The sequence below is a fragment of the Streptomyces sp. L-9-10 genome (assembly GCF_004151105.1).
In the GTDB taxonomy this organism is placed as follows: domain Bacteria; phylum Actinomycetota; class Actinomycetes; order Streptomycetales; family Streptomycetaceae; genus Streptomyces.
The window spans coordinates 1-41,959 of sequence record NZ_PHRF01000067.1 but is presented as its reverse complement, the minus strand read 5'-3'; the positions used below and the strand labels follow the sequence as shown (position 1 = coordinate 41,959).

Annotated in this window: 60 protein-coding genes; 6 read left to right on the top strand and 54 right to left on the bottom strand. The window is 68.8% G+C overall.

The genetic code is table 11. The annotated features are described in order from the left end of the window. Positions 1-387: 387 nt before the first annotated feature. The gene (locus CU044_RS18725; RefSeq protein ID WP_129769882.1) at positions 388-642 is read left to right on the top strand and encodes a helix-turn-helix transcriptional regulator; all 255 of its coding nucleotides are present in this window, start codon (positions 388-390) and stop codon (positions 640-642) included. Positions 643-660: 18 nt separating this feature from the next. Here CU044_RS18725 and CU044_RS18720 read toward each other — a convergent pair whose 3' ends face one another. The 6 genes from CU044_RS18720 to CU044_RS18700 form a co-directional block, all read right to left on the bottom strand. Further along, positions 661-849 carry a hypothetical protein gene (locus CU044_RS18720; RefSeq protein ID WP_129769881.1) on the bottom strand — a complete coding sequence of 63 codons (189 nt, stop codon included), beginning with the start codon at positions 847-849 and terminating at the stop codon, positions 661-663. Positions 850-1,030: 181 nt separating this feature from the next. Further along, positions 1,031-1,522 carry an NUDIX hydrolase gene (locus CU044_RS18715; RefSeq protein WP_129769880.1) on the bottom strand — a complete coding sequence of 164 codons (492 nt, stop codon included), beginning with the start codon at positions 1,520-1,522 and terminating at the stop codon, positions 1,031-1,033. A gap of 862 nt (positions 1,523-2,384) precedes the next feature. Then, a complete protein-coding gene (locus CU044_RS18710) occupies positions 2,385-2,969 on the bottom strand; it encodes a hypothetical protein (RefSeq protein WP_129769879.1) in 585 nt (194 codons plus the stop codon). Then, the gene (locus tag CU044_RS38655) at positions 2,966-3,121 is read right to left on the bottom strand and encodes a hypothetical protein (RefSeq protein WP_165371934.1); all 156 of its coding nucleotides are present in this window, start codon (positions 3,119-3,121) and stop codon (positions 2,966-2,968) included. Before CU044_RS38655 ends, CU044_RS18710 begins: the two co-directional genes overlap by 4 nt. After that, on the bottom strand, positions 3,118-3,471 hold the full coding sequence (locus tag CU044_RS18705; protein WP_129769878.1) for a DUF6415 family natural product biosynthesis protein: 354 nt from the start codon (positions 3,469-3,471) through the stop codon (positions 3,118-3,120). The genes CU044_RS38655 and CU044_RS18705 overlap by 4 nt, the downstream gene beginning before the upstream one ends. After that, a complete protein-coding gene (locus CU044_RS18700) occupies positions 3,468-3,962 on the bottom strand; it encodes a hypothetical protein (protein WP_129769877.1) in 495 nt (164 codons plus the stop codon). The genes CU044_RS18705 and CU044_RS18700 overlap by 4 nt, the downstream gene beginning before the upstream one ends. 145 nt (positions 3,963-4,107) lie before the next feature. Between CU044_RS18700 and CU044_RS18695 the strand changes: the two genes are divergently transcribed. The 3 genes from CU044_RS18695 to CU044_RS18685 are packed head-to-tail and all read left to right on the top strand — an operon-like array spanning position 4,108 to position 6,296. Next, a complete protein-coding gene (locus CU044_RS18695; RefSeq protein ID WP_129769876.1) occupies positions 4,108-5,562 on the top strand; it encodes a helix-turn-helix domain-containing protein in 1,455 nt (484 codons plus the stop codon). An 11-nt stretch (positions 5,563-5,573) separates the two neighbouring features. Further along, positions 5,574-6,059, top strand: coding sequence for a hypothetical protein (locus CU044_RS18690; RefSeq protein WP_129769875.1), 486 nt, complete (start codon positions 5,574-5,576; stop codon positions 6,057-6,059). 36 nt (positions 6,060-6,095) lie between these two features. Continuing rightward, the gene (locus CU044_RS18685) at positions 6,096-6,296 is read left to right on the top strand and encodes a hypothetical protein (protein WP_129769874.1); all 201 of its coding nucleotides are present in this window, start codon (positions 6,096-6,098) and stop codon (positions 6,294-6,296) included. Between the two features lie 63 nt (positions 6,297-6,359). Here the strand turns inward: CU044_RS18685 and CU044_RS18680 are convergent, their stop codons facing one another. From CU044_RS18680 to CU044_RS18510, 40 genes are all read right to left on the bottom strand, one after another. Next, positions 6,360-6,983 carry a hypothetical protein gene (locus tag CU044_RS18680; RefSeq protein ID WP_129769873.1) on the bottom strand — a complete coding sequence of 208 codons (624 nt, stop codon included), beginning with the start codon at positions 6,981-6,983 and terminating at the stop codon, positions 6,360-6,362. Positions 6,984-7,187: 204 nt separating this feature from the next. Beyond that, positions 7,188-7,769, bottom strand: coding sequence for a hypothetical protein (locus tag CU044_RS18675; RefSeq protein WP_129769872.1), 582 nt, complete (start codon positions 7,767-7,769; stop codon positions 7,188-7,190). Beyond that, entirely contained in the window at positions 7,769-8,500 is a 732-nt protein-coding gene (locus tag CU044_RS18670; RefSeq protein WP_129769871.1) for a hypothetical protein, read from the bottom strand. Before CU044_RS18670 ends, CU044_RS18675 begins: the two co-directional genes overlap by 1 nt. Beyond that, a complete protein-coding gene (locus CU044_RS18665) occupies positions 8,497-9,060 on the bottom strand; it encodes a hypothetical protein (RefSeq protein ID WP_129769870.1) in 564 nt (187 codons plus the stop codon). The genes CU044_RS18670 and CU044_RS18665 overlap by 4 nt, the downstream gene beginning before the upstream one ends. Before the next feature lie 13 nt (positions 9,061-9,073). Then, positions 9,074-10,213, bottom strand: coding sequence for a DUF5047 domain-containing protein (locus CU044_RS38650; protein ID WP_165371933.1), 1,140 nt, complete (start codon positions 10,211-10,213; stop codon positions 9,074-9,076). Continuing rightward, the gene (locus CU044_RS38645) at positions 10,213-10,812 is read right to left on the bottom strand and encodes a hypothetical protein (protein ID WP_165371932.1); all 600 of its coding nucleotides are present in this window, start codon (positions 10,810-10,812) and stop codon (positions 10,213-10,215) included. Before CU044_RS38645 ends, CU044_RS38650 begins: the two co-directional genes overlap by 1 nt. A gap of 3 nt (positions 10,813-10,815) precedes the next feature. Next, positions 10,816-11,694 carry a hypothetical protein gene (locus CU044_RS18655; protein WP_129769868.1) on the bottom strand — a complete coding sequence of 293 codons (879 nt, stop codon included), beginning with the start codon at positions 11,692-11,694 and terminating at the stop codon, positions 10,816-10,818. Further along, positions 11,694-13,772, bottom strand: coding sequence for a hypothetical protein (locus tag CU044_RS18650; RefSeq protein ID WP_129769867.1), 2,079 nt, complete (start codon positions 13,770-13,772; stop codon positions 11,694-11,696). The genes CU044_RS18655 and CU044_RS18650 overlap by 1 nt, the downstream gene beginning before the upstream one ends. Then, positions 13,735-14,451: a hypothetical protein gene (locus CU044_RS18645; protein WP_129769866.1), complete on the bottom strand. Its 717-nt coding sequence runs from the start codon at positions 14,449-14,451 to the stop codon at positions 13,735-13,737. The genes CU044_RS18650 and CU044_RS18645 overlap by 38 nt, the downstream gene beginning before the upstream one ends. Before the next feature lie 13 nt (positions 14,452-14,464). Next, positions 14,465-14,995, bottom strand: coding sequence for a hypothetical protein (locus CU044_RS18640; RefSeq protein ID WP_129769865.1), 531 nt, complete (start codon positions 14,993-14,995; stop codon positions 14,465-14,467). Continuing rightward, the gene (locus CU044_RS18635; RefSeq protein ID WP_129769864.1) at positions 14,988-15,311 is read right to left on the bottom strand and encodes a hypothetical protein; all 324 of its coding nucleotides are present in this window, start codon (positions 15,309-15,311) and stop codon (positions 14,988-14,990) included. Before CU044_RS18635 ends, CU044_RS18640 begins: the two co-directional genes overlap by 8 nt. A gap of 6 nt (positions 15,312-15,317) precedes the next feature. After that, on the bottom strand, positions 15,318-15,725 hold the full coding sequence (locus CU044_RS18630; protein WP_129769863.1) for an HK97 gp10 family phage protein: 408 nt from the start codon (positions 15,723-15,725) through the stop codon (positions 15,318-15,320). Between the two features lie 148 nt (positions 15,726-15,873). Then, positions 15,874-16,395, bottom strand: a complete 522-nt coding sequence (locus CU044_RS18625; RefSeq protein ID WP_129769862.1) for a hypothetical protein — start codon at positions 16,393-16,395, stop codon at positions 15,874-15,876. Then, entirely contained in the window at positions 16,392-17,189 is a 798-nt protein-coding gene (locus tag CU044_RS18620; RefSeq protein ID WP_129769861.1) for a hypothetical protein, read from the bottom strand. Before CU044_RS18620 ends, CU044_RS18625 begins: the two co-directional genes overlap by 4 nt. A gap of 61 nt (positions 17,190-17,250) precedes the next feature. Continuing rightward, positions 17,251-17,946, bottom strand: a complete 696-nt coding sequence (locus CU044_RS18615) for a hypothetical protein (RefSeq protein ID WP_205124084.1) — start codon at positions 17,944-17,946, stop codon at positions 17,251-17,253. Continuing rightward, positions 17,946-18,176, bottom strand: coding sequence for a hypothetical protein (locus tag CU044_RS18610; protein ID WP_129769859.1), 231 nt, complete (start codon positions 18,174-18,176; stop codon positions 17,946-17,948). Before CU044_RS18610 ends, CU044_RS18615 begins: the two co-directional genes overlap by 1 nt. Next, entirely contained in the window at positions 18,173-19,036 is an 864-nt protein-coding gene (locus CU044_RS18605) for a hypothetical protein (RefSeq protein WP_129769858.1), read from the bottom strand. Before CU044_RS18605 ends, CU044_RS18610 begins: the two co-directional genes overlap by 4 nt. A 70-nt stretch (positions 19,037-19,106) precedes the next feature. Beyond that, positions 19,107-20,855 (bottom strand): major capsid protein, encoded by a 1,749-nt coding sequence (locus CU044_RS18600; RefSeq protein WP_129769857.1) that lies wholly within the window; start codon positions 20,853-20,855, stop codon positions 19,107-19,109. Positions 20,856-20,989: 134 nt separating this feature from the next. Beyond that, positions 20,990-21,142 (bottom strand): hypothetical protein, encoded by a 153-nt coding sequence (locus CU044_RS38640; protein WP_165371931.1) that lies wholly within the window; start codon positions 21,140-21,142, stop codon positions 20,990-20,992. Positions 21,143-21,144: 2 nt separating this feature from the next. Further along, positions 21,145-22,902 carry a 2'-5' RNA ligase family protein gene (locus CU044_RS18595; RefSeq protein ID WP_129769856.1) on the bottom strand — a complete coding sequence of 586 codons (1,758 nt, stop codon included), beginning with the start codon at positions 22,900-22,902 and terminating at the stop codon, positions 21,145-21,147. 2 nt (positions 22,903-22,904) lie between these two features. Beyond that, the gene (locus tag CU044_RS18590) at positions 22,905-23,708 is read right to left on the bottom strand and encodes a phage minor head protein (protein ID WP_165371930.1); all 804 of its coding nucleotides are present in this window, start codon (positions 23,706-23,708) and stop codon (positions 22,905-22,907) included. Beyond that, a complete protein-coding gene (locus CU044_RS18585; protein ID WP_129769854.1) occupies positions 23,705-25,324 on the bottom strand; it encodes a hypothetical protein in 1,620 nt (539 codons plus the stop codon). The genes CU044_RS18590 and CU044_RS18585 overlap by 4 nt, the downstream gene beginning before the upstream one ends. Before the next feature lie 206 nt (positions 25,325-25,530). Beyond that, entirely contained in the window at positions 25,531-25,824 is a 294-nt protein-coding gene (locus tag CU044_RS18580) for a hypothetical protein (RefSeq protein ID WP_129769853.1), read from the bottom strand. A 14-nt stretch (positions 25,825-25,838) separates the two neighbouring features. Further along, complete coding sequence (locus tag CU044_RS18575; RefSeq protein ID WP_205124083.1) at positions 25,839-27,221, bottom strand: terminase family protein; 1,383 nt, start codon at positions 27,219-27,221, stop codon at positions 25,839-25,841. Then, positions 27,218-27,691, bottom strand: a complete 474-nt coding sequence (locus tag CU044_RS39175) for a hypothetical protein (protein WP_205124082.1) — start codon at positions 27,689-27,691, stop codon at positions 27,218-27,220. The genes CU044_RS18575 and CU044_RS39175 overlap by 4 nt, the downstream gene beginning before the upstream one ends. Before the next feature lie 9 nt (positions 27,692-27,700). Further along, positions 27,701-28,015, bottom strand: coding sequence for a hypothetical protein (locus tag CU044_RS18570; protein ID WP_129769851.1), 315 nt, complete (start codon positions 28,013-28,015; stop codon positions 27,701-27,703). Further along, on the bottom strand, positions 28,012-28,239 hold the full coding sequence (locus tag CU044_RS18565; RefSeq protein WP_129769850.1) for a holin: 228 nt from the start codon (positions 28,237-28,239) through the stop codon (positions 28,012-28,014). Before CU044_RS18565 ends, CU044_RS18570 begins: the two co-directional genes overlap by 4 nt. 12 nt (positions 28,240-28,251) lie before the next feature. Then, complete coding sequence (locus tag CU044_RS18560; protein ID WP_129769849.1) at positions 28,252-29,136, bottom strand: N-acetylmuramoyl-L-alanine amidase; 885 nt, start codon at positions 29,134-29,136, stop codon at positions 28,252-28,254. 174 nt (positions 29,137-29,310) lie between these two features. Continuing rightward, positions 29,311-29,910, bottom strand: a complete 600-nt coding sequence (locus CU044_RS18555; protein WP_129769848.1) for a hypothetical protein — start codon at positions 29,908-29,910, stop codon at positions 29,311-29,313. Between the two features lie 796 nt (positions 29,911-30,706). Beyond that, on the bottom strand, positions 30,707-31,180 hold the full coding sequence (locus CU044_RS18550) for a DUF6221 family protein (RefSeq protein WP_129769847.1): 474 nt from the start codon (positions 31,178-31,180) through the stop codon (positions 30,707-30,709). A gap of 358 nt (positions 31,181-31,538) precedes the next feature. Next, on the bottom strand, positions 31,539-31,952 hold the full coding sequence (locus tag CU044_RS18545; protein ID WP_129769846.1) for a hypothetical protein: 414 nt from the start codon (positions 31,950-31,952) through the stop codon (positions 31,539-31,541). Positions 31,953-31,968: 16 nt separating this feature from the next. Beyond that, the gene (locus tag CU044_RS18540; protein ID WP_129769845.1) at positions 31,969-32,283 is read right to left on the bottom strand and encodes a hypothetical protein; all 315 of its coding nucleotides are present in this window, start codon (positions 32,281-32,283) and stop codon (positions 31,969-31,971) included. A gap of 308 nt (positions 32,284-32,591) precedes the next feature. Next, the gene (locus tag CU044_RS38635; RefSeq protein WP_165371928.1) at positions 32,592-32,735 is read right to left on the bottom strand and encodes a hypothetical protein; all 144 of its coding nucleotides are present in this window, start codon (positions 32,733-32,735) and stop codon (positions 32,592-32,594) included. Positions 32,736-32,848: 113 nt separating this feature from the next. Continuing rightward, entirely contained in the window at positions 32,849-33,637 is a 789-nt protein-coding gene (locus CU044_RS18535) for a hypothetical protein (protein ID WP_129769844.1), read from the bottom strand. Further along, entirely contained in the window at positions 33,637-34,146 is a 510-nt protein-coding gene (locus CU044_RS18530) for a hypothetical protein (RefSeq protein WP_129769843.1), read from the bottom strand. The genes CU044_RS18535 and CU044_RS18530 overlap by 1 nt, the downstream gene beginning before the upstream one ends. A 17-nt stretch (positions 34,147-34,163) precedes the next feature. Beyond that, complete coding sequence (locus tag CU044_RS18525; protein WP_129769842.1) at positions 34,164-34,808, bottom strand: hypothetical protein; 645 nt, start codon at positions 34,806-34,808, stop codon at positions 34,164-34,166. Beyond that, positions 34,808-36,181 carry a GIY-YIG nuclease family protein gene (locus CU044_RS18520; protein ID WP_129769841.1) on the bottom strand — a complete coding sequence of 458 codons (1,374 nt, stop codon included), beginning with the start codon at positions 36,179-36,181 and terminating at the stop codon, positions 34,808-34,810. Before CU044_RS18520 ends, CU044_RS18525 begins: the two co-directional genes overlap by 1 nt. A gap of 79 nt (positions 36,182-36,260) precedes the next feature. Further along, positions 36,261-36,416, bottom strand: a complete 156-nt coding sequence (locus tag CU044_RS38630) for a hypothetical protein (RefSeq protein ID WP_165371927.1) — start codon at positions 36,414-36,416, stop codon at positions 36,261-36,263. Continuing rightward, positions 36,416-36,679: a hypothetical protein gene (locus tag CU044_RS18515; RefSeq protein ID WP_129769840.1), complete on the bottom strand. Its 264-nt coding sequence runs from the start codon at positions 36,677-36,679 to the stop codon at positions 36,416-36,418. Before CU044_RS18515 ends, CU044_RS38630 begins: the two co-directional genes overlap by 1 nt. Beyond that, complete coding sequence (locus CU044_RS18510; protein ID WP_129769839.1) at positions 36,679-36,879, bottom strand: hypothetical protein; 201 nt, start codon at positions 36,877-36,879, stop codon at positions 36,679-36,681. The genes CU044_RS18515 and CU044_RS18510 overlap by 1 nt, the downstream gene beginning before the upstream one ends. A 156-nt stretch (positions 36,880-37,035) precedes the next feature. Between CU044_RS18510 and CU044_RS18505 the strand changes: the two genes are divergently transcribed. Continuing rightward, the gene (locus CU044_RS18505) at positions 37,036-37,338 is read left to right on the top strand and encodes a helix-turn-helix domain-containing protein (RefSeq protein ID WP_165371926.1); all 303 of its coding nucleotides are present in this window, start codon (positions 37,036-37,038) and stop codon (positions 37,336-37,338) included. Further along, positions 37,331-37,756 (top strand): DUF6221 family protein, encoded by a 426-nt coding sequence (locus CU044_RS18500; RefSeq protein WP_129769837.1) that lies wholly within the window; start codon positions 37,331-37,333, stop codon positions 37,754-37,756. The genes CU044_RS18505 and CU044_RS18500 overlap by 8 nt, the downstream gene beginning before the upstream one ends. Positions 37,757-37,936: 180 nt before the next feature. Here the strand turns inward: CU044_RS18500 and CU044_RS18495 are convergent, their stop codons facing one another. The 8 genes from CU044_RS18495 to CU044_RS38625 all read right to left on the bottom strand — a co-directional run. Further along, a complete protein-coding gene (locus CU044_RS18495; protein WP_129769836.1) occupies positions 37,937-38,224 on the bottom strand; it encodes a helix-turn-helix domain-containing protein in 288 nt (95 codons plus the stop codon). Between the two features lie 151 nt (positions 38,225-38,375). Then, complete coding sequence (locus tag CU044_RS18490) at positions 38,376-38,558, bottom strand: hypothetical protein (protein ID WP_129769835.1); 183 nt, start codon at positions 38,556-38,558, stop codon at positions 38,376-38,378. Between the two features lie 55 nt (positions 38,559-38,613). Next, positions 38,614-38,823, bottom strand: coding sequence for a hypothetical protein (locus CU044_RS18485; protein WP_129769834.1), 210 nt, complete (start codon positions 38,821-38,823; stop codon positions 38,614-38,616). Between the two features lie 23 nt (positions 38,824-38,846). Further along, a complete protein-coding gene (locus CU044_RS18480) occupies positions 38,847-39,089 on the bottom strand; it encodes a hypothetical protein (RefSeq protein WP_129769833.1) in 243 nt (80 codons plus the stop codon). After that, positions 39,082-39,618: a hypothetical protein gene (locus tag CU044_RS18475; protein ID WP_129769832.1), complete on the bottom strand. Its 537-nt coding sequence runs from the start codon at positions 39,616-39,618 to the stop codon at positions 39,082-39,084. The genes CU044_RS18480 and CU044_RS18475 overlap by 8 nt, the downstream gene beginning before the upstream one ends. After that, on the bottom strand, positions 39,615-40,016 hold the full coding sequence (locus CU044_RS18470; RefSeq protein ID WP_129769831.1) for a hypothetical protein: 402 nt from the start codon (positions 40,014-40,016) through the stop codon (positions 39,615-39,617). Before CU044_RS18470 ends, CU044_RS18475 begins: the two co-directional genes overlap by 4 nt. A gap of 79 nt (positions 40,017-40,095) precedes the next feature. Further along, positions 40,096-41,337, bottom strand: a complete 1,242-nt coding sequence (locus tag CU044_RS18465) for a DNA methyltransferase (RefSeq protein ID WP_165371925.1) — start codon at positions 41,335-41,337, stop codon at positions 40,096-40,098. A gap of 255 nt (positions 41,338-41,592) precedes the next feature. Continuing rightward, the coding region (locus CU044_RS38625) for a hypothetical protein (RefSeq protein WP_165371924.1) at positions 41,593-41,959 on the bottom strand (367 nt) is incomplete at its 5' end.

Here is a 41,959-nt window from a genome sequence, read left to right as displayed (position 1 = left end):
AGGGTGAGTAACGGGACTTGAACCTGTTTTTTGAACATACTGTGACCTGCGGCAACGCGAAATAACCGGGCAATTGGGTGCAGTTCGATGACGCTCAATGACACTAACGACCCCTCAAAACCGGGACCTGTTCCCACGGGAACAGGCCGCAATGAAGATCGCGCACGTTGCACGGCGGATGAGTAGCAAACTCCCCTTCCGCGAACGAGGGAACAGCGACGCCCCCGCCGCGTGGCAGGGGCGTCACCGGCCACTCCGGTACTCGCCTGGGGGGCAGAGCGTGGAGCGGCCGCATATGGGGGTAGGTCGATACCCAGGTCAACCAAGATCAAACACTTTAGGCTTGACCCTAAAGACGGGCGATCATGAACGGGCCAGCGTTGACGGGTGCCACACTCGCCTCCGCCCACCGAGCGGGTCCTCACCCGCCGCAGGCAGATCGGCGACCAGATCCGCGCAGCCCGTATCAGTGCGAACCTCACCCAAGAGGGCGTTTCGCTACGAGTTGGTATGGACCTTGCCTCGTACAACCGGATCGAACAGGGGCACAGCAGCGCGCTCCTTGACACGCTGATCCGTATCGCCGACGCGATCGACGTGCCCCTCGCGCACCTCGTGGAGGAGCCCCGGTCGGCGCCGTGACGCCGGCCGGAGCGGTACTCAGCGGCCCGTCGTGTACGGGGTCAGGGTCGCCGGGTCGACCACAATGACGAACGCGTCACCGTACGACCTCTTCGACCAACCCTCGCGCCGCTTCGGTTCCCCGGCCGTGGCTTTCGCGGTCCGGTAGCGGGCCATCACCTCGGCATACCGCGGGTCGATCCACTCGCCCATGGGTGTGTTCTCCATTCTCTGACGGTAGAGCCGACGGGGAACCGGGCGCCATCAGATACTAGTTCGGCCCGGTGTTGCCGCAGTCGCCGGTGCAGGTGCCCTCGGGCGGGGCCGGGGAGTGCTCGCAGCTGGCGGCGACGGGGATGCTGGTGTCGCTCGGGCCGACCCACATCGCGGGCGGTGGCCGTCCCGCCGCTCAGGTGGCTCGGTATCCGTATTCCAGTTCCAGCACGGTGCCCTGGGCTAATGCATCGAGTACGGCGCACGCGCGGCGGGTTCCGTGCTCGGTGAGGTATTCGCCAAGGTTCTCGCGGGAAACATACGCATATTCCGACAACTCATCGCGAGGTAATGTGATCTCGGTGGTGTCGGGAAGGGGCGGCGTGTCGTAAAGCCAGTTGATTCCCTTAGCGTTGTCCCCAGAGGCCGGGACTTCATCCGTTACGAGAAGCCGGCCGGGGTTCAGGCTCAATCCGGTCTCTGCCAGTACCTCGCGCTTCCACGCGCCGCGCAGCTTCTCGGTCTCGCCTACAGAGCCCCCGACCAGGCCCCACGGGCGGGGGTTGCCCTCCCGCACTTGGTAGATCTTTTTTACGAGGAGCAGGTGACCGGCCTGATTGCGCAGTGCGGCGAGGACACCCAGTCGGCATGCAGGCGGGTTGCGAAAGTACTCTTTACTGTGAGACATAATTCGCTTTCTTTGGAGGCTGTGCGGCCTGTTCAGGCCGTACAGGATGGCGGGCGAGAGCGGGTGCGACGCCCTCTTAGTTGTTGCTGTGGTTCCGTTCGGCTGCGTTTGCCTGTGTCGATTCTTGGCGCCCCTGTCGTCGGATGTCCCCGGGGATTTCCTTCAGCAGGGCCGTACGGCTCGCGGCTTCCTGGGTGGGAGCCCCCATTCGTTTTGCATTCGCCTTTACAGAATTCACGGTCGGTTTTGCCTTGCTCATGTGGGTTCTTTCTGTGCGTGTTCTGAAAGGTGGGGGGTCCCGGCCGGTGAAGAAATCCGAAAGCCCGGCCGGGACCTTGTTTCCCCTGCTGCGTGCCAGCAGCAACCCCTTGCCTGGGGCAGCCGGTATACCGACTGGCTGGGGAAGTCCGCGGGCTGCTGGGCTAACAGCAGCCCGCGGGGGTCAACGGGGGTGCGTGGGCCCTCGGGCTACGCCCGTGCCCGAGGGCCCTCGCCCCTGCCCGCCAACGGGGGGTAGCGGACAGGGAGTCGGTGGGGATACACGGCCGCTACGTAGGGCCGGACCAGGGGCCGTTGGGCGTCGGCGAGCATCATGAGCAGTCGCCCCTCGCAGCGTCGGCAGGCGTCAACCGGGATCTCGATGGCCTGGTGGCCGGGGCTGGCGGCGGTGGTGAGGTCGCCGACTGTGACGACGGCGAGGTGGTCGCGCTCGCACATGAGGCATCCGCCGATCGTGGCGATGGCCGTCGGGTCAATTCGGAGCCGGAGTCTCACGATCGGCCCCCGGAGGCGATGGCGATGGCGAGCGCGGCCAGGAGCGAGGCCAGGACGGCGACGTACAGAAGCTGCTGGGTGCGTTCGCTCACCGCGGTCCCTCCTGTACGGGGTGGAGGTGGCGGCCGGGGCCGCCGCGGACGGTGGTGTTCCAGCACGGGCCGCACGCGTACGTGGACCAGCCGGACCCGTTCAGCGATTCGAACCGTTCCATGAGGTGTGCGTCACGGACTGGCGCGCCGCAGTACCGGCACGCCCATACCGGGCCCAGTGCCGCGGCTTGGTCGAGCGGGCCGGCGGTGTACTCGATCGCGGCCCGGAGGTCGCCGGGGTCCGTGAGCGGCGAGGGGGTGAGGGGTGGGCGGAGCCAGGTCATGGTCCTGCGGCATCCGTCCGGCCCGGCGAGCGTGACGTCGTGGCCGGTGGGAAGGACGCGCACTCCCAGGGCTCCGGTCTCCGGCCAGGCCGCGGCGCCGCCCGGGGGGATGAACCACACCATCCCCTGCACGAACGCGTCTTCGAGGACGGCGCCAGAGCGTATACCGAGGATGCCGAGGACGTGGCCGCCCCATACGGAGGGGAGAGTGACGGCGTTCCAGCTGTCCGGGATCGTCACTGTCTCGATCGGCTCGGCGGGCAGCCCCGGTAAGGGAGTCTGAGGCGCGGCCGTCATGACGGGCCCTCCTCGCCGGGGCACGGTTCCGGGTTGACGCAGTCGTGTTCGCCGCCGAAGACGCGGGCGAGCAGGCAGGGCTCACACGGGACGACGACGTTCGGAACGTCGTCCTCGGTGATGGGCGGCCAGTTGAAGACCAGCGGATTCATCGGGCCAACTCCGAGCCGTAGCGCTCCAGCAGCCATTGGCAGTCGACTGCGAGTAGCCGGACCTGGACGTGCGCGCCGAGTACTCCCTCCCCGAGGCCCTCGCCGATCTGGTTCTGGATTCTGTCGAGCCGTGCCGTGAGGCTGTACCAGCTGGTGTCGCCGCGCCACATCTGTGCGGCGTGCGCGCGGCCGGCGGGCAGCAGCGCTTTGATGTGGGCCTGGAGCTGGTCGGCGATACCGGCCAGGTCGGTGCGGGTGCCGACCCCGCGGCCAGCAGCATCGGCTTGGTCGATGGTTGCCTGCACGGCGCTGAGAGTGGGTGTCTGCCGGACCTTCTCGTCAGCGGTCACGACGCGACACCTTCGAGGCGGTTCCGTCCGACTCGGAGCAACTTGGCCACGGCCGCAGCGGAACACAGCTTCCCCGCCTGCTCCACGGGGACGGCCCAGTATGGGGTGGCGGGGGTCGGTTCCGTGCTGTCCGGCCGGGGAATCCCGAGCCAGCCACCTCGGCCGCGGACAACGGCCTCCGCCGACCGCCACGTCTCGCAGGTCCCCGGCGGTACGAGCGCGTAGTACCAGTGGCGCGGGTGGCAGATCACCGGCCCGTCGAGGACCTCGGCGAGGACGCCGGCCACGACGTCCGGGGCGCTGCTCTCGGCCGCCGCGTGGACCAGTGCGAGCGGCATCCGTACCGCGTCGTAGGGGACGCCAGTGCGCAGCATCGCCGGGCGGGCGGCGTGCCACGCCTCGCGGGCGACCGCGGGGTGCGGGCTGGAAGACGTCAGCCACCGGGCGATGCTCTCGGTCTGTGCTTTGGCGTGCACGGCTGCCCCTGTCATCGTGTCGGTTTCGATCCACCAACAGCCTCGGGTGATTTCCTCAAGTCAGGGATGACCGGCGGGGGTTACCGAGGCGGTAATACACTCGTTGCAGCTCCAGGAAGGCGCACTCGCGTGCGTAGGATCGCCCCGGAAGTCGGCCCACATGGACGCCACCACCCCCGGCCCGCTCGCCCCCGAAGTCCTCGACAGAGAAGACCTGCGGGCAGCTCTGATCGAGCACGACTTCGCCGCCGTCTTCACCCTGATCAAAAAATGGGGCGGCCTCTCCCAGAACCGAATCGCGTCGGCCTGCCAGCTCACCCCCGGCAAAGTGAGCACGATCATCAGCGGCAGCCAGCGCGTCACCAGCTTCGAGGTGGTGTGCCGGATCGCCGACGGGCTCCGCATCCCCGGAGCCCTGCTTGGCCTGGCGTCCCGCCCATGGGAAAGCCAGCAGACACAGCAGCAACGCCCGTCAGAGTCACCGGGCGGCCAACCCGACACGACCGATGTCCCGTGGCGGCCCGACGCCACCGTCGGTCTGGCCGCAGACCTGACGAGGAGTGATCTCGTGATGGACCGCCGCGCGATGACGCGCGCCCTGGCCGGAGCGGCGGTGACCGGCGCAGCCCTACTCGACTCCCTCGAAGGATGGCTCCAACCAGCTGCCGCACTCCCTGCGCCGCCCCGCCGCGGCCGTCTGGGAATGCGCGAGATACACGAGCTGGAGACCACTGCCAAGGCGTTCCGCCAGTGGGACCACCAGTACGGCGGCGGCCTCCGGCGTAAGGCCGTGCTTGGCCAGCTCAGCGAGATCGCCAGTGCCCTCGATGAGCACCAGGCCCCGACGATCGAAACCCGTCTGTACCGCATCATGGCGCAGCTCGCCGGGACCGCCGCGACGATGGCCTGGGACTCCGGCCTCCATCGGAGAGCACAGGAGTACTACCGGCTCGCCCTGCGGTCTGCGCACGCGGGCGCAGACAAGGTGTTCGGTGCCAACGTCCTGGCCGGGATGGCCAGACAGATGCTCTATCGCGAACGCCCCGACGACGCGCTCCAGCTCATCCAGCTCGCGCAGGAGGGCGCGCGCGACGTGATCGGGCCACGGGTTCGGGCGATGCTCCACACCCGTGAGGCGTGGGCATACGCGGCCCAAGGACGCACAGCAGGCTTCGAGCGCGCGACCGCGCGAGCCGCCGAAGCACTATCAGCGGCGGTCCCCGGCGAGGAAGAGCCGTACTGGATCGCCTACTTCGACGATGCCGAGCTGGCGGGCGTCACCGGTGGGCGGCTGCTCGATCTCGCCCGGCAGGACCCACGTCAGCATGCCGACCGAGCCGCCGCAGAGATCCGCAGCGCACTCTCGTCGCGCGGGCCCGAGGCTGGCCGCTCGCACGCGCTCGACAGGATCGGCCTCGCCGAGTGCCACTTCCTGGTCGGCGACGTCACGGGCGCTGTGAAGGAGACCCACCGGGCCGTTGCAGCCGCCCGACTCACCCAGTCCGGAAGGGTCCGCGGGCAACTCGGCCAGCTCTACCCATACACGGTGGGCCACGGCGCCTCGCGGACCGTGCGCGAGGCGCGAGATAGTATCCGCGATCTTCTGTCGAGCTGAGGGGTGGACGCGTGACGACGCTGGCTGTGACTGGGCACATGGACCTGTCCGAGGAGAGCGTTCCGCTTGTACGGGCTGCTCTGCGCAAGGTGCTGGAGCCGTATCGTGCGGACCTTGTTGGGGTGTCGTGCATCGCCGCTGGATCGGACAGTCTGTTCGCGGAAGAGGTGACGGCCCTCGGCGGGCGTCTCGTCGTGCTGATTCCCTCCGTGGACTACCGGGCGAAGAAGGTGAAGGGGGATCACGCCCCAGTCTTTGACCACTTGGTGGAAGCGGCTGTTGAGGTGGTGACGTTGCCGAACGAGATGGCGAACAGGGCGGCGTACGAGGAGGCGAACGCGCTTCTTCTGGAGCGCGGCGATCGGCTGGTTGCGGTGTGGGATGGGACGCCTCCCTCTGGGAAGGGCGGCGGCACGGCCGACACGGTGCTGCTGGCCCGTGAAGCGGGGCTGCCGGTGGATGTCGTCTGGCCGCAAGGTGCCGCGCGGCGGGCCTAATCGTGTCAGGGGTGGGCGACCTGCTTAGATCCGGCTGTGGCAATCGAACTGAGTGACGAGTTGATCGAGCTCGAAAGACGGGCGTGGCAGGAACAGCAGCACGGCGCCCTCACCGTAGACACCGCCAGCGCCGTACAGGCCTCCATCACCGCGCACGCCGCAGCGACCGGCCAGAACCGGTACGAGGTGGAGAAGGCCCTCAAGGCGGCCGTACGGCACCCTGAGCCGGACGAGTAGACCTCTGACGAGATGACGCTGCCCCTGCCCCGGCCGAAGCCCAGGACAGGGGCGCCGTGCTGCCTACCCCTGCGTCATCCGGATCAGCGTCAGATTCCGGTTGTTGACCGTGATCGACGGGATCGTTGACGTATGCGTCGGCGTCCACGCGAGGTTGAAGAAGTCCGTCGTTCCGTTACAAAGCGCACCCCCGGACGTCACCAGCTGCGCCGTCCCATCCGCGGCCAAGGTATTGCCGTTGATACCGCTCCTGCTCACGATCGTGGAGTCGTTGAGCAGCAGGACGATCGCAGTGTGGATCGCAGCCACGCCGCCTGCGGGCTTCGGAAACGACGCGGCACCGAACGCCATCCAGAAGCCCGGCTTCTGCGGAATCACCCGGTAGAAGCCCCCCTGCACGATGACCTTGAACGAGTTCTGCTGACTGAAACCGTTGCCCGCGACCGCGCCGCCGACGTTGAAGTCGAAGTACTCGAAGGGCAGACCGCGCAGCGACCCGGAGACGACGTTGGTGTACTTCGCCACGGTCTGCCCGACCGCCTTCACCGAAGGGCGCGCGCTGATCCCGTTGTAGACCGTCTGCACATCCGTATCGACCGCCGACGCCAGATCCTGCATCGCCTGCGGCACATCCGCCGGATCAGTCGGCACCGGATACGGATAGCCCCGGGGAGTAGTGGCCGGCATCCGTCAGCCTCCCGTCCCCGGGCTGGTCTCCTCGCCGTTGTCCGGCGGCGTAGGCGGCTCGGGGTCCGGGGGCGGGGGGTTCTGGGGGTTCGTCGCCGGGGGTGCCGACGCCGGTGGTGGGGTCGGGCTCCGGCGGGGTCTCGGGGTCGGGTCCGGGGCCGGGCTCTTCGGGGCCCGGGGTCCAGGCGTCTTCGGGGATGGTTGTCACGGGAGTCCTCCAATGATCGAAATGCGGGTGGCGGTCAAATTGCGGGCACCGACCGATTTGGCCGTGGTGTGGTCGTGGAAGAACGAGACGCTCAAGGTCTCGCCGGCGGCGGCGACGTAGTAGATGGCGGACAGGTCAGGGCGCGTGGGCCCGGTCTGAGACATGCGCAGGGACTGCGCGACTGGTGTCGGCCCGAAGGCGCCGCTCGTGACCATCTGGGTGTACGTGCCGACCTCAGTCGCGGTGCCGCTGACAGCGACTTCCAGACGGGTGCTGAGGAGGTATATGCCGGTCACGGTGAAAGTGAGGAAGGTGGGCGTGGCGGGGTTCCACATGCCTGCGTTGTCGTACGGCGCTGACTGCCATGTGAGGGTGGTCGTGGTCGATCCCGGTACCGAGATCGGCGCGGACTGAGCTGTGAGCCGGCAGGTCGGCTCGTCCAGAGCCGCCAGCCGCGCCGCGTCGAGGACACCGACATCGTTGTTGACCGCGGTCGCCAGGGCCTGAAGGTCCCCAGGCGGATTCTGCGGATCGGTGTACAGCGGGTAGGGATAGCCGCGGGACGTGGTCTGCGGCATCAGGTCCTCCTTGCGACGGCCAGGTCCCAGTTCAGGGACGCGTCGGCGCTGGTCGTGGAGCGGAGCCCGATCCGCATGTAGCCGGTCACTGGAGCCGTTACCGAGCCGGACAGTGTGGAGAACGGTGGCGCGGCCGGCACGTCGGCCTGGGAGGCGATGACTGTGTCTGCGGACGAGGTGGTCGGGTACAGGTCCGTCGGGGTGGCGAACCACAGCGCCACCAGGTCGGCGTCGGCGGTCTCCGGGGCGTCGGCGACGTAGCTGCCCCACACGTACACGGACACCGCGAATGCGTCGCCCGTCGTGACGGGTATGGGGTCGGAATACAGCAGTGCCACCGCGGCAGCGCCGTCGGTGGCGGCGTTGACGTAGAAGCCACCGTCGGGCGCGCTGTCCACGGGCCCGACGAGAGTGATGGACGAGGTCCCGGACACGTCGTACGCCGTCCAGGTGATGATCTCGGACGGGTTGTCCTCGAAGCTCGCGTTGAGAACCTCGTTCGAGCCGACGCCGGCCAGCGCGCCGAGGACGCACCATGACGCGTCCTGCCGGAGCAGCAGCACGAGGTCGCCCTCCTTCGCCGTGTAGCCGATGAGGTAGCTCGCGGTGATGGTGGTGCCGCCGACGTTGACGCGGAGCGTGTTGTCGGAGACGCCGGTGATGCTGCCGGTGCGGGCTTGTGCGTACGGGCCGTTCTGCGCGGCCACGAGCATGGGTGTCTGGTTGGTCATCCGGCCACGATCCTGACGAGCTCCATGCGGGAGCCGAACGTGATCGACGTGCCGGGGGCGGCGTGGCGGATCTGGTTGGTGAGGAAGTCGCCCTGGTCCAGGTGCAGGGAGTAGAAGAACTGCTGCGCCTGCGCCGCGATGCCGGTCGTGTTGCGCGAGTAGCCCTGCCAGTTCCCGCGCGGTGCCCCGTTGAGGGTGAGGCGGGAGCGGAGATGGAGCTGGAGGGTGGATGTGGCGAACACGTAGCCCATGACGAGGTACCAGCCGGAGCGCTGGATAGCGAAGCCGCCGCGCGCCGGGTCCCACAGTCCGACTCGGTTGTTCCACGAGAAGCCGGTGTACGTCACGTTGAAGTCGGACTCGGTAGTCGTGATTCCGTTGGCGAAAATCTTGGCGCAGTCGGGGTACGCCATCTCATCGGAGATCCGGTCCCGGAGCGTCTGCACGTCCGCCGTGACAGCGTCCGCGAGCTGCTTGATCTGGATCGCGTCCGAGGCGTCCTTCTGCACCGGCGGCACGCACTCCGGGTACGGATAGCCGCGGTTGACGGTCTGCTTCATACGGTCTCTCCTCTCAGGTCAGCGTGTCGGGCGGCACGGGGCCGCGGCCGGACAGGGATTGCGCGGTGGTGGTGTCGAGCGGGTAGGTGATGCGGTCGAGGATCTGGTCGCCCATGAGGCGGCCGGTGGTGCCGGTGCCGGAAACGATGTACCGGAGGGCGTCGCCGGGTTCGAGGGAGTAGTCCGGTACGCAGGAGACGTCCCACTGCTCGGTGAGGCCGATGGATGCGCCGAGCTGCGCGAGCGACAAGGTCTTGGCCTCGGCCTGGGTGAGGGGCGTCTGCACGTTGATGACCTGGGCGACGCGGCCGAAGCGGTCGCCGTACCGGGTAGGTGAGCCGCTGGCCGTATTGCGGGAGGTGGAGCGCACCGGGTTGGTGCCGTCGGTCCGTTCGGACACCACGGTCACGCTGTTGGCGACGCCGTCCCGGGACCGGCTGATCCGGGCCGCGCTGATCGTCCCTCCCGGCCCGTCGGTGAGGGTGATGGACGGGTTGCGGATCACGTACGGCAGCCGCTGGACGGTGAAGGATCCGTCGCCGAGCGCGTACCAGCGGGCGCCGAGCGCCTGCGCGAGGTTGTCGAGGGCGCTCCCTCGGTCCTTGTCCCAGTTCAGCTCAGGCACGGGCGCATCCACGGCGTCGCCCGCGGTGAAGGTGGCGCTCGGGAGCGCATCGCGGATGAGCGCCCGGATCTCCCCAAGCACAGAAGTTCGGTTGCGGACGGTCCAGATCTGTTCGAGCTGGCAGCCGATCACGTCCGCGGCGAAGTCATCGCACTGCACGGTGACCTCACCGGCCTCGGTCCGCGTCACGTCGTACACCCGGCCGGTGAAGACCTCGAAGACCTCCTCCGTGCCGTCCCCGTACCGCAGCCCGGCGCTGATCCGGATCACGGCCGCTTCCGGGGCGAACGGGTCCGACGGCGTCCGCGGGTACCAATCGTCCGTGACGGTCAGCGTCGCCGTCCGCGTCACCCGGTTCGTCATCGACGCCGCCACGGACCCTTTGGAGACCGGGATGTCCCGCAGCAGCGGCGCCCCCAGCGAATCCACGGTGAGAGGCACACCGGCGATGTCCGTCGAGGTGACGTGGAAGGCGACCTGATGCGGCCGGGCGAGAGCCTGCCTGTAGAGGTCCGAAGTCGGTCGCATCAGGCGATACCGGCCCACGTGCAGTTCGCGGACGGGGTGATGCCGGTCATGGTGATCGTGGCGGGCAGCGACGTCTGGGCGGCCGGGCCGTTCGCGAATCGGGCTGCCGACGCCACGAGGTTGAAGTTGCCGACCGTGGACGCCGACGAGGACGACTGCCCGAGCGCCGGCGGCGTGCCAGCGTTCGCGAGGACCGCAACGTAGTAGCGGCCCGGGACCGCCGCGTACGGCGCGGTGAGCGTGATCACCTTGGCGCCGCTGGTGGAGAAATCGCCGGTGCAGTCCGCGGACTGAGCGAGCCGGGTGCCGCTCGCGGAGTAGAGGCCCACGAAATTCTGCCCGACGGCACCGCCGGTCGCGGCGGTGTTCACGTGGAGCGCGAGGGACGTGATGCTCACGGACTGCGTCACGTAGGGCAGTTTGATCAGGCGGATCGTTCCGGATGCCGGTGTGGCCGAGGTGCTGACCTGCGCTACGTCGTACGTCCAGGCGAGCAGGCCGTGGTCGTTGGCGTCGAAACCCCCGTGTGCGAGAGCCGCGAGCGCGAAATTGAGGGGACTGCCCCATGAGGGGGTGCCGACAATAGGCAGGGTGATCATGGTCTAGCCTCCGTAGATTCCATCGCCGTACAGCCCGTCGCCGTAGCCGTCCGTACTGGTCCCGCACACGAGCGTTCCGGCCGCGAGATCCTGGTAGGTGCCGCCCGCCGCCGCCAGATCGGCGAAGGTCGGGAAGACTTCCTCCACCGCGCACCAGTTCGCGCACGCCGAGCCCTGCTTCGGCCCCACCGGCGCATCCACCACCGTGTACGGCACCGTCCACATCCGGTGCGGGCGCCGCTGGTCGGCGTACAGGTACGACTCCCGCAGCCTCCCGGGCTGGATGTACACATCCGGCTGCCCGTACGACGGCGGGAGCTGGAGCATGAGCGGGCCGCCGGCCGTGAAGAGGTCGTAGACCTCATCCTTCGCGTCCAGCGTCCGGGTCATAAACGAGATCGTTCCGCCGTGGCTCTTGCGGCGGGACCAGACCACGGCCGGGGTCTCCGACCCGGTCACGGGGAACAGGCCGGCGTCCTCATCGCGGTCGCGGTCCCCGAAGCCGACCCAGACCCTCTTGGGGGTGGGGGTGCTGCATGTGTCGCTGTGGCCCTCGATGCCTCCTGAGCAGAAGTCGAAAGCCCGGTCTGCCCACGGGCGGAGCGGGTCCTTCACCCACACCGCGCCTTCCTGCGGGAGCTGCGCGGGTCCCGCAAAGAGCTCCTGCCCGGTTCCGGGATGGCCGATGGCCCGGTACCAGACAGGTGTGCCGATCGGCGCTCCGGTGTCGTAGAACACGGCGCGTTGTCCGAGGAGCGGCACGGTCTGGAGGAACGTCCACGGGCCCGCCGCGGACACGGCGGAGCGGTAGATGTCTCCGGTGGTCTGGGTGCCTGCGGTGCCGGTCCAGGTGACCGACAGGACGACGTATGGATCGGTCATCAGAAGCGGACCCCCTGCGCGGCGACGCGGTCACGCGTCTGGTTCGAGCGGTCGATGCGCACGTCGACGTACCGGTCGACGGCCTCGTTGCCGATGGTTACGAACACCGGTGGCGGCGTGTAGGCCACCTGCGGGCGCACCACGCGGCCCGAGTCGGCCGGTGGGGGCAGCATGCCGGGGAGCGCCACGGTGACGTCGTCAAGCTGCCGCTTCAGTTCGGGGATGGAGTCGCTGATGCCCTTCATGAAGCCGTCCATGATCGAGCGGCCTGCGGGGATCAGGATCCGCTTGTCGAGGTCCTCGGGGCCCTTCCAGTCGGGGAGGCGGCTGGTGATGCTGCCGAGGGTGCTGATGAGGGATCCGATCATCGACTGGATACCGCTGATGAGCCCTGAAATGAGGGATCTTCCGGCCGCGAACAGAACTCCGCTCATATTCCCTACCGCAGCGCGGACTTGCACCGGGAGCGCGCGCACGCGTGAAATAACGTTATTAATTCCTTGGACGATTCCTTGTGCGAGACGCTGACCGGCTTGCGCTGCTTGGCCTGCGATGGTGGAGGCGATCGACACCATGATGGTGGTGATCTGAGATTTCAGATTGCTGAAATTCTGTACTGCCGTGCTCACCATCTTGTTCACCATGACGGTTGCGCCGTTCAGTGCTCCTTGGAAATCACCGTTGAGGATATCGGCGACGATTCGGATCGCAGGGATGACGACGGTGCGCAGGACGTCGGAGACGAAACGGAGGGCGCCCCCGAGGAGGCCGGTCAGGATCCCGGCGAGGTCCGCGACCACAGGCATCACGCCGCCGAGAATCGCTACCTGGAACTCCAGGAACTTGGCGATCAACGGGGCAAGCTCGATAAGGAGTTCCGCAAGCGCAGTGCTGATTTCCAGCAAGGACGGGGCGAGATCGACCAGTACCTGTGTGAGTACTGGCACGATCTCCTCTGCCATGCGAACGAATTGGGGAAGCAGCTCCTCAAGAATTGGGCCGATGGCCGCCAGTATCGGAACCAATTGGGCTGCGATGTTCTCTGCGAGCTGCGCGATAAACGGGGCCAATACCGCGATGGAGTCCCCGAGGGACTGGAAGAGCGGAACCAGTGCGGGGAGCAGGGCAACGATCAGATCACCAGCCAGCGTGATCAACGGGGACACGGCAACGATCAGTTCCCCGAACGCCTCCGCGAGGGCCAGCAGCACGGGCCCCAGTTCGGTGAGGATCCGGCCAAGCTGCTGCCCGAGCAACTCGATGATCTGCTTCACAGGCGGGGCCAGTGTGGTGATGATCGGCCCGAGGATCGCGAATGCCTGCGCGAGGAGCGGGCCGACCGTCCGAGCCAGCGTGCTCATCACGTCGGACAGCGCGCCGAGGGCATCCTGAAAGCCCTGGGTGGCCGTGATGTCGGCCAGCGTCCCCGTGATGGTTTCCAGGACCGTGAAGAGACCCTCGCCGTCCTGCGCGACCGCGCCCATAACGTTGCCGAGGATCTGGAAGACGTCTGCGGCGATGCGGCCTAGCTGGACGACCAGATCGACCGCTGTGCTGATCGCTTCCTCCAGCGCCCCGGACGCGAACGCCTTGGAGAGAGACGCAGCAATCTTGTCCGCGAGCCCGGCAGCCGCCGTGGTGATCCGCTCGAAGGATGGCCCGGCCGCGGCCGCGAGCTGGCCGAACGCGGTCACGGCCTGCCCCGGAAGCCGCTCCAGATCCGCTAGGCCCGCGTTCGCGCTCTTCAGCGCCGTGCCCAGGATCCCCGACGTGCCGAGAGTCACGGCAGCGTCCGAAGCCCCGATCGCCATCCGGTTCAGGGACACCGCGCTCGCGTTCAGCGACCTCTGGACGTCCGGAAGGACGGCCCGGGACAGGTCCCTCAGAGAGTCGTCGAAGTCCTGGAAGAAGCGGTCCTGAACACCCTGCTGGAGCGACCGGAGTTCCTTCTGCATCGCCTGAAGCTCGATGACGAACGCCTTTGCCTCTGGGGCCAGCTTCTCCATCGCCTTCGCGAGGTCCTCCGGCGTGGCCTCCGGATCAAAAGCGGTCTCGATCGCATCCGACACACCGACCATGGCCAAACGTCACCGCGCCAGAAGCCGACTGGAGGGCCAGCAGCCCCGTCGTAGCCACCGCCGAGGCCGGCAGGATGTTCTGAACCGCCGTGACCACGCCCGCCAGCAGCGGCGCCGCTGTGCCGGCCGTCGCGCCCACCGTGCCGAGCGTCCTGCCAAGTCCTCCCAGCGCGCCGGCGGTCGACAGAACAGAGCGGGACAGCCGGTTGGTGGAGTCGTCAACTCTCCGCAGGGAGTCGTCATCGACGTGTACACCGATACGGATATCCGGCGCCGTGGCCTGGGCCGTTGCGGCAACACGCTGGAGCTGGCCCCGTACCGTGCGCAGGGTCTCGGGGCCGTCCAGAACTTCCTGGAGCGTCACCGGGTCGACCACAGCGCCGGTGGTCGCGGCGGCGGTCACCCTGTTCAGGTCCCCGCGGAGCCGCCGGAGCGTCCGTTGCTGGTCCAGGACCGCGTCGAGATCGATATCGGCGGCGCCTGCCGCAGCGGCGGCGACGGCTTGGTCGAGATCTCGGTTCAGGCTGTCGATGCTCTGTGTCAGGTCCAGTGCGGCCTGGACGTCGACGTCAGGTGCGCCGTTTTCGGCGATGGTGATGATGCGCGAGAGGTCGCGCTCCAGCTCGGGGAGTGCTCTGGTCGCGTTGATGATGAGATCAACTTCGGCCTGTGACGCCATGATTCACCTCCTCTCAGCTCATGCCGGGCAGGTTGCGGGCGGCCTCGGCCATCGCGGCGAAGTCCTGGTCGTCGTCCCACTCGTCCTCGAAGCCGGGTGGCGGCGCGGCCAGTTGGGCGTCGAACTTGAAGACCTCTTCCGGCTTGGCGTTGCGGGTCAGCAGGGTGTAGACCGCCGCGCACCATTCGCCGAGCGTCCGTACGGCCGGGTCCACGCCGGCGAGCACCAGGTGTCCGAGCGTGGCCGTGTCCGTGCTGAGGACGCCGAGGCGGTACGTCTCCCACCACGGCCGGCCGCCGACCGCGGTGAGCGCGTCGTACGAGCCCTGCACCGCGGTCTCCAGCGGCAGGGCCCCGGCCGCGAGCTGGCCGATCAGCCAGGACCGGGACGGCTCGTCGGAAACCCGCATGAGGGCGAGGGAGGGGCGTGAGTCGGCGAGCGCAGTGAGCCACGCGGCTGCGGGGCGGTACGGGATCGTGACGGGGTGCCCCGCCACGGTGATGGTGGCGGGGCTGCGGGAGATGGCGGCGTAGGGGTCAGTCACCGGTCTTGCCGGACAGCTGGGTGAGGACGCTGGTCATCTCGGAGAACTCCACAACGCCGGTGAGGAGCTGGTCGTTCATCCACTTCCAGTTGGCCTCGCCGACGGCCGAGCGGATCACCGTGCGGACGGCGGCGAAGAGCGCGTCGGTGCCGTCGTCCTTGGACATCTGGATGGCGACGAGCTGTCCTTCGGTGACGCGCTTCCCGCGCAGGGTCTTCCCGGCGAAGGAGAAGTTGAGAGGGAGTTCGACCCGCTCGGGCTGCGGGGTGGGGGTGTCGCTCGTGAGTTCCTGTGTGGCGATGTCCAGCGTGTTCATGGTGTGTCATCCCTGTCTGAAGCTGTATCCGCGTGCTGCGGCTGTCTCTCGAAGCGCCTGGTCCAAGAAGGGCTTGGCGCGGGTGCCGGGGTGGTGGACGACCTTCGCGAAGACGACCCGGCCGCCGATCACGAAGCGGAGGGCCTGCGCGCGGCGCGGCCGGATGATGTGCGGCGCCGTGCCGTCATTGACCATCGGCGCGTACTCCACGTCGGAGCCGACCGTCACCATCGGACGGAGCGTGTACGTACGGCGGAACTCCTGCCGCAGCGAAGCCCGGAGGCGGCCGGTATCAACGGGAGCCAGGATCCGTGCCCTGTTCAGCAGCTGCCTGCCCGCCGCCTCCAGCTCCCGCCGGTTGGCCCCGCGGATCGTCCTGTTCAGCGCCGCCCGATCCAGCCGGATCCGTGCCATCGCTGCCCACCTCCTTCACGAGCCCTGCGTTGATCCAGCCCTGCACCCGGCCGTCCAGCTCGACCGTCCCGGTGTCCCCGGCGACCATGCCGTTGAAGGACGTGAGGACCTCGATCCGTACGCGCGTCGGTTTCTTCCGTGTCATGTCTCAGCACTCCGAGCAGTCGAGGGTCACGACGACGGACTGTGTGGACCACAGCGCGCCGCCCTCCGGGCCGTGTGGCACCCACGCTCCCGGCGCGGCAGCAGCGACGGGGAAGTTGTCGGTCACGACCGGCGTGAAGCAGCACAAAGCTCGCCGCATGGCCGCCGCGTCCGCATCCATCAGCAGCGCCGCCGCCGTCCACTCATCGCACGTCGGCCCCGCGGCGACCGTTCCGTACGGCAGGCAGCGGACCGCAGCCATCTCCAGCTCGATCTGCCACGCCGACGCAGAGCAGTTCGGCTCCGTGTCGGCGCCCCCGGGGATCAGGACCTGCGCCGGGCTGATCCCGACGATCCGCACCCACGCCAGGCCACACGCCTCGTTCTCCGCAGTCCCCGCAGAGATGGGGATCGTCTCGCCCGCGCGCAGGCACACCTTGTCCGCGGGGATCGGCGCGGGGCCAGCGTCCAGCTCGGCGTGGAAGCAGGTGAGGAGCTGCTGCGCGAGGTCTCCGGGGAAGCTCATGCCATCCACCTCGTGGCCGGGACGTCCGGGGAGTGGACGCGGCTTCGCTGCCGCTTTCCGGACGGGTTGACAGAGCGGATCCACAGGTCGACGTTCGCGATGCCCGTCATTCCCTCGGAGAGCACGGCCTGTGGGTCCACCACCTGCACGTTGATGCCCTGCCGGGACAGGGACTGGAGCTGCTGCGGCAGCGCGCACGAGGCATCGCCCGCGCACGCCTTCGCGAACTCGCACGCCAACTCGCCGGCCGCGATCTGGCCGGCGGCAGGGAGAGGAAGGCCACGCCGGTAGGTGACCGCGAACGCCCCTTCGGCGGTGACCGGCAGGCCTATGTCCTGGCACTGGGGCCAGCACTCGCCATCCGTACGGACCAGCAGATACCCGCTGTCGACCCGGTAGGCGGTCGGATCAAGAATCAGCCCGTCGACACGGACCTCGGTGACCTCGTCCACCGGACCGGGCAACGGCACCTCGCAGCGGGCGCGGCAGGTACAGGACCCCGAGCACGAGCAGTTCCGCCATGCGCCGGCGCCGTCGATGTAGGGCAGCACCCACGGCATGCCAGCGCCGCGGTTGTAGCCGTCGCGGGTGACGGGGAATGTCATGTAGCCGCCCCAGTCGGCGCATTTGGGGCCGCAGGGGCGGACGGTGACGGGGCACTGGCTGAACTGATGGCCGGTGAGCGAGTCGAGGATGCCCATGGCCCACGCCGTGGCGGCAGCCCGGACCGCCGGGTCGTAGCCGTCCCAGGCGGGGCAGCACGACGTGTCCAACGTCCAGTCGCATGCGGTCATGGCGCTCCTCGCGCTGGGCCCAGGGCCGCCGCCGGGGGTAGAACGGCGGCCCCGGAGCGGGTCAGGACGCCAGTGCTACGGCGCCGCAGGCGGGGGTGGGCGGGGTGACGGTGGTGACCTCGAAGTGCTGGTGCACCGCCGGGCCGATGGCCGTTTCGAGGGGGCTTTCGGCGAACGGGGTCACGGCGCTCTTGACGACGTCGTACGGGCCGACGCCCCAGCCGGAGCCGGTGCTGGTGCGCGCGGTCAGGGTGAGGGTCAGCGCGGCGTTCGCGATGGTGGCCTCCCCGATGCGGGCCTGCACAACGAAGGGCCACAACCAGTAGCCGTATTCGAGGCCGCCAGCGCCGCAGGACTGGCCCGTTTTGCCGGACCAGACCTCCAGCGCAAAGTTCGCGGTGCCGGTCAGGTCGGAGTCGAGGCGCCAGCCCACGGACGAGGGGGTAGGCGTCGCGTCGTTCACCACCAGCGGATTGCCAGTGATGATGTTGACCGCCTCCGGGTCGATGTTGCAGAACACCATCGACAGGTCGACCCATCGGAGCGCCGGGCGCCCCTGGTCATCGATGCACAAGTCGCCGTTCGCGTCGGGTTGGGTGATCTCCTCCGGGTCCTGGTAGTTCGGTGTCATGCCGACGCTGACGAACCCTTTGGTCACCAGCGTTCCGGTCGGTCCGGGCACCGGAGTGCCGCACTCGTCCAGACGCGTCAGCCTCATCGCCTTGCCGCGCGCGTAGGAACCACAGACTGTGGGCATCAGGCATCGCCCTTCTTACTCGTGGTCGCGCGGCCCTTGGGGGCGCTGACCTTTCGGTGGTAGGCGTCCGCCAGCTCAGCCGGGACAACGAACTCGCCGCCGCCCGCGACCGTGCGTACGTCCTGCGGGTCATCCGCGATTTCCAGCAGGAGCTTCGCGGTCTCCTTGATCTCTCCGGGCGGCGGGACCACCCGGCTGTACTCGCTCATCAGCGTCTCCATGGGGGTCATGCCGGGGTGATATCGACGGTCGCCGGGGCGGCGACGGGCACCTGCACGGCGTGGACGATTGGGCAGGCCCACGTGTGCGCGTACACCCGCTCCGCAAGCGCCATGTACTGGTTGTGGATGCGGTCCATCGTCTGGACGACGTCCGGGACGATCGGCCGGGCCATGCGGCGGATCCACACCGGCGGCGTCATGAACGCCCACACCGACCCGGCGGTCGGGGCGGCGCCGGCCGGGCCGGTGATGCCGTAGCCCGAGCCGATGGACCAGGCGGAACCGAGCGGCGTGGTGAGGACACCGGCCGACGGGGTGTCGCTGATCAGCTCGGCATAGGTGAGTGCCGCGTAGGCGCGGGTGTTGATGTGGATGGTGCCGACGTAGCCGTACGCGTCGTAGAAGGACTGCTCCAGCGCGGCGATCGCGGCGCCGGCGCCGGGCGCGTCCGGGGTGACCGTGACAACACCGGCCGTGGTGGTGAGCGCCGGATCCACGGGCGGCGACGTGCCGCCCCAGACCGCGGCCTCTACCTGCTCCTGCTCCGCTCCGGCCAACTTGCGCCGTACGGTCCGCTCGACCTCCTGCGAAGTACGGCCAACCGAGCCGCACTTGTGGGTGGCGTACACCCAGTACGGGTCACCCGCGACGTACCCGAGGCCCTCGTCGAAAACCTTCTCAGGGTTGGTGTCGCAGTTCGCGTCGTACAGGCGGGCGACGCCGCAGTCCTCTGCGGGGAACTGGAAGCCAGATGCCACGGTCCTCGCGTCGAGGTCGTCCGTTAGCCGGGCTGCGGTGAACACGCCGTAGCGGAGCCTGCCCGGTGAGGGTGCTTCGACGAGCTGCGGGTTCGTGAGGATTCCTGCCATGGTCCCTCCCTTCTGTGGTGAGTGGCGGCCGGGCCAGGGACGGGGCCCGGCCGCCGGTCAGAGGGGAAGGTCAGGCCGCGGCGGCAGGGACGGCGCAGGACGACCAGACCTGGGCGCCGGTGGCGCCGGACGGGCAGAGCTGCGCGGTGTACTGACGGATGGAGCCGCACGGGTAGATGGGCTGGAAGCCCTCCTCGCTGAAGAGCCTGGTGAACAGGTTCTGCTGGAGGTTCGCCGCGTCGTACACGGAGCTGAGGGTGACGACGTCCTGGCGGGCGAGGACGACGGCCCCGGCCGGGTAGATCAGGAAGTTCACGGTGACCGGGAGGGCGGTGAGCGCCGCTGTGCCGCCGGGGAGTCCGGTGGGCGGGGTGGTGGCGTAGGCGTCCTGGAAGTCGTACACGAACTGGGGCCTGATGTTGCGGGTCGCGAACCAGGACACGATCATCTGGTTGGTGATCGCGAATGGGTCGTTCGGGTAGGCATTCCGGCGCGACAGGTCGGCGCGGATCTGCGCGAGCGACCACTGCGGGAGGATCACCTCGAAGGTCTGGCTGAACGGCATCCGCTCCCGGTACCGCATGTCCGTCGCTGCGAGCTCCAGCGCCGCCAGCAGGGACGCCGTCGCCGACGAGTCCGGACCGGAGCCCGGCGCGGGGGTCGCGCCCTGCGCGGGGATCACCGTGGCCGCGCCGGCCTTGGTGGCGATCCTCGCGATGATGTTGCCGTTGAGCTTGTGGGCGTGGTTGGTGAGCAGGCCGTCGACGTAGTTGTTGACCCACTCCGGGTACCCGGCCATCTGCATGAACGACGCGGTGATACAGGACACTGCGACATCAAGGCGGGCGTCCGTGAACGTCGGGCAGGGGATCTCGGCACAGTTCTTCGCGGTGTCCGCGATCACCTGCGCCTCGGTGAGGACGGTGAAGCTCGTGGACGCCTGGAGGTCGGCGTACGTCGGCTGGTTGCTCGCGTAGTTGAAACCGCCTCTGCTCGCGGTGAGGGTCGGCAGGTCGAGCATCCCGTCCATCGACCACAGGCCGCAGGTGTCGTACAGGTTCTCCGACGGGGCACACCATCCGGCCGCCGCGGTGAGGCTGTTGGCGTCCTCGGTGACCTGCCCGGCCCACGCCTTGAGGAGCGAACCGCCGTCAAGACGCGACTCCTTCCGGGCCCGCTCGATCGCCGTGTAGTCGTCCTCCTCGCCCCGGCCGAGCTGGAACTCGTCGCCGCGGCTGCGGGAGAACTGCGCGAGGGTCCGCTTCGAGGACTGGCCGCCTCCGGCCCGCCCGTACGAGGAGAAGGACTTCGCGACGGCTGCGGACACGTCGGCGACGGTGACCTCCTCGCCGTACCGCTTGCCCACGGAGGCGGCGCCGTCGGAGGTGAGGACGATGGAGAACTCCCGCGCGCGCTCGCGGCCGAGGACGACCGGGGGCTCCGGGGGCTGTGCTCCCAGCTCGGCGACCGACGGCACGACTGCGGGGGCAACGGGCTGGGGCGCGGCGGGCGTCTCGACCGCGGCCGGGGGTTCCGGGGCGACCGGCGGGGTGAGGTCGGGGAGCGCGGCGAACGCGGACCGGCGGACGGCCAGTTCGGCGGCGGCGGCCTCGCGGGTCTCGATCTCGGCGCGCACGACGTCGACGCGGTCACCGAGGATGGTGAACTCGGTGATCTCCTCGGCGGACAGGTCCTGCTGCGCAGAGAGTTCGGCGCCGCGGGCCTTCACGCGGGCGTACTCGGCGTACAGGGCCTCGTCGTTGAGCGCGGTCGCGTCGAACGGGGCCGGGGTTTCGGGGGTGGTGGGCTCGGTGGCCATGATGCTGCTCCTGCTGGAGTCGGCGCGGATCGGTGAGGTGGTTCGTCACGTCTCCGGGCCGGCTCACAGCTCAGCACCCGTAAGGCTGTGCACAGGGTAGCGCGATTTCGCGCCAAGTGGGGAATAGGCCCCGTTTACTTCTTGGGGACTGCCTTGTACGTACCGCCGCTCTGTGCGATGAGGATTCGGGCCTCGGCGATGCTGGAGACGGTCTTGGTCTTGCCGTCGTTGGTCTTGACTTCGTAGTCGACGTTGGATGCGGCTCGGCCGCAGGTGCCACAGGCCATGATCAGTTCCTCTCATTCCAGACGGCGCGCGCCCACTTGGCGCGGGCCTCGGTACTGTCCGGGCCGGGCTCGGCCTCGGGCATGGTGGCGGCGGGCGCCGGTTCGGCGCCCTCGACTACGCGGCCGCGCATGGGGCCGAACGTGCCGATCAGCGCCCGCTGCGCCCCGGCAGCGAACTTGACCAGCGTGCGCGGCACCGGGAATCCCGGCGTGTTCACGCTGCACACGGCAATCAGCTCCAACGATCCGCCGATCCGCCGCCAATCCCCGCTGACCGGGGACGCCTTGAACTGCTCCACCCGCACCGGGTCCGCGTCGGGGAGGACCCAGCCGGACACCCAGATGCCGTGCTCGTCCTCGCCCGCGAACACCCGCGCGACGGCGGTGCCAATGTCGTCGTAGTGCTCGGCCGCCGCTCGGAACCCGAGCTGCGGGTCCGCGTGGCCGCCGCCCACAGTGAGTGTCCCCACGGGCACCGTTGTGCCTTCAGCGGTGCACTGTTCCCCGACCATGAAGTAGCTGTAACCGGTTTGGCTGGTGGGCGGGGTGACGCAGCCGGGGAGTCCGACATGGCACGAGTCCCAGCCCGCCACGTGCCCATACACGCGCCCATCGGGTGTCACAGAGAGCGGGGTCAGCGACGTCAGCCCCGGGTTTGTGAACCACTCCAGCGACGGGAGAAGCGAATCCGTGAATGCCGGCCGCTCCGTGCGAGCAGCCGCGAACATCGCCAACTTTGCTGCGTACGCGGGTTCATAGGCTGTGCGCACCAGCTCGTCGTACTCGTCCCACACCGGCTCGTCTGCAGGGGGCGGAGCGGGCAGCGGCATGAGGTTGATTGACACGTCCGCGAACGCGGGGATCGCCACCAGCGTTGCTCCAGCGATCCGGCCCCGGGTGATGACGGCCCGGTCCTGGTCGTCGATCACGTACTCCAGATCGTCCAGGTCCACGCTCGGGCCAATGACTCCAGCCTCGATGTGCTCGATCACCTGCCAGCCGTCCTCGGACAGCAGCGACCCGGACGCGGTGACCATGTCGTCGGTGACCGAGATCGACTCGATACGGCCCACCACGACCGAGCCCCAGTGGCCGTCGGCGCTCTGGCGCTGCCAGGACAAAGGCAGGGGAAGGTCGCGGGATGTGATGGCGCCGGGCGCGAGAATGCGGCCGTCTCCGGTGGGCACCCCGATGCGGGCGAGTACGGCGTTCCAGCGTCTGGGCATCATGCTCCTCTCAGCGCACGCGACCACCGGCGACGCTGCGGCAGTCAGGGGGATCTCTTCATGGTCGGGCCCGTACATGGCTGCCAGCCGGTCCAGGACGACCGTCGTACCGACCTGGTCCGCAAGCGCGTCGGGGTCGATGCCGTATCCGATGGTCAGGTGCGGCAGGTACTCGGGGAAGCGGTCCTCCGGCACGGGGATGCCGTCGGCCAGCGCGGCCTTGACGGTCTCCCGCATGGTTTGGAGCTCGGGCGAGTCGAGCATTAGCACGATCGCCTGTGGATCGTCCTCACCGAGGCCCTGCACTCCGGTCACGGTCGCCTCGATCGGCCCGTCCGGCGCGACATCGGCGAGGGCCTGCGCAATGAACTGGCGCTGCTCCTCGTCCAGCTCAGCGTTGTCGTCGGTGAGGTACAGCAGGGTGATGTGCAGCTGCTCGGCCGGGTCGCCGTCGGGCACGGTGAGGGTGTCGGGGTCGGCGGGCAGGAACGCCACGATGGCGCCGCTCATGTTCGCCGCAGCGGTCAGGGCCATGGTCAGCCTCTCGGGTTCTGTCGGTCGGTCCAGTCGAGCGTTTCGCCAAGGACCACCGGTAGCAGCGTGCACCGGCACTGAATTACCTCTTGCGCCGGGCCACGCGGATCCCCCGGGAACAGGAGCCGGGCCCCGCCCACTTCGAACGGCGAGCCCAGCAGGGTGCGCTGTCCGTCCGCCGCGCGGTGCGTTGGCCGTGTCCGCTGGTCCTCCGTCGCGAGCCACACTTTCATCGGTGCCATGTCCCCACGCGCCGCCGCGTCCAGCTGTGCGCTGCGGAAAACCCCGGCGTTGACCGCGCCCATCACCTCGGTCCTGGCCACCACCCGCGCGCGGTTCGGCCACAGCTCCGACCCCGACACCGTGAGGATCGTGCGCACATCCGCCGCCACATCCGGGATCGGCCGGCCCTCACGGATCCCGTGCTCGATCTCCACCACGATCCGGGCGTACACCTCGTCCGGCACCCGCACGAGCCGGTTGCCCGCGTCGTTCAGGTAGTCCGCCACGTACGGATCGGTGACGGGCTCTCCAGCACTGGTGACGCGGCGCCACGTACGGCGCAGGACATTGGAGATCTCCGGCACGACCTGGACGTTGACCTCGTCAGTCCAGAACTGCGCGCTGTCGCTGACCCGGTTGGGATCGAGCGGGCCGTCCGGCGGTGCGACGGCGGGCCGTACGCGGTCCAGGAAGCGAGAAAGGGACCGGAACCAGGCGCGGCCGATGCGCTGTTCACCGTCGCGGATGATGGCCTGCGCGCGTAGCCGCGCGGGCAGATGCTCATCCTGCGGCGGGCTCGTCACAGGAACCGTCGCAGCATCGCCCGGTCGTGCGCCGTACGGGTCGTGAGGAGCACGGTGACGTACTCCTCTACCTGGGTGGAAAGCTGCTCTCGGTCCCGGCCGAATGCCTCCGCGACGTGCCCGGTGAACTGGAACGACCCTTCGAGGAGCCGGTCCACCACGCCCTCGCCGTGCGGGTCGTACGGGATCTTCAGGTACAGCTCGTGCTTGGCCACCGACCCGAACTGTCCGCGCAGCGGAGCCTTGAGGAGGCGTCCACCCGCGCGTGAGAGAGCGTCGAACACGAGGAGCTCTGTCGCTGCGATCAGGTGCTCGGGCGGCACGGCAGACGCGGTGAGCTGGGGCGGCTGGTCGTTCTGCGTCGCGGGCAGTGCACGCTCATCCCGCGCGGGCGGGGCGTCTACCTGCGGAGGCTGCCCGCCCTCAATCTGAGGCACTGCGGGTGTGCGAGCGATCTCGAACCCGAACAGACGCTGCGCGACCCGCGGGTCATCGGCCAGGGACGGAGCCGCGACGATGGCCCTGGCGAGGCGGCGCAACTGGACCTGTTCCTCGTCGGGAATGTCGTCGTCACCGACGCCGACTTCGGCGCGCATGGCGTCATCGCTGATCAGTTCGTTGTCCCAAAGCCACTTGAGGTCTTCCGTGCGGTTCGGGCGCTGGACGATCTCGGACGTGTTCCAGGCGAGCCGGTATCGGTCCGGGTCGGTGACGCCCATCCGTTTGAGGGTCGGCCGGTACCAGTGCGTGGTCAGCGCGTCTCCGAGGCGGTCAAGAAGAGGCTCGATGTAGATCTTGTAGGTGGACTCCTCCACCTGCCACGCGCCCCAGTGATTCGCGTCCCCGGTCGAGCCAACAGCTACCTCGTTTGGCATATCGAGCGACTCAGCAAGCCGCCGGATGCCGTCAACGCGCAGCGCGACCACCGACGCGTCAAAGTCGGTAGAGAGATCCAAATGCTTGATCTTCTCCACCAGCTCACCGGGCAGTGTGGCCGTGATCGGTACCTGCGCCGCGGCCGTCCCCGGGGACTGCATAGACCTGGCCATGACGCCGGCCAGATACTCCATAAACCCCTCGGCACCCGTGGCACCGGATGCCTGCTCCGGGAAGTCGACCTCCTCGGGCATGAGCAGCAGCCCGTTGCCCGCGAGCCTGCTGTCGAGCCGCGCGGCGATGTTCTGTGACGCCTTCTCGATCTCCCTCAACGTGGGTAGCGCTGGCCGAACCGCGCTGTCGGCGTGGTACTGGATCCGCGGGTGCGGGGACCACACGCGCATCAGCAGGTCGTCCGGGGCGAGGTCCTTCTTGACACCCGTCATCGGGTCCTTGTACGACCAGCGGGCGCCGCTGTAATCCACCTCCGTGCCCGACAGAGCCACCCACTCGTCCGGCGCAGCCTCACCGCGCCGCGTGGCCGTTCCGGGCCGAACGAGGACGAACACCTCACCGGGGATCTGCCAGTTGACGGCCATCGTGTACTGGAGTTGTGCGCGCATGGCCGCGCCGCCGAGCGCGCGGGTGACGGCGGCCTGAGCCTGCGCGTTGTCGGTCGGCCCGGTCGGCATGCCGGTCGCAGGGTCGACTTCGGCCGCATACAGCTCGGCGCGAGACACGGCGTTGGCGATCCAGGTGACGGCGGACCGGAGTTCGCCGCACGCGTCGTAGTGGTACCAGGCGTCCCGCTGCCAGGCGGTATCTCCCTGACGGGCGGTCCACGCCTCGCGGGCATCCGGGCCCGTAACAGGAACCGCGGCGGCGAGAACCACCCGCGGCCGCGTGCCGCGCTCCTCCGCGCCCTTGCGGCGCTTGAGCAGGGGCATCACTCACCACCCTCTCGGCTGCTGAGCCAGCCGGTGACGTAGCTGAACGCCAGCGCGGCGCACCCGGCGGCGAACCAGCGCTCGTCGCCCCACGCCCACCAAGCCGCGGCCATACCGACGCCCACGTATACGGACGAGCACCAGGCGCACACGAGCAGGTACGAGAGAAGCGACTCGCGCGGCAGGCGCCGAATGATCCAGTTCCGGGGGGCTTCGGTGATCCGGTCGGCGGTAATCAGGCGAGTGAGCCGGGCGGTGGCCAGTGCGGCGAGCACGAGCGTCAGGATGTCCATAGTCGTCGCCATCTCTATGCGGCCCTGCCCTGCGGCGCGGCGTGGGGTGAAGCGAGAACCATCCGGGCACGGTCACGCTTCATGAGGTGCGTGACGGCGTGGACCATCGCGTCGATCCGGTCCGGGGACGCCGAGTCCTCCTCGGGAATCCACGTCGCCAGCTGGTCTTCCAGCGCGCCGTGGACACCGACGTGCCGCACGCGCTGCTGCTCGTACCGCATCGCGACCGGCTGCGCCCGGAGCTTCTTGCCGACCATGGCCGTGACGCGGCGCAGCGGCGGGTGAGGAGTCTTGCCGTGGAGTTCCTTCCAGGCATCCTTCAGGACCTGCTCCACCCACTGCTTACCGAGGTTGTCCTCGTACACGAGCGCGTCCGCGGATACCTCATCAACCAGCGCCCATGCACGGCGGGCGGCCTCGCGGGGGCTCATCTTCTTCGAGGCGTCCCGCAGTACGTAGTCCACGCCGTCTGTTCCGCGGCCGGCTGCGATGAGGCCGGTCTCGTCGCCGACGCCGGTACCAGCAGGATCCATGCCGACGACGATGAGTTCGAGGGCGCGCGCCTCGTCGACGCGTCCGGCTTCGATGATGCTGCGGGCCACGAGCGCGCCGGGCATGTCGTCGAGGACCTCGGCGTCCAGCTCCTGGCGGCCGAGGGTCGTGCCCTCGTATTTGGAAACGACGGCACGCTGGAAGGTTGGTGCGAGGTTGTGCAGGTTGTCGTAGGTGCTGCCCCGGACAACAACCGTTGCAAGGTCCTTCAGCAGCTCCTTGATGACCGGGAGCGGCCGGGGGGTGGTGGTGATGCAGATCCTGGGATGGTCGCCGAGGCGCATACCCATCTGCGCCATGTCCCAGGTGGAGCGGAGGCGCCGCCATGCCGCCAGTTCGTCGAACCAGCCGTAGTGGTGCTGCGGGCCGCGGAGCCGGTCCGGCTCGTCTGCCGAATAGAGGGTCTGGATCGCGCCGTTGGGGTAGGTCAAGCGGCGCTTCGACGGCTCGTACAGCGGCCGGAACCGGGCCGGGGCGCAGGCGAGAATCCCCGACTCGCCCTCCACCAAGATGTCGCGGGTGTCCGCCGCAGTCGGGCCGATGAGAGCGCCGCGCTCGTACTGCTTGGCCATACGCCACACCCACTCGGCGCCGGTCCTCGTCTTCCCGAAACCACGGCCGGCAAGAAGGAGCCAGGTGTCCCACGAGCTGCTGTCAGGGGGCCGCTGGGAGGTGCGGGCGTGGGCGCCTTGGCGGCCGGTGTGGGGCAGACCGTCGCAGGTCTCGCGGTCGCAGAGCCAGGGGACTTTGCCGCGCTCTTTGTCCTGGAGGGCGGCTTCGAGGCGGGTGAGGAGTTCCTGCTGCGCCGCCGCCGGCCATGTCGCGATCTCTGCGCGGGTCGTCACTCCTCCACTCCCAGTTTGTCGAGGATGGAGGCGATCTTGTCGGCGAGCTCCGTGTTCTTCGGGGTGTCCGGCTTGTTGTAGTCGAGGAGCGTGGTGCGGGCCTTGCACGCGGCGGAGAACGCCTGCGTCCATCGGATGCTGGGGTCCTCGCCCGGCGGCAGCGTGTCCAGGGACTGGTTGAGGCGGTCGAACAGCTTGTCCGTCAATGCGGACTGCTGCTGTGTGGTCTTGCGGACCATCACCGCGTAGGACTCGGTGCGCACGCCGATGAGGTGCTGGTCGTAGGACCGGCAGCGCTCCACCCAGCCGTGCCGAGCTGACCACTGCTTGAGGAGCACCACGGATTTGCCGATCGTCTCGGCGGACGCGGCCAGCGAGCGGGAGGAGCCCATGTCCCGGTACACGGTGAACGCCTCGTACGCCGGATCAGACTCGGTCGGCTGGCGTACCCACGGGTCCAGTTCGCTCACGACCGCCCCCTACGCCCCGCCGCCGCTGCCGAGGGAGAACACTCCGGCGGCCCACAGGAGGAAGGCGACCGCCAGCGGCGCGCCGAGCGATGTCCAGGCGATCCTGCGGTTCGTCAGCCCGCGATCCCGCTCGGCCTTGATGTCCATCTCGACGCGCTCAATGCGCTGACCGACGAGCTGGTTGTCGGTCGCACGCTGTTCCTGGGTGACGATTTTCGCTTCCAGCGATGCGACCAGATTCGCCAGGCTCGTGAGCTGGAGCCCCTGGGTACGGATCAGTTCGTAGACCGTGGGCGCGGTCGGGTCGGGGGTGGGCGCGGTCACCGCAGGATGCCCGTGCGCGGGGTGTGCTTGGCCTTCCACCCCGCCACGAAGGTGGCTGCGGCCGGGACGAGTGCGAGCACGAACGGGGACAGCCCGTCCGGCAGGAAGCCGACGAGCCGCGCATCATCCTGGACGGCGGCGAGGACTCCGAGGAGCCCGGTCGAACCGAGGAACGCCGCAGCGGACGCGGCGGTGACCTTCTTCTCCACGGGGGCCGTGGCCATGGTGGTGCTCCTTCAGGACTGGAGGGACTTCACGAGCGCAGTCAGCTCGGTGACTTGCTTGGTGAGCGCGGCCACCTGGACCTGAAGGGCCGTGGTGTCGCGCTCGATGTGCGCGAGGTAGTAGCCCGCGGCGTGCTGGACCCGCTGACCTTTGCCGTCGGTCTCGGTGAGGGAGCCGATGCCCATGAGGTTGGCGTGCATGGACTTCACGCGGTCGTCGGTCGTGGCCACAGGCGTCTCCTTCGGCGGGGTGGGCGGCTTCGGCGCCGGGGTGGTGCTGCCGGGGTTCCAACTGGCCGAGTGCTTGAGCCGCTCGGCCACGTCGCGCCGAAACTGGTTCATGTCGATGCGAGGGTCGACGGGCTTCCGCCGGGTGGCTTCCTTGTGCGCCCACACGGAGTCCGCGGTCCAGCCATGGAAGCGGCAACGCGCGGCCTGCACCCGTACGGCGATGTCGTACTGCTTCGCGGGCCAGGTTCGGCCGACAGCACCGTTGTTCTCCACCTCCAGCCCGTACGACACGGAGTTGCCGTCGATCGGCTCGGCGGCGTCCGGGGCCGGGTGGCTGGACGATTCGTTGAGGACGGCGTTGTAGGCGTTCCTCGCGACCGTTCCGGCGTGGTTCGCGCGCCCGCTGCCGACGAGGTACAGGCGGCCGGAGCGGGCGAGGAAGTCGTGGCAGAGAGGACCGGGAAGGTCGCCGGTTCCGTTGTAGACGAGCCCAGGGAGGCCGGAGCCTTCGCCTGCGGTGTGGTGGACCATCGTCGCGTGGACGTCGGAGAACGGGCCCTTGTGGTTGCGGTTGTGAGTGCGCCACCCGCTCATTTCGACGATGTCCATGACTCCTTCGGCGCGCAGCGCCTTCAGCCACTGGTCCGGCGTCATCGGTGTTGCCACGGGGTGCCCCTTTCGGCCAGTCCTGAGCCGAGCATAACTGGAACACGTTCTAATTCACTACATCTGTAGTGGCGGACCCGGAGTGGATTACCGGGCACGTGAGAGGGGCCCGCCATGGCGCGGGCCCCTCTCGATGTGTTCAGCTCATGTGCGGCGCAGCTGGTGCGCGGGCGGCTACTTGATGGTGCCGGTCCAGTGCGGATCCTCGGCAAGGAGGTCGACGCTGTCGTCCACGCGGGTCAGGGTGAAAACGACGGCAGTCCCGTCCTTTTTGGCGAGCGCATAGTCGAAGGTGAACGAGCCCTTCTTGCCAGGCGCGAGACGGCCCGTCATCTGCTTTGACCCCTTCTCCGCAGACACAAACTCGGTCTCGCCGCCCGTGGTCGCGCCCTGCGCGCTGACCCCCCACGTGTCGAGATCCAGCGGAGTCTTCGCGTTGTTTGTCACGTCCAGCGAGACGCGGAACCCAGTCTTGTCTGCGCTGGGCTTGAGGTCGTACTCCCCGAAATCGGCGGCAGTCAGCTTGTCGATCCCGGTGACGGTGAGCAGGACACCGTCTTTGTAGCGGAAGCCGTCACCGACCTTCAGTTCGGTGTCCGGCGCCTTCTCCTCGACGGGCTCCTCGGCCGGCGCTTCTTCTGTCGTCGACTGCTGTGGTGCCACGTTCCGTTCAGCGGTTCCCTGTGTGCCGCTGCTGCATGCCGCGGTGATGGGGAGGAGCGCGGTGGCTGCGGTGGCCGCGAGGGCGGTGCGGAGTCTGGTGCGGGTGTGCATGGTCCCCCCAAGGACTGTGTGGATGAGGGGACATCGTGGCGGATGTGCGTGTGTCGTGTCTGGTGGGTGACGGGTTCGTGACATGGCACGGCCCCGGCCGCGTGGCGCGGTCGGAGCCAGTGCGGTGATGCGGCAGTACCATTCGCGCGCGGTCTCACCTACGTGCCCATAGGATTCAAGGTTTCCCCAAGGTTTCCTTCAGGTCGGTTGTGCACAGTCGTCGTGACCAGACCGACGAAAGGTTTTGATCATGGGAATGGGTATGAAAACGACGGCCGTTGCCCTTGCGGGTGCGGCCTTGGCGTTGGGTGGGGTGTCATCCCCGGCCGGGGCGGCCGAGACGAAGGCAGCGTGTGGCTACGACGTCTGCCTCAGCACGACCAACGGGTCGGCAACCCTGTACCTGGACCGATGGTCAGGTAGCTCGTGGGACGTCTGCGACGATGCCCCGGATGGCATGCGGTCGATGGCGGAGGTTCGGTACGCGGGCCAGGTCCTCAGGCTCCAGACTGCGGCGGGATACGGCACCTGTAGCAGTCCGCAATCCCTCTACCCCACCCCGGGATCCGGGGCTGTGATCTCCCTGAAGGTCTGGGTGCAGAACGGTGCGTCTGGAACGCCCCAGTACACGAGGACTGGCAGTTACGTCTGGTGATTGGCGCTCAAGGGCCGCGGTTCCACGAGGGGCTGTGGCCGTAAGAGCGGGTATTGGGTGAGCCCCTCGCCGACGGGGGTGACGGCGAGGGGCTCGGTCCAGCGGCGCAGCAGCCAGATGCGCGGATGGGATGACGCCAGGCTACGGCTGCCAGTCTTCCAGGTGATCTGGGTGGTCGGCGTAGGGCAGTGCGAGCAGGCGCAGCGTGGGACAGGGCCACGACTGCTCGGGGAACTGGTGATTCGGTTCGCAGGAGCGGCACACGGTGGCCGTGACGAAGTGCTGCGCGCCGCCCCCAGCCCGCAGCACGGCAACCCCGTGCGCCTTCACGATCTGCCGCTTGGCGTCGATCTCGCGCAGCACCCGAGCTGGGTCGTGACGGGCGATGTGCTCGGCATACATCCCGCCGTAGGTCGGGACCACCTCCGTCACTCGATCCCATTGATCGCGCGCCGTCACGAACGTTCCCGTCGCCTGGCGCTCGACGACGCGCCAGACACTGACCGAAGCGGCATCCGCCCCAGCCAGCATCACGCCCGTCTGCCCAATGGATTCCAGGGCCACCTGCTCGTCCTCGTCGAGCCGGGCCCGCAAAAAGGCCACCAAGTCGTCCATGTCACCCATCATGGCTCTTCAGACCCTCCAGGCGGGCGTGCACCCGACCGAACGCCGCGCAGCCTCCCGAGCGGCGGCCTGCGCGGAACTGACAGCCGTCAGACGTGCGTGCCGGCTTGGTACCGGGCCGCTGGGACCCCGCCAGACGACGCAGCTTCGCACCCCCCGAGACTGACCCGCACCGGGCGCACCGCATTCATCAGCCGACGCGTGGCGGCACCCGCAAGGGCGAGAGCTGCCCTGGCGCCCTGTGCCATCCGAAGCTGCTCAGGCGTGAGGGTCTGGTGCCGCGTGCGCTGCCGCAGGGCGCGGTCGCGGCTCGGGTACGGGCGAGTCGTCATGTTCCTCAGCATGTCCCTCATCCCTCGGCCGGCGCCAGAGGATTCTCAGAGACGCCGTACTTGAGGCGGCCGAGGCGGGCGTGCACCCGGCCGAGCGCGGCAGTGGCCTCGCGGGCGGCGGCCTGCGCTGTACGGATCTCGTCGTACAGGGCGAGCAATTCGGCCTTCGGGTCGTCGGCCCCGGGAACGGTGATCGCCCCCTCCGACTCCTGGGCGATCAGGTAGTCCGTACACGTGAGCACCTCGGGTACTCGCTGCACGGCGGAGATCAGGTGACCGATCACCCTGTAGGCGTGCTCGGGGCGTTCCCAGCCCTCGGCGGGCAGATCAATCACGCGGCACAGCCTGCGCAGCGCGTCGTCTGCGGTGTCGGCGTACAGCCAGGGGCGGCCGACGTAGTCATCGCCGCCGTAGTTCTCTGCGTGTGTCATATCGTCCCTCCTTGGCTTACGGCTTGTCGGGCCGTACGACCCAAACCTTGTCGGCGCCGACCATGTCGGCCGCGTCCTCGATCGGGTCGCGGGTCTGCCAGTCGGAGATGGGAGTCAGCTCGATTTCGGTGCCGTACGTGCGCTCCGCGGCGGCCAGCCACGCCATGACGACATCGTCGGACCGGTCGTCGGGCAGGGTCAGATTGGCCAGCCACGGGTGCTGGGCGAACAGGGCGGCCATGCACGCGTCGGCGATGTCCGGGGCCTGGTGGAGGTAAATGCTCTGGCCCGTCAAGTGCCCCAGTACGGCGCAGACTCGCTCCGTCGCCATGAGCATGGAGCATGGGGTGATGAGGGTCCAGCGTGTGGTGACGGTGAGTACCTCGGAGAGTGGAAAGCGTCGGGGCGTCATGTGCCTAGCGTCCCTTCTTGGGAGTGGGCGGCGTGGGGGTTTTCGGGGGTTTGACCCACCCGCCGCGGCTGGCCTGGTAGGTCGTCTCCTGCTTCGGGTCCGGCCGGGTGCCGGGGGCCATGGGCATGGTGCGCCGGAGTGGCATGATGCGGGGTCCTGTCTCGTGTACGGGATGGGGACCGGGGCGGCCGGGATGCCTGGCAGCTGTCGGCCGCCCCGGGGGTTGTTCAGCGTCCGAAGACGCGGGAGATGAAGCTCGCGAGCGCGAGCGCGGCAATCCCCAGGAGGACCGCGCGGGTCGACAGATACCGCGCATCCGGATCACGCGCCGCGTCGCCGCGTACGTGCTCGATGGCGTCACCGTCAGGCACGAGATCGCCGTGAACGGACGCCCGGTGGTAGTCCCGGTGCGCCTCGGCTTCGGACCGCGTGACGGTCGGCGGGGAGCTGGCGCGGCACTGTCCGCACCGGTACCGGTAGGGGCTCACAGACACCTCTCAAGCTGATCGTCAGAAGCTGAGGAGCTGTCCTCTCCAAGCTCCTCTCCACTCGGAGAGCCAGGAGATTCCCGCAGGTCACACCAGGTCTCCAACAGCGATGAGTCGGAACTCTCCACGCCAGGGGAGGGGGACAAGCCAGCGCCCGAGAGGAGTCCCTCAACAGCGGCCCTGGCCACCCCCGTACGTCCCGCAACCGGTCCCACTCGCAGGGACCGTTCAGTGGGGATGCCGTAGCCCCTCAACAGCGGGCCGACATCAGTCCGCTTCATGCCCGCCCAAGCCGGGTGCTTGGCGAGGCGCTCGTGCAACTCCGTGAAGTGGATTCCGGAGCGCCCGCGGGTGACCTCTTCGAGCCACAGGAGGAAGACGTCCCGCTCGGACAGTTCGATCCCGTCCTCTTCGGCTTCTTCCTCGGCGTGATCCGTGTGGTCTTCGGCTTCGGGCTCCTCGCCGGGTTCGGGGGAGACCGTCCATGCGGCGATGCACCAGCCGAGCACTGCTGTGGGCGCGACGAACGGTGTCGCGGGGCCGGCGTGGGCCGCGGCGTAGACGGCGATGTAGCCGCCGAGCCCGACGTATCCGAGGCGCGCCAGCGGGTTGTCGTCGGGGAGGGCCTGCCAGCCCTTGCGTATGAGGACGCCGGATCCGGCGAGCAGCGCCGTGGCGGCCTCGCCGGTGAGCCCGGACCGTAGGCTGTCCACGGCCCGGGTGGCGAGGCCGGGGGAGTCCTCGGTGTGCTGCTCCCCCGGCTCGTTGATCGTTTTGTCGGTCATCAGACGATCCCGATGGCCCCGGCGCCGGTGAGGATGAGGGCCTGGGGGATGCCCCAGATCCCACCGGCGGATGCCCAGACACCGGCCGAGAGGATTCCGGTGAACGCGCTCTTGCCCGGCGTCATCTCGCGGAAGTACATGACCGCCGCCAGCAGCGCAGACACGGACCCGAGCCCGGCCGTACCGAAGCCGCCGCTGGTGAACACGGTGGCGAACGCATCGCTCACCTGGCCGCCGACGGTCCAGATGGATCCTGCGGCCATGTAGAACGTCCCGGCAGCGACACCGGTCCACTGGGCTTGGTCGGGGGTCAGTTTCTTGCGGATCCGGCCCTTCTTGGACGGCGCTCCCCCGGGCGCCGCGGCGCCGCCTTTGGGCTCTTTGATTCCGGCGATCAGTACGCCGGTCAAGGCGATGGCGATGCCGCCGGAGCCGACGGAGCCGAGGATCCGGCCGCCCTCGATGCTGATGGCCGGCGCCGCGGTGACGATGAAGTCGAGGTGCTGCATGGGTGGTTTCCCCCTGGTCAGAGCTGTGTGCCGGGCGTGTAGAGCGCGAGGGCGGTGATGGCGGTGGCGAGCGGGATACGGGCGGCCCAGGCGAGGCCGATCCACCAGTGCCGGGTGCGCCGGTCCCAGACGTGCGCAATGACGAGACACGAGCCGATCCCGAGGGCGAGGGCCCCGCCGATGCTGGTGTCGGTTCCGCACGCGGTGATGGCGCGGCTGAACAGGTCGAGGAGGCCGAGGCCCCAGCCGGTGCCGGCTGCGGCCGCGTTGTAGAGCAGGGCGCGGGTCTTGGGGCTGAGTGCGGCGGCCGGCTGCTGTGGGATGGGGAGCACGGTTGGAACTGTCGGGTAGTAGCCGTGCTGGACCCGCATCCAGCCGGACGGCGCAGCCGTATTGGGATCCTCGCCTTCGGCCGGATCGCCGCCCTGATCTCCGCTCTCGTCCTGCTCTGCCAGTGGTGCCTTCTTGGCCGGGGTACGGGTCTGCGCGAGGATCTCGTCCACCCAGTCCGCGGCGTCGTCGCCAGGCACATCCGGTGCGTACGCGGGCGGCGGCGGAATCAACTGCCGCTGTTCCTCCGTCTGGTCGGCGGTCGGGCCGTCGATCTCCTGTCGCAGCAGGTACGCGATACGGCGCTCGTCGGCGCCAGGCTCGGTGGCCATCAGTTGTAGCCCTCCCCGCCCTCGCCAACGCCGCCCTTCTTTGCCTCGCGGGAGAGCACGGTTCGGACGTACGCCGTGTCCACTGCGCATCCCTGCTGCGCGAGGCGATGCGCGATATCCGCAGCAGATGCGCCGGGCTGAAGCGCGGATGACGCGGCCAGGACGAGAGCCTTCTTTGAGGCGCTGCCCGGGAACACCGTCGGCGCGTTGGCCTGGGGCGTATCAGGTGATGCGGCTGCCGCATCGTCCGGCGTATCAGCCGCATCTTCGGACGCATCTCGTGATGCGGATGATGCGGGGGCGGACGAATCGAGGGCGATGCCGAGGTCGTTGGCGAGCTGGCCGGTGAGGTCGAACCACTCGGTGTTGCCCGCGCGCTGGTCGGCGTACTTCTGGTGGAGTTCACGTTCGGTACGCTGGTCGCCGTGAACGGCACGCAGAACATCAGCGGGGCGCAAGGTGAGGGCCGCAAGGCGGCGCTTCAGGTTCTGACTGGTGCCGATCTTGACGCGGGAACCGTTACGGATGAAGTAGACGACCGGAGCGTGGGCACCGCCGAGGAGAGCGGCGATGTCGTCCACAAGTTCGCCGGGCGTACCGGCGGGCTCGGAGGGCGGCTGGGGGCGGCGTGGTTTCGGCGTGGTCTGCCGCTCGATGCTGGTGCGGACGACGTTGAAAACCGTCTCGTTCGCAGCGTCGAGTTGTCGCTGTAGACCGGCTGGCCTGCCCAGGGCCAGAGCTTCGGCGGCGGCGGAGCCTTCGGCGCGCTGAAGTTCGCGGTCGACTGCGACCATGGCGAGGCGTCCGCCAGCCTCCGCGCGGGCCTGGTCCACCCACTTCTGTGTGAGGACGGACAGTGGTTTGGCGTGGTGGCGCAGGACGATGGTCCAGACGGCCTTGGCGAGGCCAGACACGGAGGCGCCGACGATGCCCACGATGAGTGCGCCGTCCGCGCCTTCGAGCCAGCCGTGCGCGGCAACCGCAGCCATTGCGATGAGCAACGCCACGTGGCCGGCCTTTCGAGGGAGGGCGGCGCGCTGGGTGTCGTAGCGGGCGAGCCACTCGATGGCCATGCACATGATCCACGCGAGATCGAAGGCGACCGCTGCGCCGTACGCCGCGAAGGGTGGAACGGCGCGGTCGAGGAGGTCGCCGATGCTGGCGGTGGACCAGATCACGGCCACGGCGAGCATGAGCCCGGCGAGAGCGGTGACGGCGGTGAGGACGATGTGGTCCCAGTCCCGGGGCGGGATGGGTACGCGGACCTCGTAGTCCTCTTCGACCATGAGTGTCACGCCGTTGATGGTGTGGGGCACCGTGCGCTGGCGGGTCTCGGTGCGGTAGCGGACGCCCGGAAGTTCGGGGCTGGTCATCAGGGGTGGGCCTTCCACGGAAGTGTGTGGCCGGGCCGCGCGGTTGGTGTGGCACGCGCGACCCGGCCGGTCAGGTGGGTCAGCTGGCGGCGGCGGCGTTGCTGCCTGCGGCGCGTGCTTCCGCGTCGGCTTCGGCGGCAGCGCGGCGACGCTCGGCTTCGGCTCGGGCGGCGGCCTGGCCCTTCTTGTACGCGTCGGCGGCGTCCTTGGCGCTGACGCCCTTCGGCTTGCCCATCAGCGGGTCACCGCCCCGTACTGCTCGCGCAGGCGGAGCGCGTAGGTGCCGCGTGTGCCGGTGAGCGGGATGTCGGCGAGCGCGGTGAGCACGGCCGTGATGTGTCGGCCGACGGCGGCGTCGTTGTAGATCCCGTGCCAGTCCCAGATGCTGAGTTGCACCTCGGAGTGGAGGGCGCCGGCGCTGATGGTGGTGTCCGGGTTCATTGCGGTGAGCCGGTCGGCGGTGGCGCCGAGCACGATGTCGAGCGTCGCGGTGTCCATCAGCGGTTCACCCCGGCGACGCGGCGGAGCAGCGGCGTGAGGCTGCTGGGGCGCAGGACTCCGACGGCGGCGGCGAGCGCGGTGAGGCTGGTGTTCGGCTCGCAGCGGCAGGTGGGCTGTCGGCAGTTTTCGCAGCGTTCGTGGATGGTGCCAGCGGTGTGGGCTGCCAGGGTGGCGGCGGCGCGGGTAATCTCGCGCATAGTCATTCCTCCTGGTGATGCAGGTGGATGGCTGGCCCCGGCGGAGTTCGCAGCTCCGTCCGGGGCCGTTCCATTGGCAGTCGCGGACTGCTTGCCACCACCGTATGGGCACCCATACGATCTGGGCAAGCGGCTCACCCGGAAAAGAGGAACGGGATGGCCGAAGAGCCGATCGAAGAGGAGGCGCAGCGTGTGTTCGAAGCCCTCGACGGCGCCGAAGCGATGACGGATCACCTGGCGCGGGCACGCGTGATCGGCCGTCTATTGAAAGACCAGGCGGAGCGCAACAAGCGATTCCAGGAGTACCGCCGCAAGGTGGTGCTTGATCTCCGCGCGCAGGGTGTGTCATACCGAAAGATCGCTGCGGAGTTGGGCGTGTCCCTCGGCACCGTTCAGGACATCGAGCGCGGCGCTACTCGGTGGACGACCCGACCGAAGAAGGAGCAAGGCGATGGGTGAGCTGGTGTTCCTTCGGGCCCGGCTCGACGAGGATGAGCGGGTGGCGCGCAGGGTGAAGAGTTCGTGGCGGCAGATCGGCGAGACCGGCGTCATCGTCGCGTCCGACGGTGGCCGCGCGGAGGAGTGCGCTAACGGCAACTGGACGGGCATTGCCGAGCGCATCGTCCGCCACGATCCGGAGCGGGTGCTGCGCGAGATCGACGCCAAGCGGCAGATCGTTGAGGACTACGCAACCACGGCCCGACTGCGCGACGAAGCGGCAGCACGCATCAAGGCGGCAGGCGACAGCCCCGGCGCCGAAGACCTTGATGTGTGGGATCGGGCGCAGCGCGAAGCTGGGATCCTCGAAGGGCCGGTCCGGCTGCTCGCCACCGTGTACGCCGATCACCCCGGCTACCGCGAGGAGTGGCGGCCGTAGCTGCCCGTACGACGTCGGCCCCCGCCCGGATCGCTCGGGGTGGGGGTCTTCGTGCTGCCTGCTCGACCGCGCCGACCGAATCGGCGGCCGGGTGCTCGGCGGCGGAGATTCGGGTGGGCGTCACCCGAGCGAGGGCATCAGTCATACCGCGGGCGTGCGTCTGTGCGATGAAGAGCGCGGCTACTGCCCGGAATTGTGGTCTCGAAGGACGCGGTAGACGTACGACTCGGTGACGCCGAGCAGGTCGGCGATGTCGCCAACAGGCATGCCTGTGGCGGCGTTCTTGATGATCAGGCCGTGTACGTCGATGTGGGCGGCGATGCGGCGTACGAGGCCGGCGCGGATGATGTCGAGGTCTCCGGCGATCATCTTGGAGAGTTCGATGCGCTGGTGGAGCAGGGGGATGAGGTCGTCGTTGGGGAGGGTGAGGAGTGCGAGGTTGATGGGGAGTTCGGGTTGTGTGGGCATGCGGCCTGCCTTGTGTGGGGTGGGCCGGGATGCCCGCCTGTACTGAGTACAGTACTTGGTTCTGTACTCAGTACAGGCGGTGTGCTGCGGCGCCCGTCGTCCTGGTGTGGGCGACGGGCGTCTGTGCTGCGTCGATCAGCGGCTCAACGGCTCACCACTGCGGGGTGGTCGCGGACCCGTCTTCGAGGTCAGCCATGTTGCGGGGCTCGGCGTAGTAGGCATCGTCCTCGGCGCTGATCGCGTCGCACCGGCACGTCCGTGGGGCCCACGCGGGGCCGTCGCCGGTGTTGACGGGGCATTCCTCGTAGTGGTCGGAATCGGTCTGCTGGGTCATGTTGTTCCCCCTTCGGGTCGAGTTCCAGGGTGGCCGGACATTGGGCGACGGCGCGTCAGTTTTCGTCGGCCGGCCGCTCGGTGATCGTGGTGATGCGCTCCATCAGCCGGTGCTCCCAGGTCGGCTGCATCTCGCGTCGATAGGCCAATTTCTCCAGGGCCTTGGCCTTGCTGTCCCACCCGACTCCGGGTACCTTCCGCCACGGCTCGCTGGGCGCGGGGCGGGACTCGATGAAGTAGGTGCTGGTGGTGGGCTGGTCGGGCATGGTTTCCCCCTCGGTGGTCGGGTTCAGGATGGCGGGCCGGGAGGCTCCCGGTCCGTCGGTTCGGTTCCGTCGAGAGCGCGGCGGACGCGAGCCAGCTCGGCGACGAGGCCGTCGCGCTCCTCGGTGAGCCGGTCGATCTCGGGCGCGATGGTCTGGACGTGCCGCCTATTGCCCGCGGCCACGGCCTCCAGCGTGGTGATGCGGGCGTAGAGCCGGTCCAGCGCATCGTCGGTGATCGTGTCGGCCGTGTGACGGGCTTCAGGCACGGTCGGTCTCCTCGACGGGCAGCCAGCGGGTGACGAGGACTTCCCGCCCCTCCACCTCGACGCCTTCCACGATGTCGCCGTGCCAGCCGTGGTCATCGGGGCTGTACTCGCCCACCTCGTAGTCGCCGACATCGAGCTGGGCTTCGTACTCGACGGCGTAGGTTCTGCCGTCGTCAGGGGCGCGGAAGACACAGCGGCGCAGCGCCGTGTACTTGAGCGTGCTCACGGGCTCGTCGGCGAGGAGATCATCGTCGTACTCGATGTACTCGGGATCTTCGGGCGGTACGCCGATGTTGGAGAGCTCATTTCGGGTGAACTGCCGGGTGGGCATCGGACGTTCTCCTTGGTGCAGTCGGGGTGGTGGCGATAGAGGTGGCTGGGCTCCCACCAGCCGGGCGTGCTGCTCTGCGGTACGGGCCTGGCGCCGGCGGGTCTGGCGCTGTTCGGCGTGGAGCATCGCGGCGAGTGCGGCTGCGGCGGTGAGGAGCAGCAGGGGGATGCTGGCGCCGATCCAGCGGGCGGCGGTCACTCGGTGGGCCCGGCGTCCGGGTCGACCTCGGGGTGTGTGAACCGCACCGGGATGCCCAGACCGCGCGCGTACCGGATCTCCGCCGTAGTGGATGTGCCGATGTAGTCCCCGACGACGAGGACCTCAGACGCGAGCCGGATCTTCGCCCGGTGCAGCTCGTCGAGCCGGACCTTGAGCGCTTCGGTCGGGACCGGATCCGCCCACAGCTCGTGTGCGACCTTCATGTTGACGCCGGGCTTCACAACGATCCGGCCTGCCGCAGTCTCGCGCAGATCAGCCTCGGCCATCGCGTCCATGAACCTCGTGCTGCCGCAGATGCAGACGATCGTCGGGATCCCGAGGCGCTCCTTCGCGGTGGTGAGCATCTCTTCGGGGGTGAGCAGGCTGGGGTACGACATGTGGATCTCCTCGGATTCTCGTGGTGTGCTGGGCTGGTGCCCGCCCCCGGCTACGACCCGGGGGCGGGCATACGCAATGTCACGGGGTGTCGAACAGGGACGGTGCGCGCGCGTCAAGGCGTGCGCGGGCCACAGCGGCATACGGTTCATGCGCCTCGATACCGATCGCAGAGACGCCCTCATCAGCGGCGGCCAGCAGCGTCGTCCCCGAGCCAGCAAACGGGTCCAGCACGGTCCCACCCGGCGGGCAGACGAGACGTACCAGCCACCGCATCAACTCCATTGCCTTCGGGGTGTCGTGGCGGACACCATCGACCTCGACTCGCTCCGCGTTCGGAGTCCGGCTGTTGAGCCGGAAGACCGGGAAGGACCGCTGCGCCTGGCCCATCTCACGTACCGGGCAGCCGGGCAGACAGCCGCTGGGCGGGCAGTCATGGCCGAGGAGGATGTTCGCCGGCCAGCCGCCACCGGACGCGGGGCAGGCGGCCACGTTCAGGCCGCCGACTCCATGCCGCAGGAGTCCGCCGACCAGGGAGTCGTAGCCGGTCGACTTGCGGGCCAGGAGAATCGGGTCGTGCGCGGGCTTCAGCGCCGTGTTCCAGCCCTCCCAGCGGCGCGCTTCCTCGGATGCCGCCCGGGCTTCGATGCGGTCCCCGGACATCACTCCGTACAGGCCAGCTTCCCGGGCTCGCCCCTGCGTGCGACTGATGATCTCCCGCTGCTCGAATGCCTCGCCCACAGTGCGCTTGCGGGCGTTGAGCTCGGTGACGAGCGGCAGGATCTCCGTGTCGTCGAACCCGATCGCGTCCCGGAGACGTGTCCACTGCTCGGTGGTGGGGACGATCGCGGCCTTGCCCTGGGTGGTCCACAGGCTGCCCATGCCGGAGAACCCGAACAGAGCATCGATCTGCCGGTTCGTCCAGCCCGCCGCATCCCGTGCCGCCGCGAGCCACGCGGTCACCTGCAGGACCTGCTCGCGGTCGTCGCGGTGCCGGTCTATGGCCCGCGCCAGGTCGGAGCCCTTCGGCTTGCCGTGCGTGTAAATCCAGTCGAGTTGGTCGATGATCCTGAATCCGGCGTCTTCGGCGGCGCAGGCCATGCGGTGATAGGTGCGTGGTGCGCCGAAGGAGATCAGGTGTCCGCCGGGCTTCAGGACGCGCAGGCACTGAGTCCACATGGGGACGCTGTACGCGATACCTGTCGAGTCCCAGGCGTGGCCAGCCACGCCGATCTCATACGGCGGGTCGGTGACGATCGCGTCGACCGAGGCGTCGGGAAGTTCCGTCAGTACGGTGCGGCAGTCGCCAAGGTGCAGGGTCACGGGGTTCTCCTTCGGGTGGTGTCTGGTTGTGTGGTTACGGGGTGTCCGTTCCGTATAGGCCCTGTGTGGCTGTGTGAGGGCCCGGCGGGGGCTGGGGTGAGGAATCGGTGAGCCGGGAGGTTCGCGGGCCGCCTCGGAGGTGTACAGCTGCCCTCGTGGGCCTGCCGTGCCGTCAGCGCCACGGTGGGCGCGCCCAATGCGCCAACGGCAGCCCGGCGGCCACGATGACCAGGACCACGAACAGCACGGTGTCGATCACTGCTGCTCCCCAGCACGTCTCTGCCGCATCGCTATCGCATCCGCCACCGTGAACCCGTTGACCGTGACGTACGGCGCAGCCTCCCTCGCGAGTCGCAGCGCGGTCTCCTCATCGAACCGATGCGCGTCCAGCCACCGCTGACGGCCCGCCTCGTACGCCTCGTACTGGTCGCTGGTGGGCTCGCCGGGCCAGTCGTGGCCCCAGGACCATGCGCCGTCGGCGCCGAGGTACGCGCTCCGGAGGACGACGGCCCACCGGCCCTTGCCTCGGTACTCGACGGTGAGGCCGAACAGGTCGCTGTCGATGCCGTCTTCGGGGAGGCAGTTGATCCGGTACTGGGTGGTCTGGGTGGTGGGCTCGGGC

Bases quoted from the DNA above. Each gene is read 5' to 3' on its own strand.
- CU044_RS18515 (WP_129769840.1), bottom strand. From the start codon at position 36,679: ATGGACACCGCGACGCTCGACATCGTGCTCGGCGCCACCGCCGACCGG.
- CU044_RS18675 (WP_129769872.1), bottom strand. From the start codon at position 7,769: ATGCCGCAGACCACGTCCCGCGGCTATCCCTACCCGCTGTACACCGAT.
- CU044_RS18510 (WP_129769839.1), bottom strand. From the start codon at position 36,879: ATGCGCGAGATTACCCGCGCCGCCGCCACCCTGGCAGCCCACACCGCT.
- CU044_RS38650 (WP_165371933.1), bottom strand. From the start codon at position 10,213: ATGCGACCGACTTCGGACCTCTACAGGCAGGCTCTCGCCCGGCCGCAT.
- CU044_RS18485 (WP_129769834.1), bottom strand. From the start codon at position 38,823: ATGCCCGACCAGCCCACCACCAGCACCTACTTCATCGAGTCCCGCCCC.
- CU044_RS18530 (WP_129769843.1), bottom strand. From the start codon at position 34,146: ATGCAGCACCTCGACTTCATCGTCACCGCGGCGCCGGCCATCAGCATC.
- CU044_RS18715 (WP_129769880.1), bottom strand. From the start codon at position 1,522: ATGTCTCACAGTAAAGAGTACTTTCGCAACCCGCCTGCATGCCGACTG.
- CU044_RS18490 (WP_129769835.1), bottom strand. From the start codon at position 38,558: ATGACCCAGCAGACCGATTCCGACCACTACGAGGAATGCCCCGTCAAC.
- CU044_RS18645 (WP_129769866.1), bottom strand. From the start codon at position 14,451: ATGGCGTCACAGGCCGAAGTTGATCTCATCATCAACGCGACCAGAGCA.
- CU044_RS18655 (WP_129769868.1), bottom strand. From the start codon at position 11,694: ATGACCGATCCATACGTCGTCCTGTCGGTCACCTGGACCGGCACCGCA.
- CU044_RS18535 (WP_129769844.1), bottom strand. From the start codon at position 33,637: ATGACCGACAAAACGATCAACGAGCCGGGGGAGCAGCACACCGAGGAC.
- CU044_RS18500 (WP_129769837.1), top strand. From the start codon at position 37,331: ATGGGTGAGCTGGTGTTCCTTCGGGCCCGGCTCGACGAGGATGAGCGG.
- CU044_RS18605 (WP_129769858.1), bottom strand. From the start codon at position 19,036: ATGGCAGGAATCCTCACGAACCCGCAGCTCGTCGAAGCACCCTCACCG.
- CU044_RS18710 (WP_129769879.1), bottom strand. From the start codon at position 2,969: ATGACGGCCGCGCCTCAGACTCCCTTACCGGGGCTGCCCGCCGAGCCG.
- CU044_RS18550 (WP_129769847.1), bottom strand. From the start codon at position 31,180: ATGGACGACTTGGTGGCCTTTTTGCGGGCCCGGCTCGACGAGGACGAG.
- CU044_RS18615 (WP_205124084.1), bottom strand. From the start codon at position 17,946: ATGCCCACAGTCTGTGGTTCCTACGCGCGCGGCAAGGCGATGAGGCTG.
- CU044_RS18630 (WP_129769863.1), bottom strand. From the start codon at position 15,725: ATGGCACGGATCCGGCTGGATCGGGCGGCGCTGAACAGGACGATCCGC.
- CU044_RS18525 (WP_129769842.1), bottom strand. From the start codon at position 34,808: ATGGCCACCGAGCCTGGCGCCGACGAGCGCCGTATCGCGTACCTGCTG.
- CU044_RS18620 (WP_129769861.1), bottom strand. From the start codon at position 17,189: ATGACCGCATGCGACTGGACGTTGGACACGTCGTGCTGCCCCGCCTGG.
- CU044_RS38645 (WP_165371932.1), bottom strand. From the start codon at position 10,812: ATGATCACCCTGCCTATTGTCGGCACCCCCTCATGGGGCAGTCCCCTC.
- CU044_RS18545 (WP_129769846.1), bottom strand. From the start codon at position 31,952: ATGACACACGCAGAGAACTACGGCGGCGATGACTACGTCGGCCGCCCC.
- CU044_RS18700 (WP_129769877.1), bottom strand. From the start codon at position 3,962: ATGACAGGGGCAGCCGTGCACGCCAAAGCACAGACCGAGAGCATCGCC.
- CU044_RS18595 (WP_129769856.1), bottom strand. From the start codon at position 22,902: ATGGCCCTGACCGCTGCGGCGAACATGAGCGGCGCCATCGTGGCGTTC.
- CU044_RS18565 (WP_129769850.1), bottom strand. From the start codon at position 28,239: ATGGCCACGGCCCCCGTGGAGAAGAAGGTCACCGCCGCGTCCGCTGCG.
- CU044_RS18670 (WP_129769871.1), bottom strand. From the start codon at position 8,500: ATGACCAACCAGACACCCATGCTCGTGGCCGCGCAGAACGGCCCGTAC.
- CU044_RS38640 (WP_165371931.1), bottom strand. From the start codon at position 21,142: ATGGCCTGTGGCACCTGCGGCCGAGCCGCATCCAACGTCGACTACGAA.
- CU044_RS18470 (WP_129769831.1), bottom strand. From the start codon at position 40,016: ATGTCGTACCCCAGCCTGCTCACCCCCGAAGAGATGCTCACCACCGCG.
- CU044_RS18680 (WP_129769873.1), bottom strand. From the start codon at position 6,983: ATGCCGGCCACTACTCCCCGGGGCTATCCGTATCCGGTGCCGACTGAT.
- CU044_RS18665 (WP_129769870.1), bottom strand. From the start codon at position 9,060: ATGAAGCAGACCGTCAACCGCGGCTATCCGTACCCGGAGTGCGTGCCG.
- CU044_RS38655 (WP_165371934.1), bottom strand. From the start codon at position 3,121: ATGAATCCGCTGGTCTTCAACTGGCCGCCCATCACCGAGGACGACGTT.
- CU044_RS18650 (WP_129769867.1), bottom strand. From the start codon at position 13,772: ATGGTCGGTGTGTCGGATGCGATCGAGACCGCTTTTGATCCGGAGGCC.
- CU044_RS18505 (WP_165371926.1), top strand. From the start codon at position 37,036: ATGGCCGAAGAGCCGATCGAAGAGGAGGCGCAGCGTGTGTTCGAAGCC.
- CU044_RS18495 (WP_129769836.1), bottom strand. From the start codon at position 38,224: ATGCCCACACAACCCGAACTCCCCATCAACCTCGCACTCCTCACCCTC.
- CU044_RS18555 (WP_129769848.1), bottom strand. From the start codon at position 29,910: ATGCACACCCGCACCAGACTCCGCACCGCCCTCGCGGCCACCGCAGCC.
- CU044_RS18580 (WP_129769853.1), bottom strand. From the start codon at position 25,824: ATGGACATCCTGACGCTCGTGCTCGCCGCACTGGCCACCGCCCGGCTC.
- CU044_RS18520 (WP_129769841.1), bottom strand. From the start codon at position 36,181: ATGACCAGCCCCGAACTTCCGGGCGTCCGCTACCGCACCGAGACCCGC.
- CU044_RS18625 (WP_129769862.1), bottom strand. From the start codon at position 16,395: ATGAGCTTCCCCGGAGACCTCGCGCAGCAGCTCCTCACCTGCTTCCAC.
- CU044_RS18635 (WP_129769864.1), bottom strand. From the start codon at position 15,311: ATGAACACGCTGGACATCGCCACACAGGAACTCACGAGCGACACCCCC.
- CU044_RS18610 (WP_129769859.1), bottom strand. From the start codon at position 18,176: ATGACCCCCATGGAGACGCTGATGAGCGAGTACAGCCGGGTGGTCCCG.
- CU044_RS18720 (WP_129769881.1), bottom strand. From the start codon at position 849: ATGGAGAACACACCCATGGGCGAGTGGATCGACCCGCGGTATGCCGAG.
- CU044_RS38630 (WP_165371927.1), bottom strand. From the start codon at position 36,416: ATGGGCAAGCCGAAGGGCGTCAGCGCCAAGGACGCCGCCGACGCGTAC.
- CU044_RS18600 (WP_129769857.1), bottom strand. From the start codon at position 20,855: ATGGCCACCGAGCCCACCACCCCCGAAACCCCGGCCCCGTTCGACGCG.
- CU044_RS18540 (WP_129769845.1), bottom strand. From the start codon at position 32,283: ATGGCGACGGAGCGAGTCTGCGCCGTACTGGGGCACTTGACGGGCCAG.
- CU044_RS18695 (WP_129769876.1), top strand. From the start codon at position 4,108: ATGGACGCCACCACCCCCGGCCCGCTCGCCCCCGAAGTCCTCGACAGA.